The sequence below is a fragment of the Agromyces sp. NPDC060279 genome (assembly GCF_042726785.1).
Lineage (GTDB): Bacteria > Actinomycetota > Actinomycetes > Actinomycetales > Microbacteriaceae > Agromyces.
Window position 1 is genome coordinate 1,147,038 of sequence record NZ_JBHXBK010000001.1, and the last position, 54,475, is coordinate 1,201,512.

44 protein-coding genes and 2 tRNA genes are annotated in these 54,475 nt (G+C 70.7%); 19 read left to right on the top strand and 27 right to left on the bottom strand.

The features are described from left to right. The first annotated feature begins 17 nt into the window (after positions 1-17). The 3 genes from ACFWE1_RS05455 to ACFWE1_RS05465 all read left to right on the top strand — a co-directional run bounded on the left by ACFWE1_RS05455 (position 18) and on the right by ACFWE1_RS05465 (position 1,052). Positions 18-91: transfer RNA gene (locus ACFWE1_RS05455), tRNA-Asp, on the top strand. Positions 92-168: 77 nt separating this feature from the next. Beyond that, positions 169-241 (top strand) — tRNA-Phe (locus ACFWE1_RS05460). 214 nt (positions 242-455) lie between these two features. Next, positions 456-1,052: a hypothetical protein gene (locus ACFWE1_RS05465; protein WP_376932465.1), complete on the top strand. Its 597-nt coding sequence runs from the start codon at positions 456-458 to the stop codon at positions 1,050-1,052. Here ACFWE1_RS05465 and ACFWE1_RS05470 read toward each other — a convergent pair. Both ACFWE1_RS05470 and ACFWE1_RS05475 read right to left on the bottom strand, forming a co-directional pair. Then, positions 947-2,287 (bottom strand): hypothetical protein, encoded by a 1,341-nt coding sequence (locus ACFWE1_RS05470; RefSeq protein ID WP_376932466.1) that lies wholly within the window; start codon positions 2,285-2,287, stop codon positions 947-949. The two genes, ACFWE1_RS05465 and ACFWE1_RS05470, sit on opposite strands and share 106 nt — an antisense overlap. Positions 2,288-2,409: 122 nt before the next feature. Then, on the bottom strand, positions 2,410-3,573 hold the full coding sequence (locus tag ACFWE1_RS05475; RefSeq protein WP_376932467.1) for a DUF262 domain-containing protein: 1,164 nt from the start codon (positions 3,571-3,573) through the stop codon (positions 2,410-2,412). 268 nt (positions 3,574-3,841) lie between these two features. On the opposite strand from ACFWE1_RS05475, the gene ACFWE1_RS05480 reads away from it, so the two are divergent. Then, entirely contained in the window at positions 3,842-4,060 is a 219-nt protein-coding gene (locus ACFWE1_RS05480) for an AAA family ATPase (RefSeq protein WP_376932468.1), read from the top strand. Between the two features lie 473 nt (positions 4,061-4,533). Here the strand turns inward: ACFWE1_RS05480 and ACFWE1_RS05485 are convergent, their stop codons facing one another. Together ACFWE1_RS05485 and ACFWE1_RS05490 are read right to left on the bottom strand one after the other, a co-directional pair. Then, positions 4,534-6,963 (bottom strand): hypothetical protein, encoded by a 2,430-nt coding sequence (locus ACFWE1_RS05485; RefSeq protein WP_376932469.1) that lies wholly within the window; start codon positions 6,961-6,963, stop codon positions 4,534-4,536. Positions 6,964-7,116: 153 nt separating this feature from the next. After that, entirely contained in the window at positions 7,117-8,322 is a 1,206-nt protein-coding gene (locus ACFWE1_RS05490) for a hypothetical protein (RefSeq protein ID WP_376932470.1), read from the bottom strand. 547 nt (positions 8,323-8,869) lie between these two features. On the opposite strand from ACFWE1_RS05490, the gene ACFWE1_RS05495 reads away from it, so the two are divergent. Continuing rightward, positions 8,870-9,241: a hypothetical protein gene (locus ACFWE1_RS05495; protein ID WP_376932471.1), complete on the top strand. Its 372-nt coding sequence runs from the start codon at positions 8,870-8,872 to the stop codon at positions 9,239-9,241. Between the two features lie 60 nt (positions 9,242-9,301). On the opposite strand, the gene ACFWE1_RS05500 is transcribed toward ACFWE1_RS05495, so the two are convergent. Further along, positions 9,302-10,183 (bottom strand): M23 family metallopeptidase, encoded by an 882-nt coding sequence (locus tag ACFWE1_RS05500; RefSeq protein ID WP_376932472.1) that lies wholly within the window; start codon positions 10,181-10,183, stop codon positions 9,302-9,304. A gap of 159 nt (positions 10,184-10,342) precedes the next feature. On the opposite strand from ACFWE1_RS05500, the gene ACFWE1_RS05505 reads away from it, so the two are divergent. Together ACFWE1_RS05505 and ACFWE1_RS05510 are read left to right on the top strand one after the other, a co-directional pair. Further along, a complete protein-coding gene (locus ACFWE1_RS05505) occupies positions 10,343-10,987 on the top strand; it encodes a TetR/AcrR family transcriptional regulator (RefSeq protein WP_376932473.1) in 645 nt (214 codons plus the stop codon). Beyond that, complete coding sequence (locus ACFWE1_RS05510) at positions 10,977-11,570, top strand: TetR/AcrR family transcriptional regulator (RefSeq protein WP_376932474.1); 594 nt, start codon at positions 10,977-10,979, stop codon at positions 11,568-11,570. The genes ACFWE1_RS05505 and ACFWE1_RS05510 overlap by 11 nt, the downstream gene beginning before the upstream one ends. A gap of 27 nt (positions 11,571-11,597) precedes the next feature. Here ACFWE1_RS05510 and ACFWE1_RS05515 read toward each other — a convergent pair whose 3' ends face one another. The 4 genes from ACFWE1_RS05515 to ACFWE1_RS05530 form a co-directional block, all read right to left on the bottom strand. Then, positions 11,598-13,403, bottom strand: a complete 1,806-nt coding sequence (locus ACFWE1_RS05515) for an amidohydrolase (protein WP_376932475.1) — start codon at positions 13,401-13,403, stop codon at positions 11,598-11,600. Positions 13,404-13,439: 36 nt separating this feature from the next. Then, the gene (locus tag ACFWE1_RS05520) at positions 13,440-14,828 is read right to left on the bottom strand and encodes an APC family permease (RefSeq protein WP_376932476.1); all 1,389 of its coding nucleotides are present in this window, start codon (positions 14,826-14,828) and stop codon (positions 13,440-13,442) included. 206 nt (positions 14,829-15,034) lie between these two features. Continuing rightward, the gene (locus ACFWE1_RS05525; RefSeq protein ID WP_376932477.1) at positions 15,035-15,430 is read right to left on the bottom strand and encodes a hypothetical protein; all 396 of its coding nucleotides are present in this window, start codon (positions 15,428-15,430) and stop codon (positions 15,035-15,037) included. A 1-nt stretch (position 15,431) separates the two neighbouring features. Further along, positions 15,432-16,115: a DUF2510 domain-containing protein gene (locus ACFWE1_RS05530; protein WP_376932478.1), complete on the bottom strand. Its 684-nt coding sequence runs from the start codon at positions 16,113-16,115 to the stop codon at positions 15,432-15,434. Between the two features lie 135 nt (positions 16,116-16,250). Here ACFWE1_RS05530 and ACFWE1_RS05535 point away from each other — a divergent pair, with 135 nt between their 5' ends. After that, positions 16,251-17,690: an MFS transporter gene (locus tag ACFWE1_RS05535; protein WP_376932479.1), complete on the top strand. Its 1,440-nt coding sequence runs from the start codon at positions 16,251-16,253 to the stop codon at positions 17,688-17,690. Here ACFWE1_RS05535 and ACFWE1_RS05540 read toward each other — a convergent pair. After that, the gene (locus ACFWE1_RS05540; RefSeq protein WP_376932480.1) at positions 17,674-20,133 is read right to left on the bottom strand and encodes an HAD-IC family P-type ATPase; all 2,460 of its coding nucleotides are present in this window, start codon (positions 20,131-20,133) and stop codon (positions 17,674-17,676) included. The genes ACFWE1_RS05535 and ACFWE1_RS05540 overlap by 17 nt on opposite strands. A gap of 137 nt (positions 20,134-20,270) precedes the next feature. Between ACFWE1_RS05540 and ACFWE1_RS05545 the strand changes: the two genes are divergently transcribed. After that, positions 20,271-20,513, top strand: a complete 243-nt coding sequence (locus tag ACFWE1_RS05545; RefSeq protein ID WP_376932481.1) for a hypothetical protein — start codon at positions 20,271-20,273, stop codon at positions 20,511-20,513. A gap of 95 nt (positions 20,514-20,608) precedes the next feature. Here the strand turns inward: ACFWE1_RS05545 and ACFWE1_RS05550 are convergent, their stop codons facing one another. The 3 genes from ACFWE1_RS05550 to pip all read right to left on the bottom strand — a co-directional run bounded on the left by ACFWE1_RS05550 (position 20,609) and on the right by pip (position 22,845). Further along, positions 20,609-20,818, bottom strand: a complete 210-nt coding sequence (locus tag ACFWE1_RS05550; RefSeq protein ID WP_376932482.1) for a hypothetical protein — start codon at positions 20,816-20,818, stop codon at positions 20,609-20,611. A gap of 107 nt (positions 20,819-20,925) precedes the next feature. Beyond that, positions 20,926-21,810: a neutral zinc metallopeptidase gene (locus ACFWE1_RS05555; RefSeq protein WP_376932483.1), complete on the bottom strand. Its 885-nt coding sequence runs from the start codon at positions 21,808-21,810 to the stop codon at positions 20,926-20,928. A 9-nt stretch (positions 21,811-21,819) separates the two neighbouring features. Continuing rightward, the gene (gene pip, locus ACFWE1_RS05560) at positions 21,820-22,845 is read right to left on the bottom strand and encodes a prolyl aminopeptidase (RefSeq protein WP_376932484.1); all 1,026 of its coding nucleotides are present in this window, start codon (positions 22,843-22,845) and stop codon (positions 21,820-21,822) included. 126 nt (positions 22,846-22,971) lie between these two features. On the opposite strand from pip, the gene ACFWE1_RS05565 reads away from it, so the two are divergent. Together ACFWE1_RS05565 and ACFWE1_RS05570 are read left to right on the top strand one after the other, a co-directional pair. Continuing rightward, positions 22,972-23,982 (top strand): malate dehydrogenase, encoded by a 1,011-nt coding sequence (locus ACFWE1_RS05565; protein ID WP_376932485.1) that lies wholly within the window; start codon positions 22,972-22,974, stop codon positions 23,980-23,982. 25 nt (positions 23,983-24,007) lie between these two features. Then, the gene (locus ACFWE1_RS05570) at positions 24,008-24,184 is read left to right on the top strand and encodes an HPP family protein (RefSeq protein ID WP_230764025.1); all 177 of its coding nucleotides are present in this window, start codon (positions 24,008-24,010) and stop codon (positions 24,182-24,184) included. Here ACFWE1_RS05570 and ACFWE1_RS05575 read toward each other — a convergent pair. The 6 genes from ACFWE1_RS05575 to ACFWE1_RS05600 all read right to left on the bottom strand — a co-directional run bounded on the left by ACFWE1_RS05575 (position 24,162) and on the right by ACFWE1_RS05600 (position 32,490). Beyond that, complete coding sequence (locus ACFWE1_RS05575) at positions 24,162-24,926, bottom strand: alpha/beta hydrolase (protein ID WP_376932486.1); 765 nt, start codon at positions 24,924-24,926, stop codon at positions 24,162-24,164. The genes ACFWE1_RS05570 and ACFWE1_RS05575 overlap by 23 nt on opposite strands. 23 nt (positions 24,927-24,949) lie before the next feature. Further along, positions 24,950-27,016: an acyl-CoA dehydrogenase gene (locus tag ACFWE1_RS05580; protein WP_376932487.1), complete on the bottom strand. Its 2,067-nt coding sequence runs from the start codon at positions 27,014-27,016 to the stop codon at positions 24,950-24,952. 189 nt (positions 27,017-27,205) lie between these two features. Continuing rightward, entirely contained in the window at positions 27,206-27,604 is a 399-nt protein-coding gene (locus tag ACFWE1_RS05585) for a hypothetical protein (protein WP_376932488.1), read from the bottom strand. Positions 27,605-27,668: 64 nt separating this feature from the next. Beyond that, on the bottom strand, positions 27,669-29,471 hold the full coding sequence (locus ACFWE1_RS05590; RefSeq protein ID WP_376932489.1) for a glycoside hydrolase family 3 protein: 1,803 nt from the start codon (positions 29,469-29,471) through the stop codon (positions 27,669-27,671). Positions 29,472-29,547: 76 nt separating this feature from the next. After that, entirely contained in the window at positions 29,548-31,527 is a 1,980-nt protein-coding gene (recQ, locus tag ACFWE1_RS05595; RefSeq protein WP_376932490.1) for a DNA helicase RecQ, read from the bottom strand. Positions 31,528-31,587: 60 nt separating this feature from the next. Beyond that, positions 31,588-32,490 carry a MurR/RpiR family transcriptional regulator gene (locus ACFWE1_RS05600; RefSeq protein WP_376932491.1) on the bottom strand — a complete coding sequence of 301 codons (903 nt, stop codon included), beginning with the start codon at positions 32,488-32,490 and terminating at the stop codon, positions 31,588-31,590. 83 nt (positions 32,491-32,573) lie between these two features. Between ACFWE1_RS05600 and ACFWE1_RS05605 the strand changes: the two genes are divergently transcribed. Genes ACFWE1_RS05605 through ACFWE1_RS05630 form a run of 6 tightly spaced genes read left to right on the top strand, consistent with a single transcriptional unit; the run spans position 32,574 to position 38,870 of the window. Beyond that, complete coding sequence (locus tag ACFWE1_RS05605; protein ID WP_376932492.1) at positions 32,574-33,770, top strand: C45 family autoproteolytic acyltransferase/hydolase; 1,197 nt, start codon at positions 32,574-32,576, stop codon at positions 33,768-33,770. After that, positions 33,767-35,416, top strand: a complete 1,650-nt coding sequence (locus ACFWE1_RS05610; RefSeq protein WP_376932493.1) for an ABC transporter substrate-binding protein — start codon at positions 33,767-33,769, stop codon at positions 35,414-35,416. The genes ACFWE1_RS05605 and ACFWE1_RS05610 overlap by 4 nt, the downstream gene beginning before the upstream one ends. Before the next feature lies 1 nt (position 35,417). Beyond that, a complete protein-coding gene (locus ACFWE1_RS05615) occupies positions 35,418-36,368 on the top strand; it encodes an ABC transporter permease (RefSeq protein ID WP_376932494.1) in 951 nt (316 codons plus the stop codon). Next, positions 36,365-37,219 (top strand): ABC transporter permease, encoded by an 855-nt coding sequence (locus ACFWE1_RS05620; RefSeq protein WP_376932495.1) that lies wholly within the window; start codon positions 36,365-36,367, stop codon positions 37,217-37,219. Before ACFWE1_RS05615 ends, ACFWE1_RS05620 begins: the two co-directional genes overlap by 4 nt. Beyond that, complete coding sequence (locus ACFWE1_RS05625; RefSeq protein WP_376932496.1) at positions 37,216-38,001, top strand: ABC transporter ATP-binding protein; 786 nt, start codon at positions 37,216-37,218, stop codon at positions 37,999-38,001. Before ACFWE1_RS05620 ends, ACFWE1_RS05625 begins: the two co-directional genes overlap by 4 nt. Before the next feature lie 8 nt (positions 38,002-38,009). Continuing rightward, the gene (locus ACFWE1_RS05630) at positions 38,010-38,870 is read left to right on the top strand and encodes an ATP-binding cassette domain-containing protein (protein WP_376932497.1); all 861 of its coding nucleotides are present in this window, start codon (positions 38,010-38,012) and stop codon (positions 38,868-38,870) included. A 9-nt stretch (positions 38,871-38,879) separates the two neighbouring features. Here the strand turns inward: ACFWE1_RS05630 and ACFWE1_RS05635 are convergent, their stop codons facing one another. After that, positions 38,880-42,890 carry an ExeM/NucH family extracellular endonuclease gene (locus ACFWE1_RS05635; RefSeq protein WP_376932498.1) on the bottom strand — a complete coding sequence of 1,337 codons (4,011 nt, stop codon included), beginning with the start codon at positions 42,888-42,890 and terminating at the stop codon, positions 38,880-38,882. A 278-nt stretch (positions 42,891-43,168) separates the two neighbouring features. Here ACFWE1_RS05635 and ACFWE1_RS05640 point away from each other — a divergent pair, with 278 nt between their 5' ends. After that, a complete protein-coding gene (locus ACFWE1_RS05640; protein ID WP_376932499.1) occupies positions 43,169-44,137 on the top strand; it encodes a GNAT family N-acetyltransferase in 969 nt (322 codons plus the stop codon). 10 nt (positions 44,138-44,147) lie between these two features. Here the strand turns inward: ACFWE1_RS05640 and ACFWE1_RS05645 are convergent, their stop codons facing one another. Further along, positions 44,148-45,602 carry a DUF222 domain-containing protein gene (locus tag ACFWE1_RS05645; RefSeq protein WP_376932500.1) on the bottom strand — a complete coding sequence of 485 codons (1,455 nt, stop codon included), beginning with the start codon at positions 45,600-45,602 and terminating at the stop codon, positions 44,148-44,150. 195 nt (positions 45,603-45,797) lie between these two features. Next, the gene (locus ACFWE1_RS05650) at positions 45,798-48,278 is read right to left on the bottom strand and encodes a DEAD/DEAH box helicase (RefSeq protein ID WP_376933071.1); all 2,481 of its coding nucleotides are present in this window, start codon (positions 48,276-48,278) and stop codon (positions 45,798-45,800) included. A 379-nt stretch (positions 48,279-48,657) separates the two neighbouring features. On the opposite strand from ACFWE1_RS05650, the gene ACFWE1_RS05655 reads away from it, so the two are divergent. After that, entirely contained in the window at positions 48,658-50,682 is a 2,025-nt protein-coding gene (locus ACFWE1_RS05655; RefSeq protein ID WP_376932501.1) for a hypothetical protein, read from the top strand. A gap of 3 nt (positions 50,683-50,685) precedes the next feature. On the opposite strand, the gene ACFWE1_RS05660 is transcribed toward ACFWE1_RS05655, so the two are convergent. From ACFWE1_RS05660 to ACFWE1_RS05680, 5 genes are all read right to left on the bottom strand, one after another. Then, the gene (locus ACFWE1_RS05660; protein WP_376932502.1) at positions 50,686-51,609 is read right to left on the bottom strand and encodes an AEC family transporter; all 924 of its coding nucleotides are present in this window, start codon (positions 51,607-51,609) and stop codon (positions 50,686-50,688) included. A gap of 35 nt (positions 51,610-51,644) precedes the next feature. Then, entirely contained in the window at positions 51,645-52,166 is a 522-nt protein-coding gene (locus ACFWE1_RS05665; protein ID WP_376932503.1) for a DUF6328 family protein, read from the bottom strand. Next, positions 52,166-52,423: a hypothetical protein gene (locus ACFWE1_RS05670; RefSeq protein ID WP_376932504.1), complete on the bottom strand. Its 258-nt coding sequence runs from the start codon at positions 52,421-52,423 to the stop codon at positions 52,166-52,168. The genes ACFWE1_RS05665 and ACFWE1_RS05670 overlap by 1 nt, the downstream gene beginning before the upstream one ends. Positions 52,424-52,493: 70 nt before the next feature. Further along, on the bottom strand, positions 52,494-53,678 hold the full coding sequence (locus tag ACFWE1_RS05675) for a YbdK family carboxylate-amine ligase (protein ID WP_376932505.1): 1,185 nt from the start codon (positions 53,676-53,678) through the stop codon (positions 52,494-52,496). Between the two features lie 153 nt (positions 53,679-53,831). Then, entirely contained in the window at positions 53,832-54,239 is a 408-nt protein-coding gene (locus ACFWE1_RS05680; RefSeq protein WP_230763984.1) for a hypothetical protein, read from the bottom strand. Between the last annotated feature and the right edge of the window lie 236 nt (positions 54,240-54,475).

Below are 54,475 nucleotides of genomic sequence, written 5' to 3' on the forward strand. Positions count from 1 at the left end.
GAATAGTCTCATTACGAGGCCCTGTGGCGCAGTTGGTTAGCGTGCCGCCCTGTCACGGCGGAGGTCGCGGGTTCAAGTCCCGTCAGGGTCGCTCAGGCGACAAGCCCTTTCCCTTTCGAGAGAAGGGGCTTTCTCCTTATCGAGGCACCGTTTCATCGGATGCCCCGAGGCTCTGTAGCTCAGTTGGTAGAGCGTTCGACTGAAAATCGAAAGGTCACCGGATCGATGCCGGTCGGAGCCACAGCGAAACCCCCGCGAGAGCGGGGGTTTTCTTGTTTCAGGGGTGGCGCCAGAGCCGGTGCCATCGCATGAAGGCGGCGTGCCGATGACGTTCAGTCGTGCGACCGAAAGCGAGGACCCCGCACCACGAATACCACGTTGCCGAGTCCGACCAGAACGAGACGCTCGACGGCCGCCGGCGATACATTGAGAAGAGTGCGACGCACACCCACGTCATGGTCCGCCTGCAGCGCCAGACGTTCGCTGTGCCGGAGGAAATGCGCATCATCGGCGTCATCAGCCTTCCTCGGCGGGGCGGCCAACCGATCACGAGCCAGCTGCTCCACCAGTTGCCGGCTGCCCGCACCGAGGCTGGAATCAACAAGCGCCTCTTCACGATGAAGCGCACGGAGACGATCTACGGCGGCAAGATCATTCTGCCCTCAGGCCACAAGATCAGGGAGCGCGACCTGCTCAACGCGATCGGCGACCCGAAGAAAGTGCCGCGCTTCTACGTACCGGTCGCCCTGCAACACGGCCGGCTCACCCAGCAGGGCGGCGCCAACGCGAGCACGACGATGGCGCAGATCAACTGCGTCGCGCTCTCGACTGCGCAAGGCTGGATCACGAAAGCGCGCGACCGCGGGCTGCTCCACTCGGGCGACGCGGACGCGCGGGATGAAATCCGTGCGCTTCGGTGTGAGATTCGGCCTTGGCGTGTCCAAGCTCAAGCCATCCCATTGAGGATCGCCTTCACGAGTGCCTCCGCATCTGCCGCGAATTCGGCATCGGCCGAGCAAAGTCGGACCAGCACATCGCATGTCGCCGAATAGCTCCCAAATCCTCTCGCGACCTCGATGAACCAGTCGTGGTGGTCAGAACCGGCCGCGGCGCTGACTGCCAGTCGGAATTGGACCGGGTCTGCAACACCGAAACGTCTAAGCTGAGCATCGGTTAGCCCGGAGACTGCAGCGGTCGCGACACTCTTCAAGATGGCGTCAGGCGCAACGTTCCCCGGCAGATAGGTTCGCTTGTCGGACTTCACGCGGTTGCCGCGATTAAGTTGACGCTGATCCCCATCAAGGACAACTTGCATGTTGAGCCGGCGTCGGCGCGTTTGCCCGTCGATGAACTCGCGCTGCACTTGGGTGAGCGCAGATTCGCCGTTCCGAGCATGGAAGATCTCTACGCCCTCAAGCAAGATCGGATCGTTGTATCGAAGGATCGCCTCCGTGAGCGCTGCCGCGACCGCATCCTCGGTCAGAAGCGCGAGAGTCGGCCGGATTGGCGCACCAAGCGAATGCGCGGCTTTCGGCGAACTCATTGGCCCGTAGGCGACCGGGCTTGGGAGCGACTCGAGCACAGTTACTCGCGACGCCGGTAGACCCAAATACAAGTCCGGGGAGTGCGTAGTGAGAACGAAGTGGAGTCCTTGCTCCGAGCTGAGAAAGGCGAGGGTCTCCTTCAGCCGGGCTTGGGAGAATGACGCAAGCCACGCTTCCGGCTCATCAATGATGACTATTGTGTCGTCCTCGACTCTCGCCAGCCTCCAGAGCAAGTACATCGCGGAAAGCTCGCCCCGCCCAGCGCTCAGAATGTCGTAGTTTGCACCCATTGCCCCGATCTGAAACCAGGGGACAACGGTATCTTCGTCTGGTCCTTCGACTTCGAACACTTCGATCTGGTCGTAGTCACGACGCAGGATCCTCGACGCATGATCTAGCCAAACCTCATCGAACGGTGCGGGGTCAGTTCCTTCAAGAAGATCACGAGCATTGGCATCATCCTGGAAGTGTCTGCGAATGCGTTGCGACTCTTCCGCAGGGTCTATGAAGACCAAGCGCGGAGCGTCACCTTCGCTGACGGAGACAGATATTTGCCCTTCCCCAGCTGCTCGCTGGAGCGTGACGGCCCATGCCACACCCGACGTGCAACCCTTCGCCTCGACTTGCTCAAGGCGCTCCGGCCAGACTGCTTTGTGGACGTCCTCAAGTGTCTGTAGCCCTCGCAGCAATGTTGTCTTCCCTGCGCCGTTGCCGCCGGTCACAACCCCGACGCCCGGCGCCACGTCAACGTCTAGCTGAGTGACTTTCGACCCCGGGAGCACCAGCCTCAAACTGACATTGCTGAGGAAGGTCGAGTAAGTACGTGCACCAACTCGCTCAACCGCCGCGGAGAGTTGAGCGTGTCTCAGCCCCACCCGAGATCCCCCCAATTCGATTCGTTGGCAAACGCGAGCAACGTGTCTTCGGTATCGCCCTCGTCATTGACCAACCGCCAGGCCCGTTGTGCAAGCGAGAGTTTTGAAGCGGGCCCGGTTGCCGCGCTGCTTCTGGCGAGGAACATCCACGCAATCAGGTCACGAAGTACGACTGACGAGACGTCAGCCACGCGGGCGGTACTCCGATCTTGAAAGAGCGCAATGGTTCGTTGGTCGCCCGTCCGTTCTCCCGACGATCGCTGCCAGCGCGCTGACTCCAAGTCGCGAATTGTTTCGGCGAGTCCTCTCTCGTACTCGTTGGCCCTTCCCACGAGTGCCATCTGCGCCCCGAAACAGAGCCATGTGTGGAGAGTCGCTTTGTTGGGGCGAAGGATCTTGTCAGAGGCCACGTCAGGATTGAGCGCGCTGAGGACAACACGAAGGGATTCGCGAAGGACATCCACATCTTCGTCCGCGAAGGGCTTGCCGACACGATATCGGGCGGTGACTAGGGACGCGGTAACTTTGGCTTCCAGGCTTCTTGCCTCAATCGTTACCAGCACGCGCGCAAGCATGTCGTCGTACGCCATGCGCGCATTAGAGAAGCCGACGCGATCAGTTAGGAGGCCTGCGCGAGTTGCCCAATCTACGAGTTCGCGAACTTGGTTGCGCGCATCCCCGACAAACGCGTTTCGCTTCTCGGCTTCAGTGAGGCTGGTCGGTTGATTTAGCCGGAAAAACAGCTCGTGCGGTTCGTCTGGAGAATAGTCGACGAGCTCGAAAACGCGGATCGTGAACTTGCGGAATTGTCGGGCCACAGTTCCAGGCAGCTGTGCGTAGCGAAGTCCGTTCAGCTCCTGGATCCGTGGATCCAGCGGCTCCAACTTGCCGTCCACCGCGAAGTGTCCGCGTACGAAATCGCGAATGGCGGTCAAGCGTTGTTGACCGTCGAGCACGTCACTTCTACCGTCCTCGCCAACAACAAGATGGACGGGAGGAACGTGCCATCCCCGGAGGATTGAATCTACCAACCGCCGCTTCTTCTGAAGAGTCCAGACCTCGCCCCGTTGGAAGTCGGGTTGCAGATCGTAGTCACCATCCTCGATCCGGCGAACGATCGTCTCAATATCTGGGTCTTGGGACAAGAATCGCAAGCCTGCTCCTAATAAACCTGGAAAGGGACGTTGCCGCGAGCATAGCGGTGAGGAGTCAGAACTCTCGGAGGTCACGGCAGTGAAGCTGCGCGACTGGCGCCGCAAACATGCCAACGGTCGAAAGTGGCGGATCAATCGAAGGTTGACAACAGAACCGCGTCAACACAGTCTTTTCGTGAACGGGCTAGACACTGATATCCGTGCACGTCTTCGCTGTCGAGACCCGGCTGCGCGATCTGCTCGCGGCCCGTGCCGAGCGGCCGCGGCCGTGGCATCCGCTCAATCGCTCGCCGTCGAGGAGAGCGCCGGCGCAGGCAAGACGACGATGCTCGACGCTGGGATCAAGGAGGCGGCGATGCAGGGTCGCAGGACCCGCGTGGTGACGCCGACGAAGAAGGCGGCTGACGTTGCGCGCCGGGAGCTCGGGCTTACGGCCGACAGCGTCGCCAAGCTCGTGCACGAGCACGCGCACGCGCATTATCCATAGAAGATGAGCGAAACCGCCCAGAGCTCACTGAAATCGAAGGGTCACCGGATCGATGCCGGTCGGAGCCACAGCGAAGCCCCGCGAGATCGGGGGTCATTTTGTTGTGGTGTGGGTGGGTCTGCGGGGCGGTCGGTGAGGTTGCGGCATGCACGTGCCATTGAGGTTTGGCGGGTTACGGATGGGACAAATTGCGAGAGCATGAGTAGCGCACGGTGACCTCCAGCCCTATCGCCCCAGCCTCGCCTGCACATCGGGGCACGGTCGGACCGCCTGCAGAAGGATCTTCGCGTATACCGCTGGCCATGGCCGCGGGCCGGTTCGCGGAACTCGTCCCAGTTCGCTGCGTGGCGGCATTGTGTTCGTGAGTCCCTCGCTGTCGACACAAGGGCGGTACTCGCCACTCCCGGGGCGCCGAGATCCCACCGCGCCTGTCGCCGCGTTCGCGCTACGCCCACCCTGAGAGTAAGCCGTGGTTAGCGACGCTTCTTCCTCCGGCGCGGTTGTGGTCGCTGCCCGACCATCATCATCCGCACCTGCTCGGCGGAGCGCATTGCGCTCGCGGGCTGCAGCCTGGGAAGAATGGCCAACTCGGATTGGCCGAGTTCGCCCGGAATCGCCTGGTAGAAGACACCGAACATCTCTCCTGTCGCCCCGTCGAACGCGAACAGTGCGGACCTCGAGACTCCAATCTGGTGACCCTTCGCCCTGAGGTACGTGAGCTTCGAGGCCACCCATCGTCCGCGATCGCAGCCCGTAGGGCAGGTAGACCAAACGAGAATCCAACCGCCGTCGGCGAGAGTTGGTATGGGAACAGTGATAGTTCGCTCGATCGTTCCGCCTGCCGACGCGCGTGAGACATCTCCCCCATACCGCGCCATCCGCCGTTGCGCTTTCGTGTCGCCCGACAGAAGAGTTGCATCAATCGAGATCGCCGCATAACCGCACAGACGATCGACGCCTTCGATGAGGGCAACAAGAGGACTGGGGGACATCTGCGGCTTCGGCGCTGCGGATGGCCGTTTCGCCTTCCCCGATCGCGTTGGCAGGTAGTCCTCAAGATACCAAGCGTCAAGCGGGTCGGTACGGCTCGTGATCACGCCAGGAGTCTGTTCGCGCCATCGCTCTCGCTCTGACACGCTGGCTTGGGGTAGGAATGAGAAGACGGATCGAACCGCGTCCGGATTCTCTTGCACGTACAGGCCAGCTTCAAAGAAGTACAAGAAGAGATCGAGTTCATCCGGTGCGGTGTAGAGAACAGTCGCTTCGGGATGGCGGCGGCGGCGGAGGTACAAGAGGAACTCCGCAGGGTGAGCGACAAGCTCGGCGATCAAATCGAGGTCGTGGATCGAGACGGTCCAGGGGACGGACTCCACCGCAATCAGCCCAGCCTGAACGAGCTCAGCTGTAGCCGTCGATGTCGACGTGAGATCTTCCAGGCTTACAGCCACCGCGTGAATCTCGCGGACGCTTTGCAGGTCAAGCCAGCCCACTCCGTGCACCCGGATACCCTTGTCCGCCTGGATCCTCTTCACCAGGCGGTCAGCCTGCTCGGCCGCCTTCGTGATGATCCCAGTGAGGTCCTTGCGCAGCCGAAAGCCGGTCGCCGATCGAGACTGCGAGCTGAGCGCCACGGCCTTGTCTTCGATGACAATTGCGACATCATCCACCACGATGAGGTGGTCACCTTCGACACGCTTGGTATAGCTGTTGGGCCCCAGCGCTTCCTCTGCACCGTTCGCTGGTACGTAGTAATGGAACGCATGCCAGGTGCGTGCTGATGGAAGCAGGCGCTCGAACGCGCGCCGAGTGCGTTCCTCCAGCAGACGCCCACGATGCGACTGATATTGCTCCCAGGCGCTGGTCGAGCGCATCGCCGACTCAAGACGCTCGCGGATAGCGGCCTGTTTCAGGGCAGGGTGGACGAGCATTGCTCGCTGCGAGCTGGTTTGTACGACTGGCGTCGCGCGGAGCGGATTGTCACCGATCAGAAATGCGCGAAGTGCGCCTTCAACGTCGCCATCGGCAGCAGCGTGCCAAGTGAATGCATCGAGGACATCCTCCACCGTCTCGAGTGGGAGTTGAGTTAGGCGAGCGATATCCGAGCCCGAAACGGACGCCGCGGTCTCATCAGGCTGGAGCGCACCCTCAAGGCGATCCGCCGCGTCGGCCATCTCCCTTTCCGTCGCGAGTCCAACGGCGCGTCGCCAGCTGACCCGCTCATACTCACGAAAGGCCCCCTCCTGGCGACGGTTCATGTTTCGTGTTTGCAACTCGTGCAGCCCGGATAGGATCGACATCACCTCGGATACTCCGAAGCCCGTCGCCTGCCGCAAATTCCTGTCAATAGCTTCGTCGCCGAAGAGATCCCGCGTGGTCTCTTCTAGGAGCTCAGCGTACGACGACCCCCTCATCGACATTTCCGTAATCTGCACCGAGACACCAATCCAGGCGAGCGGGTCGTTTGGATCAGCGCCCGCAACGGCGCGAACACTGGCCAACTCGCGCAACTTCTCGGCGATTTCAAGACACTCGTCGACAATCTCATCAGGCGTAACGGAAGAAGCATTCGATGGCTCGGTCTTCATCGCCGCAATCGCGATCAGTTCGACAAGGGTGAACCCGTTCTCGATTCCGGCCTGGTACGTCGGCTGGCCGGTGTGCCAGGGCAATGCGCGAAGACGCGCTTGCTCGATGAGCTCGAGCGGGCGCTGGCCCTTCACGAGGTCGGCAATCCTTATGATCGATCGACGAATCTCAAGCTCGAGCCCATCAGCGAGGTGATCCGCATCGAACCCGGATATCGTTGCCGTCATCTCGCTGAGGGAACGCACAATAGCGTGCGCGTGGGCATCAACCGATACACCGCCGCTATCTCGCAGTCGCTTCCTGCGCTCTTTTCCCATTTCATCATCAGATCATGACCCAATGACCCGGCCACCTTCATGGACGCTGGCCCCGCACCTGAGGCGGAGTTTGATGTTCAGTTAGAGCAGGTCACGAGGCGTGGTCCCCGAAAGGAGCCGCCCGCGACTTGGTTCGTGCACGCTGGCTGCAAATCACCGTCCCCGCCGTTGGGACCGTGGGCGAGGTTTGAGTCCATGCGGGAAAGTGAGAACGTCCAGAACGTAGAGCCAGAGCAGATCCGGGAGGTCCTTTGGCATCTCTCCGTCGTGAGCCATGAGCAGTGTTCTCTCGGTTATGTTGAGCTCACGGTCGAATCCGTGCTGAGCATTCCGCATCAGCCGCAGCCACATCGCGGCCGCCCGTTCAAGCCGATAGGGCGATTCGACGCCGTTCTTATCCGGCAGTAGCAGCGCATCGCCGTCACGCATAGTACGAATGAAGAACCCGTCCTGGACCTGTCGCAGGGCTTCGACACCGGCGCGGGCTCGCGGCAGCAGAATCTTGGCAACGTCCCCAGGCAGCGCCGTTTCGAGTCGCGCAAGGCGCTCTCGTGCATAGCTGAGCGAGAGAAGCGATTCAGTCGTCCAGCTTCGATTGAGGCCGACGAGAGACTCCAGCGCTTCGAAGGCAACTGCCCGGCGGGCGAACGGGTCACGCACCGTCGCACCCACGGATTGAGCTGCCCGGAACAACCGTTCTACGGTGAACTGGATCTGCAACGCTCGTTCCGGGTCGAAAACACCGCCGACCGCCGCCAACTCGAGGTTGGTCAGCTCCCCGAATAGCACGTCGAGTCGTTGGAGCCACCATTTGAGTGCAGCCTGGTACGACCCCCAAGTCGCCGTGGAGGGGTACTCGCGTATCGGCTGACTGCCGTGCCCAGGCGTGTAGAGCCGGAGCGTGTCTCCGTGGTCCTTAGCGGTTCCATCGACAAGCTCACCGAACAGCAGAACGATAGCCGCACCCGGACGGCCGACTGCGAAGCCCCACACAGCGGGGGACAAGCTGGTGAAAAGCGGGTTCAGATACGCCGCGAGACCAATGATGGTGTCGCTCATCTGACCGCTCGCGGACGCGAATACCTCGCCGATTTCGACATCCGCGGGACTCGGCCTGTCTGAGCCCCGCAGGAGTACCCGGGTTATCCCGTACCGTCGGTTGAGCGTCTCGGAGACTTCCACCATGTGCATAGAGAAGTTCTCGAACACGAGACCGACGCGCTTTTCTGCGACCTGGGCCAGCACATCCCGGAGCATCTCGGCGGTCGGCGCTGCCGCAATAAGCATCTGGATTCCGCCAAGAAGAGTCACGAGATCTCCATGCTGTCCGGATTCCGCACGGCGCGTGTCGGCGTCCATCACCCGTTCCCAGACTTCGCGGGGTCGAGTGAGCTCGTCATGCTGAGCGAGTCGAAGCACCGCGCCGTAGCTGTCGGGGCTGGCTGCCTTCCGAGCCCGACTCAGAAGCCTGTGCGTCAGGAGCCCGGGCTTCGCCCCTCGGACGGACTCCGCCGTCCGCGCGTACCAAACACCATCCCGCTCGTGGAGGTGCCACCCACAGAATTCGGCGACGTCATGCGGTCGACTGCCGAAAATCCATTGAGGGAGCTCGACTCGCACCGCCATTGCCCGGCGTGCTCGGCTCCGGCTCGCACTCAACTGTCAACCACCGCGTTCGACGAGTGCCAGGCGCCGGACGTTCGCTCACACATGCCCCCATGCTATTGAGGGCTGCCGACGCCTGACCGATACCAAGGCGTTCTAGGCGGGGCCCAATACGATCTCTGACGCCCGAGCGCATCTGGGGCATCGCGTTCCTCGTGCTCGCGGTCGCGATCGGCGCCTTCGCCGCCGGCTGGGCGCTGGGCAGCGTCCGCACCCGCAAGCACGAACGGAGCGCCCGAGCATGACCGCGACCCCGACGACGACCTGGGCCCCGCCAAGCAACCGTTCCGCGACGACCGCCCGGAAGCTCGCACCGTGGGCCATCGCGGTCGCAGCCCTGTTCTGGCTCGTGCCGATCACCCTCACGTTCGCCCCGTCGCCGACCGTCCAGACGATCGGGGTGATCGTCGCCTGGATCGGCTTCCTGCCCTACCTGGGCGTCACCGTGACCACGATCGTGTTCGCCGCCAAGGGGCTTGCGAGCGCCCGGCGGCTCGGTGGCCTCGGCCGCTCGGATGCCCGCTTCGCGCTCGTCGCCGTGATCGTCACGTTCGCCGCGGCGCCCGTCGCCGCGATCGTGGTCGCAGTCCTCGTGTCGCTGGTGTTCAGCTGAACGGGCGGGGACGCTTCCCGGCATCCCCGCCCGCTTCATGCGCCGCTCACGCCACTCGGATCACTGGAACAGCGTGGCGTCCGCGGCGAGACGAGTGATCTTGACCGTCGCCGTGTTCGACGACGGAGCCTGAACCCGGAAGAACACTCGACGCGACGAGGCGAGACCGAGCTGGAAGGTCGGATTCGCGAAGATGCGTCCATCCGGGCCGGCGACCGCCCGTTCCACGAAGTGCGGCGACTCCGAGCCAGTCGAGACGTCCGAGAGCACGAGCCAGAGGTCCAGCGCCTGCCCCGAAGGCGCCTCGGCATAGACGTGGCCTGTCACGAAGAGCCGTCCGACATCCGGCGTCGCCGCGATGTTCGCATCGGTGCCGTTCGCGTTCCGGATCTGCGTCGCCTGATTCACGCCGAGGGTGAACTCGCCGCGGTAGTCGGTCCGGGTGGGGTAGCTCTTGGCCATGTCGTCTCCATTTTCTGGTGCGTTGAGTCGCTGATCGATGTACGGGATGGGGTCGAAGTGGTCGATCCAGTAGGAACCGTCACCACGGGTCGCGGCCGAACTCCAGCCCATCGTGAGGTGGAGGTGGGGCGCGTAGCTGAAACCGCTCGTCGCGGTGCCGCCCACGCGACCGACGATCGCGCCACGAGCGACGGTCTGGCCGACGCTCACGTTGCGGTCGGTGAGGTGGCAGTAGCCGCTGTAGGCGCCGTCGGCGTGCTTGATGGTGACGACGTTGCCGAGCCCGTCGTACCAAGCGCTCCAGTCGACGACGCCCTCGGCGATCGCCGGCACCGGGGCGAGGTTCTGCGCCGCCGGCCCGTTGTAGTCGGCCCCTCGGTGCGGCACCCCATTGCGGAACGGGGGCGGCGGGTCCATGCCGTAGGGATCGGACGCGTCGTAGTTGGCGGCCTTGGGGAACGGATGCTGATAGCGAACCATGCGCCCTCTTTCATTCGTGTTCGTGTTTCGTACCGTTCGGATGAATTCGGGCCCCGCGTCCGGAACCCTGTTCTTCGAAGACATTTTCGAAACTACGGAGCGGAGCGACCGCGCGCACACCCGACACGCCGCCGCGATATCCGCCCGTAGAATCGGATCGTGCCCGCACCGCAGCAGCCCTCGACGGCATCGAAGCCCGAGCCGGCGCAGAAGCCCTCGAAGGCCGCGTCGACGCGTGCCGCGATCCTCGGCGCGGCGACCGAGCTGCTGAGCGAGCACGGGGTGCGCGGCGTCACCGTCGAGGCGGTCGCGGAGTCCGCCGACGTGTCGCTCGGCCTCCTCTACTACCACTTCGAGAACCGGCAGGACCTGGTCCGCGCTGCGCTCGCCGAGGCGCTCGACCACTACGCCTACCGGCGCCCGCCGCAGGAGCTGCCGCCGGCCGAGCGGCTGCGCACGGCGCTCAGCCAGCACATCGGCGTCGACGCCGAGGCCGCCAGGCAGGACCGCGTGTACGCCGAGGCGATGCGGGCGGCGGCGTTCGATCCGGCCATCCGCCCGGCCCTCGCCAGGACGCTCCACGGCTGGAACGGCGGGATGACCCGGCTCGTCACGGCGGCCGTGCCGCAGCTCGCCGAGGCGCACCCGGAGGCGCCGGCCGAGACGGCGACGGCGCTCACGGCGCTCGTCGACGGGCTGCAGCAGCGGGTGCGCTCCTCGTTGCTTCCGGTCGAGCGCGGGCTCGAACTGCTCGCCCTGGCCACGGGCGCGGTCCTCGCAGACGGGCCGTCGGATGCCGGTTGAGACGCAGCAGCCCGCCAGCAAGCGCGACCGGATCCTCGCCGCCGCGGCCCAGGTGATCGGCGAGCGCGGCCTCGACGCCTTCGTCGTGAAGGACATCACGGCGCGCGCCGGCGTCACCTCGCAGCTGACCTACTACCACTTCCCGAACCGGCAGGCCCTGATCCGCGGCGTCTTCCAGTACGCCGCCGAGCGCGCGCCCTCGGTGAACCTGCTGCACCTCGACCGCGAGGCGAGCGGCTACGAGGCGCTGCGCAGCGCGCTGCACGCCGAGTTCGACGACTCCCCCGAGGTGCGCGACCTGAACCTCATCTGGAACGAGGTCACCGCGCTGCCCATCGAGGACCCCGAGCTCGCCGAGGCGGTGCGGCGGGCGACCGAGCGCTGGAACGAGCAGCTCACCATCGGCATCCTGCGCGGCCTCGCCGACGGCTCGATCGCGACGGCCGCGGCGCCGCAGGCCGTCGCGGAGATCCTCACGGCGACGGTCGAGGGGCTGAGCCAGCGCTGGCTCGCCGGGCTCGTCTCCCCGGACGACGCCCGCCGGACCCTCGACGTGGTGCTGTCGACGATCCGGCGGGCGTGATCCCGGCGTGAGGCGGTTCAGAACCGCTCAGAGCTCGCCGTAGACCGCCTTGCCGCCGAGCAGGGTGAGCTCGACCTTCGTGTCGACGATCTCGTCGACCGGGATCTCGGTGAGGTTCTGGTCGAGCACGATGAGGTCCGCGTACTTGCCGACCTCGATCGATCCGCTCGTGGCGTCGCCGTGCATGATGCGCGCCGGGTTGATCGTCATCGCGCGGATCGCCTCCTCGATCGTGAGCCCGCGGTCCTCGCCGAGCTTGCCGGGGAAGCGGTCACCGCCCTCGGGGTTCTCGCGCGTCATCGAGATCTGCAGCGAGGCGAAGGGGTTCAGGGGGTCGACCGGCCAGTCGCTGCCGTTCGCGACCTGCGCCCCCGCGTCGGCGAGGCTGCCGATCGGCTCGGTGCGGGCGAAGCGCTCCGGGCCGAGGGTGTCCCGGGCGGCGTCGATCGAGTCGAACGCGGGCTTCGCCCACTGCAGCCCCATCGCGGGCAGCACGTCGAGCTCCGCGAATCGCGCCAGGTCGTCGGGATGCACCGACTCCGCGTGCGCGATGGCGAGCGGCGTGTCCGAGTCGGACTCGGCGCGGGCGATCTCGAAGGCGTCGAGGGCGGTGCGCACGGCGCGGTCGCCGATCGCGTGCGGCTCCGGGGTGATGTCCTCGTCGAGGAGCAGCGCGACGATCGCGCCCATCTGCTCGGCCGTGTACTCCGGCTCGGGGCCCGCGTCGGTGCCGGGCCGCCACTCGGGCGCATCCTCGGTGCCGACGTTCACGTAGTACGGCTCCAGGAACGACGCGGTCAGCGCGGGCGCCTGCAGCACCCCGTCGAGGCCGAACTCGGCGACGTTGTTCACCGCGATGCCCGGCTCCTGGGCCGAGGCATCCGTCGCCCACTGCTCGCGGTACGCGAGCACCTCGTCGACCGCGGCGCGCGGGTCGGCCTTGCCGAGCTCGGCGGAGATGTTCGGCGCGAGGAACACGCGCGTCGTGAGCTCGCCGCGCTCGCGCAGCTCGGTCATCGCGGCGGCGACGTCCTCGCCCGAGAGCTGGTCCATGTACGCGGTGACGCCCACGGCGGAGAGCGCCGACATCGCGGCGGACGCCGAGGCGACGCTCTCGTCGAGCGTGCGCGGCGGCACGATCTTGCCGCGCGCCATGAACGCCGCGCCCTCCTCGAGGATGCCGTTCGGCACCCCGTTCGCGTCGACCTCGATGTGCGGCGGGCCGGAGTGCTCCGAGGTGATGTCCGCGGCCTCGAGCGCCTTGGAGTTCAGCAGCACCGAGTGCCCGTCGGTCGTGTAGACGAGCACCGCCCGGTCGGTGTCGAGCGCGTCGAGGACGCTCTTGTCGACCTTCACGCCCTGCGGCTGCATCGCCTGGCGATACCAGGTCTCGACGATGAGCGGCTTGTCGGTGTCGCCCTCCTCGTCGAGGCAGGCCTGGATCTTCTCCTGGAACTGCGGGATGGTGAGCGACTCGAAGTTCAGGTTGCAGGCCGTGAGCTTGTCGCCGCCGAGGAAGGTGTGCACGTGGGCGTCCTGCATGCCGGGCATGACCATCTTGCCGTGGAGGTCGATCACCTCGGTGCGCTCGCCGATGAGCTGCTTCGCGCCGGCGTCGTCGCCGACGTAGACGATCTCGCCGTCGGTGATGGCGACGGCCTGCTGCACGCGGTTCTCGGCGTCGACGGTCCAGACGAAGCCGTTCGTCAGCACGGTGTCTGCGGCGTCCGCGTCGGAGGCCGGGGTGGCCGGGGTGCACGCGGCGAGGAGCCCGGTGACGACGGCCGCGGTGCCGATCGCCACGAGACGCCTGGTGCGGGTGGGGTTGCGCATTCGCGTTCCTTTCTGGGGGTGGATCGAGGTCGGAGGTCAGCGCGTCGGCACCGTGGGCACGTCGTCGGGCGCGGATGCCTCGGCCTCGTCGATGCCGAGCTCGGCCACCGGGCGGCGGAAACCGCGGGTGACGGCGAAGAGGACGATCAGGCCGATGACGGTCCAGACGGTGCCGAGCACCATCGCCTCGCCACTCAGGTGCACCCAGAGCAGCCCCGTGCCGGCCGCGCCGAGGATCGGCAGCACGAGGAAGCGCACCACGTCGGCGGGGGTGCGGCGACGCCCCTGGCGGATCGCGTAGTGGGCGATCACCGCGAGGTTCACGAAGGTGAAGGCGATGAGCGCGCCGAAGTTGATGACCGAGGAGATGAGGTCGAGCGTGGGCGTGATCGCGAGCAGCACGACGAGGCCGGCGAGCACGGTCGTGAAGACCGGGGTGCGCAAGCGCGGGCTCACCGCGCCGAACCAGCGCTTCGGGGCGAGCACGCCGTTGCGGCCCATCACGTAGAGCAGGCGGGAGACGCTCGCGTGCGAGGACAGGCCGGACGCCACGGCTGCGGCGAAGGCGACGGCCACGAAGAGCAGCTGGAAGGCCTGGCCGCCGACGAAGAGGGCGAGCTCGGGCAGCGTGTCGTCGGTGTACTCGAAGCCGTCGAGCGTCGGGAACGCGGACTGGGCGAACCAGGCCCCCGCGAAGAAGATCGCGCCGCCGATCAGCACGGTCAGCAGGACGGCCCGCGGCACGGCGTTCGGGTGCTTCGCCTCCTCGGCGTACATCGTGACCGCGTCGAAGCCGATGAACGAGAACGCCACGATCGTGGTGCCCGCGAGCACCGCCGTCAGCTGCACGCCGTCGTGCCAGATGGGCTGCAGCGAGAACAGCGTGCCGGTGCCCATGCCCTTCGAGATCTGGATCCCCGCGAGCACGAGGAACGCCGCGATGCCAGCGAGCGCGGCGATGAGCAGCACGCCGTTCACCCGCGAGGTCGCCTTGACGCTCACGACGTTGAGGCCGATGAGGAGCGCCGCCACGCCGACCACCCAGACCGCCCCCGGCACCTCGGGGAAGAACTGCTCCATGTAGAGCCGGATGATCACCGCGTTCACGACGGGCAGCAGCAGGTAGTCGAGCAGCGAGGCCCAGCCGACGAGGAAGCCGAGCGCGGGGTGGATCGCCTCGCGCGTGTAGGTGTAGGCGGAGCCCGCGGCCGGGAACGCGCGCACCATCGCGCCGTAGCTGAGGGCGGTGAACAGCAGCACCACGAGGCCGACGAGGTAGGCCATCGGCACCACGCCGTCGGTCTCGTCGCTCACGATGCCGAAGGTGTCGAACACGGTCACCGGGGCCATGTAGCCGAGGCCGAGTCCGACGATGGCCCACATGCCGAGCGAGCGCTTGAGGGTCGGTGCTGTCACTGCGCACATCCTTGTGTCACCGAGGCATCCGTCGCCCCGTCGCGGGTGCCGCGGCGGGGCCGTCGGCGTGAACGTCTGCGAGCCTAGGGTGAGTTATTGAAACACACAACATCATTTCCTAGTGAGGTTTTCAAACCGTTACGCGCGGCACACACGAAACGCCCCCGCATCCGATCGGATGCGGGGGCGTCGTGAACCGTTGAGCGCGCGGCGGGCTACCCGGCCGCGGGGAGCCTCCGCAGCGCCACCGCCTGACTCACCGCGAAGAGGGCGACGTCGACGGCGACCGCGAGCACCGCGAGCACGACGAGCACGGTCGCCGCGGCGGTCGAGACGACCCCGACGGCGAGCGCGGCCGCCAGGTTCGCGAGCATCACGAAGCGCAGGGCGCGGCGCAGCGGGAGCCGGGCGAGCATCCACGCGACGAGTCCGGCCCAGACCACGACGGCGACGCCGATCACCACGACGAGCGGCAGCGGGAGGCGCACCGCCTCGGCGACGGGGCCGGCGAAGAGGGCCACGGCCGCGCCGAGCACGGCGCAGTACGCGGCATCCAGGCGGAGACTCCACCGCCCGATCGTCGCGCCGTCGATCCTCGCCGTCGCAGCCATCTCAATAGCTCGTCATCGGCATGGTGCGCATGAACTCGAACATCTCGGTCATGAACCACACGGTCCAGATCATCACGACGACGAAGCTCGTCACGTTGACGGCGATGACGGCCCACAGGGGCGCCAGGCCCCGGCCGGACTCGCGGCGCACGAAGACGCTGCGCCCGATGACGTAGACGAGCGCGGACAGGAACGTCCATGCCCAGTGGAAGCGGCGCGCGTAGCCGAGCCGCGCGAGCGCGGCGGAGTCGAGGTACGCGAACCAGACCGACAGGCCGTACACGACCCAGCCGAGGATCATGAGCGTCAGATACCCGGGATCGAAGAAGAGTCCGGTGCTCGCCGCATACGGGTTCGCGATCGAGGCCTCGAGGTAGCCGCGCACGTCCCAGAAGAAGAGCATGACGAGCGGCAGCAGCGGCAGGAACACCACGAGCCAGATCCACACCGTGCCGGTCGGCGTGCCCTCGGGCACACGGTGGGCGGGCGTCCCGTACGGCTGGTACGGCGCGGGCCCCGCGGCCGGCGCAGCCCCCGCCGGTGCGACCGACGCCGCCGCGACCGGCGCCGCCGCCGGCGCGACGTGCTCGGTCCAGCCGATCCCGTCCCACCAGCGCTGCCCGCCGCTTCCGGCGGGGTCGGGGTACCACCCAGGGGCGATCTGCTGGCCGTGCGCGTCCGTCATCGAGGCTCCCGTCTCTCTCCCGCCATGCTAACGACGTCACGCGGCTTGACGCGGCCGCCACGCTCCACTATATCTATACCCCCTAGGGGTATTTACAACCGGATTCCCCGACCTCATCCGAAACGGAGCAGCACCATGTCACCCACCAGCAGAACCGGCGGCCGCCGCGGCCTCGGCCTCGCGCTCATCGCCGCGGCCCAGTTCGTCGTCATCATGGACACCTCGATCATCGGGGTCGCCCTGCCCGACATGCAGGCCGCCCTCGGCTTCTCCCCCGAGTCGCTGTCCTGGGTGTTCAACGCCTACGTCGTCGCCTTCGGTGGCCTGCTCCTCCTCGGCGGACGCCTCGCCGACGTGCTCGGCGCCCGCCGCGTATTCATCGCCGGCTGGGCGATCCTCGCGCTCGGCTCGATCGTCGCGGGCGCCGCGCCCGACGCGGTGACCGAGATCGTCGGCCGCGCGGTGCAGGGCGGCGGCGCCGCGCTCATCGCCCCGGCGGCGCTCTCCCTGCTGATGGCGCTCTTCGGCGGCACCGCGGAGCTTCCCCGCGCCTTCGCCGTCTACGGCGCGGCGGCCCCGATCGGCGGCACCGCCGGCGTCTTCCTCGGCGGCGTGCTCACCGAGTACGCGAGCTGGCCGTGGGTCTTCTACCTCACGGTGCCGATCGCCATCCTGGTCATCGCGCTCACGCCCGCCGCCCTGCCCGCCGTGCCCGGCGGCCGCGGCTCGGTCGACCTCGGCGGGGCGATCACCGCGACCCTCGGCCTCGCGGCGATCGTGTACGCCGTCGTCCGCGCACCCGAGGCGGGCTGGGGCGGACCCGAGACGATCGTCGGCCTCGTCGTCGGCGCCGTGCTCCTCGCCCTCTTCTTCGTCATCCAGGCCCGCCGGCGCACGCCGCTGCTGCGCCTCGGCCTCTTCCGCGCGCCGCAGCTCGGCGGCGCGAACCTCGCGCAGCTCCTGCTCGGCGCCGCCTGGGTGCCGATGTGGTTCTTCCTGAATCTGTACCTGCAGCAGGTGCTCGGCGCCGGCGCGTTCGCCTCGGGCGCCGCGCTCCTGCCGATGACCGCGCTCATCGTCGTCGTGATGGTCGCGCTCGCGCCTCGGCTGCAGGCCCGGTTCGGCGCGAAGCCGCTCATCGTGTGGGGCTTCGTGCTGCTCGCAGCGGGGCTCGGCTGGCTCGCCCTCGTGCGCCCCGACGGCGCGTACGCGGTCGACGTGCTGCCGGCCTCGCTCGTCGCGGCGTTCGGCATGGCGCTCGCCTTCGTGCCGTCGCTCGGCACCGCGATCAGCGCGGCCCGCCCGGAGGAGGCGGGCGTCGCCTCGGGCCTCGTGAACACGAGCTACCAGATCGGCTCGGCGGTGGGCCTCGCCATCCTCACCGCGGTCGGCGCCGCGGCGACGAGCGGGACGGATCCCGCGGGGCTGACCTCGGGCTACGCGGCGGCGTTCCTCGGGGCGGCGATCGTCGCGGCGGTCGGCTTCCTCGCAGCGGTGCTGTTCCTGCGCGGTCGTGGCCGCGGACCCGCGGGCACGGAGCAGCGGGAGCCGGCGGAGCTCAGCTCCGGCGCCTGACCCGCTTCACCTCGATCTCGGAGGCCGCGCCGAATCGGCGGCGGTGCCAGAAGCCGATCCCCTCGATCAGCACCCAGGCGGCTGGCACCGTCCAGGCCATCGCGGTGAGCGTGTCGCGCCCCGGCATGGCGAGCTCGAGGAACTCCTGCGCGATCGGCACGACGAGCACGAGCGCGAGCCCCACGACCATCGCGAGCACCACGCCCGCCTTGATCCAGGTGAACGGCCGCGACAGGACGCCGAGGATCCACAGCCCGATGAGCGCGAGCGTCACCATCGACGCCGTGCGCACGGCATCCTCGGCGTCCCCGCTCGCCCGGGCGATCCCGGAGACGACGGTGATCGCCGCCGCGACGACGAGCCCCGCCGGGATCGCGAAGGACAGCGAGCGGCGCAGGAAGCCGGGGACGTAGCGCCGGGAGTTCGGCAGCAGCGCGAGCAGGAAGGCGGGGATGCCGATGGTCAGGCCGTCGGTCACGGAGAGCTGGCGCGGCAGCAGCGGGAACGCCCAGAGCAGGATGCCGAACAGCACCGACATCGTGATCGCGTACGAGGTCTTCGAGAGGAAGAGCATCGACACCCGCTCGATGTTCGCGATCACCCGCCGCCCCTCGGCGACCACGCCCGGCAGGTGCGAGAAGCGGTTGTCGAGGAGCACGATGCGGGCGACCGCCTTCGTCGCGGCGGAGCCCGACTCCATCGCGATGCCCATGTCGGCGTCCTTGATCGCGAGCGCGTCGTTCACCCCGTCGCCGGTCATCGCGACCGTGTGGCCGCGCTCCTTCAGCGCGTGCACCATCGCCCGCTTCTGCACCGGGGTCACGCGGCCGAAGACGCGGTGCTCGTCGAGCACCCGGCCGAGCTCGACCGGGTCGTCCGGCAGCTCGCGGGCGTCGAAGCCCTCGCCGGCGTCGAGGCCGACCTCGCGGGCGACGGCGGCCACGGTGAGCGGGCTGTCGCCGGAGATCACCCGGACCTCAACGCCCTCCTTCGCGAAGTAGCGGAGCGTAGAGGCCGCGTCGTCGCGCACGACCTCGCGGAAGGTGAGCAGCGCGACGGGCACGAGCCCGTCCGGCAGCGCGGCCTGCTCGACGAGCCCGGCGTCGAGCGGTTCGGGCGCGTGTGCGAGCAGCAGCGTGCGCCGCCCGCTCGCGGCGAGCTCGCGCCCCTGCGCGAGCGCCGCGCCGCGCTCGGGCCCGGCCCCCTCGGCGAGCACGAACTCGGGCGCGCCGAACACCCAGGTGCCCGAGGCGCCGTCAGTGAAGGACACCGCGCTCCACTTGCGCACGGAGGAGAACTCGATCCGCTCCGCCGGCGCGAGGCCCTCGTCGTCGGGGAAGCGCTCGGCGAGGCAGCGGGCCGTCGCGTTCGCCTCCGGCTCGGCACCGTGCCAGGCGAGCACCCGCTCCCAATGCGCGGGCCGGGCCTCACCGAGCTCGTGCACCCCGTCGAAGCGCACGTCGCCCGTCGTGATCGTGCCCGTCTTGTCGAGGCAGATGAGGTCGACCCGGGCGAGCCCCTCGACCGCGGGCAGCTCCTGCACGAGCACCTTGTGCGAGCCGAGCTTCACGGCGCCCACCGCGAAGGCGATGCTCGTCATGAGCACGAGCCCGAGCGGGATCATCGCGATCACCGCCGCGACCGAGGCGGTCGCGGCATCCCGCCACGCGCCGCTCTCGATCGCGTGCTGCCAGCCGCCGGCGGCCTGCATGTTCGCGTTCACGACGACGATCATGATCGGGAAGATCGCCCAGGTGATCCACTTCAGGATGCGGTCGACCGAGCTGCGCAACTCGGAGGCGACGAGGGAGAAGCGCTTCGCCTCGGCGGTCAGCGTCGCCGCGAACGCCTGGTCGCCGACCGCCGTGACCTCGACCGAGCCCTGGCCGGCGACGATGATCGAGCCCGAGAGCACCCGGTCGCCCGGCAGTTTGTCGACGGGATCGGACTCGCCGGTCAGCAGCGACTCGTCGGCCTCGAGGCGGAGCCCGTTGAGCACGACGCCGTCCGCGGTGACCTGGTCGCCGGCGCGCAGCACGAGCAGGTCGCCGAGCACGACCTCGCGCACGGCGAGCTCCTGCTCCTCGCCGTCGCGGACGACCCGCGCCTTCGGGGCGTGCAGGAGGGCGAGCCGGTCGAGCGCCCGCTTGGCGCGGTACTCCTGGGTGACGCCGATCGCCGCGTTCGCGATCGCGGCGAAGCCGAAGAGGGCGTCCTGCCAGCGGCCGAGCGCGAAGAGCAGGGCGAAGCCGCCGACGACGATGCCGTTGAAGAGGGTGAAGACGTTGGCACGGAGGATGCTCCACAGGCTCCGGCTCGAGGCGTCCGTCGCGACGTTCGCGAGCCCGGCGGCGGCGCGTCGCGCGGCCTCGGCGCGGCTCAGGCCCGTGACGGGGTCGGTGGCGTCGAGGGGCCTGGCGGAGAGCTGCGTCGCGTCGTCCACCGCATCCCCCGATCCCCAGGCCGTCGGGCCCCGTCCGACGGGGTCGAGTCTGGCACAGCGCCGCGGTGCGGCGCGAGCGCCGGCGGGCGCGTGTCAAGGCCCTGTGGCCGGGCCTGCATCGATGCGAGCATCGGGCCATGGACGCAGGAAACGAGCAGCCCACCCAGTCCGAACCGATCCAGGACGGCCACGACGACGCCGATCGCGGCCGGAAGCTCGAGGGCGTGATCGAGCAGGTGCGCGGCGACGCGCTGCTCGGCAACGTCGACGACGTGCGCCGGATGGTGGCCGAGCGCCTCGAGCAGGCGGGCCTGCCCGCGAGCGAGCACGACGTCGACGCGGTGATCACCGCGGTCGGCGACGCCCCCTCGGGCGGCTGAAGTTCGGGCTCGCCGCGCCCGCAGGATTGTGTAACAATATGCCCGGGCGACGGGACGGCGCGGCCGGGACACCGTCCCGTCCCGCCGCCCGACGATCAGGCGTGCGCCGCGGTCTCGCGTACCGGTTCGGGCTCCGCCTCGGCGGAGCCGAGGAGATCCTCCGCCGTCAGCGCCGGTGCGCCGATCGGCGCGCCGTACCAGTGGTCGGCCGCCCGCGTGCAGGTGCACAGGCAGGCGATGACCTCCTCGGAATTCATGGCCCTGAAGAACTCCCGGTGCTGCACCGGCGGCGTGCGTCGTCGCATGTCCCATCCCAATCGCTCACGCTGACGACCTGTCGGCCGTCATGGAAGAGACGCACGGGGGGACGGATCATGACGCGGATCGCACGAAATCCGCGACGGCGGCCCTCCTAGAGGGAGCCCCCGGCGACGTCGAAGGTGTTGCAGGCGCCGGCGCCGCCGTCGAAGCCCGTCTCGAACCAGCGGATGCGCTGCTCGCTCGTGCCGTGGGTGAAGGTGTGCGGCATGACCTGGCCCTGCATCGACTGCTGGATGTGGTCGTCGCCGACGGCGGCCGCCGCATCGAGCGCGGAGCGGTACTCGGCGGGCGTGATCGGCTGCAGGAACGCGACGCCGTCGCCGTCCCGCGTGCTGGACGCCGCCGCGGCCCACGCGCCGGCGAAACAGTCGGCCTGCAGCTCGACGCGGACGGCGTTCGAGCTCGGCCCGGTCTGGCCGTCTCGCGTCGACTCGAGCACGCCGGCGAGGTTCTGCACGTGGTGGCCCCACTCGTGCGCGATCACGTACATCTCGGCGAGCGGGCCGCCCTGCGCCCCGAAGCGGGTGCGCAGCTCGTCGTAGAAGGTGACGTCGAGGTAGATCGTCTCGTCGGGCGGGCAGTAGAACGGGCCCGTCGCCGAGGAGGCCTGGCCGCACCCGGTCGAGGTCGCCTGGTCGAACATGACGAAGTCGTTCGGCGCGCGGTAGGCGACGCCGATCTCGGGGGCCTCCGCCTCCCAGTAGGTCTCGAGCGAGGCCGAGGCGCCCTTCATCCGGCACTCCACCCGCTCGTTCGCGTCCTGCCCGGTGAGGCAGGTCTCGAGGCCCGACTCCTCGACGACCTCCTGCTGCTGCCCGGTGCCGCCCGCAAGACCGGTCAGGTCGACGCCGAGCAGTTGCGAGACGAGGAAAAGCACGATGAGCACGCCGCCGCCGCCGGCGACCGCGATGCCGGTGTTCCGGCCCCGCTTGGAGGCCTTGCCGCCGCTGATGTCGGCGTTCGGGTCGAAGGTCATGCTGCGACGCTACTCCGCCTCGGGGCGGCCCGTCTCGATGTCCGGGTCGTCGAGCTCACTGCTGTCGTCGGACTCGGGCCCGGCCGCGAAGCGGTCGGTCGCCTCGATGAGCGCGTCGAGGATGCCCGGCTCGTCGAAGGCGTGGCCGGCGTCGTCGATGATCCGCAGCTCCGCCTCCGGCCACGCGACGTGCAGGTCCCACGCGGTCATCATGGGCGTGCACAGGTCGTAGCGGCCCTGCACGATCACGGCGGGGATGCCTCGCAGGCGCACCGCGTCGCGGATGAGCTGGCCCTCCTCCCACCAGCCGCCGTGGCGGAAGTAGTGGTTCTCGATCCGGGCGAAGGCGGTCGCGAACTCGGGCGAGCCGTAGGCCTCGAGGTTCTCGGGCTGCGGCAGGAGCGTGATCGCGGCGGCCTCCCAGCGCGCCCAGGCGATCGCGGCGGGCTGGTGCACGGCGGGGTCCGGGTCGTTCAGCAGCCGGCCGTACGCCTCGACGAGGTGCGAGCGCTCACCGTACGGCACGGGTTCGACGAACTCGCGCCAGCGGTCGGGCAGCAGGGCCGCCGCGCCGCCCTCGTAGAACCAGTCGAGCTCGGCCCGGCGGAGCGTGAAGATGCCGCGCAGCACGAGTTCGGTCACCCGCTCGGGGTGGGTCTCGGCGTACGCGAGGCCGAGCGCGCTCCCCCACGAGCCGCCGAAGACCTGCCAGCGGTCGATGCCGAGGTGCGCGCGCAGGCGCTCGATGTCGGCGATGAGGTGCCAGGTGGTGTTCGTCGCGAGGCTCGCGCCGGGCTCGGAGGCGTGCGGGATCGACAGCCCGCAGCCGCGCTGGTCGAACAGCACGATGCGGTACTTCTCGGGATCGAAGAGTCGCCGGTGCGCGGGCTTCGTCGCGCCACCCGGCCCGCCGTGCAGGAACACCACGGGCTTGCCGGCCCGGTTGCCCGAGACCTCCCAGTAGATGTGATGACCGTCGCCGACGTCCAGCATGCCGGTCTCGAGCGGTTCGATCTCCGGGTACAACTCGCGCATGGGGCCACGGTATCCGCGTCGGGATGCCTCGACCGCGCGCCGCGCCGATTGGTCTGACCGATTGCGCGAGCAGGAGTGCGAGCGTTGCTCAGGATGCCAGTCGCCCGGCAGGCGTAGGCTCGGGGCATGGCAGCGAAGAAGCCGGTCACCGTCACCCTCACCGGGGCCGGCGGCCAGATCGGATACGCCCTCCTGTTCCGCATCGCCTCGGGCGCCCTGCTCGGGCCCGAGACGCCGGTGCGACTGCACCTGCTCGAGATCCCGCAGGGGCTCAGAGCGGCCGAGGGCGCCGCCCTCGAGCTGCAGGACTCCGCGTTCCCGCTGCTCGCGGGCGTCGAGGTGACCGACGACGCGCACACCGCGTTCTCGGGCGCGAACATCGGCCTGCTCGTCGGCGCCCGGCCGCGGACGGCGGGCATGGAGCGCGCCGAGCTGCTGCAGGCGAACGGCGGCATCTTCGGGCCCCAGGGGGCGGCCATCAACGCGGCGGCGGCGGACGACATCCGCGTCGTCGTGGTCGGCAACCCGGCCAACACGAACGCGCTCATCGCCTCGGCGCACGCGCCCGACGTGCCGGCCGAGCGCTTCACGGCCCTCACCCGGCTCGACCACAACCGTGCGCTCGGCCAGCTGTCGGTCGCGACCGACACCCCGGTCGCCGAGCTCCGCGGCGTCACGATCTGGGGCAACCACTCGGCCTCGCAGTTCCCCGACCTCGCGCACGCCACGGCGGCGGGCGACGCGGTGCCGGCGCTGCTCTCGGCCCGGCTCGGCCACGAGGCGTACCGGGAGTGGCTCGTCGGCGAGTTCATCCCGCGGGTCGCCAAGCGCGGCGCGGAGATCATCGAGGTGCGCGGCTCCTCCTCGGTCGCCTCGGCCGCGGCGGCCACCATCGACCACGTCCGCGACTGGGTGCAGGGCACCCCCGACGGCTGGACGAGCGCGGCGGTCGTGTCGGACGGCTCATACGGCGTGCCGGAGGGCCTCGTCTCCTCGTTCCCGGTGGAATCGGTCGACGGGGCCTGGCGCATCGTGCAGGGCCTTTCGATCGACGAGTTCGCCCGGCACCGCATCGACGCCTCGGTCGCCGAGCTCGTCGACGAGCGCGAGCAGGTGCGCTCGCTCGGCCTGATCTGACGCCCGCGCCGCCTAGGCTGGCAGCATGGCCGATCGCGCTCCGCTCTCCCCCGCCCGTCGCAAGCAGCTCATCGTCGGCATCATCGTCGGGGCACTCGTCGGCGTCGGGGTGAGCCTCTGGACCGGCTTCTGGCTGTGGCTGCCCGCGGGCCTGCTCGTCGGCCTCGCCACCGGCGCGATCATGCGCCCGCCGAACGACTGAACGCTGCGACGGCCGCGGCGAGCTCGCGCCGCACCTCCGCGTCGTCGACGGTCGACTCGCCGTCGCCCGGCTGCACGCCGTAGTCGCCGAAGTCGGCGTGGTTGACCCCCTCGAGCTCGACGAACTCGGCCCCGGGCGGCAGCAGCCCGCTCGCGGCCTCGATCTTCGCCGGCGTCGACAGGCCGTCGTTCGAGCCCGAGACGCTGAGCGCCGCGAGCTCCGAACCCGAGAGGTCGTTCGCGCAGTACGAGCCGAACAGCATGATGCCGAGCACCTCGGTATCGCCCGAGGCATCCGCGTCGCCCGCCAGCTGGCAGGCGCGCACGCCGCCGAGCGAGTGCCCGCCCACCCACCAGGCGTCGACGTCGGGCGCGAGCGCCGTGAAGGCGGCCAGCGGCCGGGTGTCGAAGAAGGCGAGGTTCAGCGTCGGCTTCGTGATGACGACCGTGAGCCCGGTCTCCTCGACGACGCCGGAGAGCTTGAACAGGTACGCGTGTGGGTCGACCTTCGCGCCGGGGATGAAGACGAGGCCTTGGCCGCTCGCGGGCCCGGTGCCCGGCTCGGCCGGCGCGATCACGATGCCCGCGTCGGCGGAGGTGATCGTCACGGCGTCGTCCTGCCAGGCCGCGAGTGCGGCGGGGCGCTCGCCCTGCATGACCGTGTGCGCGTAGGCGAGGAACAGCACGGCCAGCAGGGCGAGGACGCCCACGATCGAGACGAGGATCCGGAGCAGGCGGCGCATGCCCGAAGCCTACGTCTCGAGCGCTACTTCTTGGCGGACTTCTCCGGCACGGGCAGGGTGCCGGCGCGGCGCTGCTCGTCGAACCAGGCGCGCGCCTCGTCCTGCCGCTCCTGCTCGATGCCCGTCGCGATCGTGGCGCGCAGGTGCTCGGGGCGGAAGCCGAAGGCGTCGACGAGGTCCTGCGCGTGCGGGCGCAGGCGCTCGACGAGCCGGTCGATGTAGGCGCCGACCGCCTGGGCCCGCTGCGGCGAGAGCCGCCCGTGCATCAGGTACCAGGCGAGGTGCTTCTCCAGCAGGCCGAGGCCGAACAGGTCGCGCACCCAGGTGAGCACCTGCTTCGTGCCCTCGTCCTCGACGCGGGCGAGCGCCCGGGTGAACGCCTCCCACTGCAGCAGTTCGCCGTGCGCGCGGGCCGCCTCGATGAGCTCGTTCTGGTTGCGGTTGAACGCGGCGGCCGCGTCGGCCTTCGGCAGCTTGCGCGCGTCGCGCAGGCGGCCGGCGATCTCGGCGATCATCGTCTCGACGCGGTCGGTGAGGAGCTCGCGCTGGGATGCCTCGTCGCGGAGCTCGCTCACCGAGCGCGCCGTCGAGCCGAAGTCGGCGATGGTCTGGCCGAGACGGCGCAGGCCGGTGCCGTGGTAGGCGCGCTCGGCGGTCTGCGAGACGACGTAGCGGGCCATCGCGCCCGCGTCGGCGTTCTTGAACTGCTTCGAGAAGTCGGTGAGCAGGCGCTTCGCGACGAGCTGGAGCAGCACGTTGTTGTCACCCTCGAAGGTCACGTAGATGTCGAGGTCGTGGCGGAGGCCGGTGATGCGGTTCTCGGCGATGAAGCCGGCGCCGCCGCACGCCTCGCGCGCCTCCTGGAGGGTGTCGAGGGCGTGCCAGGTCGACAGCGGCTTCAGCGCGGCCGCGATGGTCTCGAGATCCTGCCGGTCGTCGTCGCTGTCGGCGGCGCCGCTGAACACGGCGTCGAACTTCACGAGGAACTCGTCGTGCGCGAAGTACTGCGCGTACGTCGTCGCGAGCCGCGGCAGGAGGCGGCGCTGGTGGCGCTGGTAGTCGAGCAGCACCTCTTCCTCGGTGTCGCTCGAAGCGGTGAACTGGCGGCGCTGGTTGCCGTAGGTGATCGCGATGGCGAGCCCCATCGCGCTCGCCACGGTCGCGGCGCCGTCGAGCGAGACCCGGCCCTGCACGAGCGTGCCGAGCATGGTGAAGAAGCGACGGCCCGGGCTCTGGATGGGCGAGGAGTAGGTGCCGTCGGCAGCCACGTCGCCGTAGCGGTTCAGCAGGTTCTCGCGCGGGATGCGCACGTTGGTGAAGTGCAGCCGGCCGTTGTCGATGCCGTTGAGGCCGCCCTTCAGCCCGTCGTCCTCGCCGCCGACGCCGGGCAGGAAGTTGCCCTCGTCGTCGCGGATCGGCACGTAGAAGCAGTGCACGCCGTGGTTCACGCCGTTCGTGACGAGCTGGGCGAAGACGGTCGCGTGCTTGCCGTGCAGGCCCGCGTTGCCGAGGTACTCCTTCCACGCCGCGCGGAACGGCGTGTGGATGACGAACTCCTCGGTCTCCGGGTCGTAGGTGGCGGTCGTCGCGATGGCGGCGACGTCGGAGCCGTGGCCGATCTCGGTCATCGCGAAGGCGCCGGGCACCTCGAGCGACATGATCGCCGGCAGGAACTTCTCGTGGTGCGGCTTCGTGCCGAGGTGCAGCACCGCGGCGCCGAAGAGGCCCCACTGCACCCCCGACTTGATCTGGAGGCTCGGGTCGGCGATGACGAGCTCCTCGAAGGCGGCGATGTTGCCGCCGTGGTCGTCCTCGCCGCCGAGCGACTTCGGGAAGGCGCGGTGCACGGCGCCCTGCTCGACGAGCAGCTTCAGCTGCCCGAGCACGCGCTCGCGGTGCTCGGCCATCGTCTGGCCCTCGATGCGCTGCAGCTCCGGCATCGCCGCGCGCTCGCGCGACGCGAGCCGGATGTCGGCCCAGGTGCCGAGCAGCTGCCGGCCGAGGGCGGCGACGTCGACCTTTGACCCCGCGCTGGAACGGGCGGCAGGGGTGGCGGGCTTCGCCTCGGTGCGCGCTGCAGTGTCAACCATCTTCGGTCTCGCCTCCGACTTCACTTCGTGGGTGTCCCCTCACGCTACGACCGGCCCCGCGGCACCCGAAACGCTCGGTCGACCGGCGACAAGCGGGCCCGGCCGAGCGTCGTCGGCTGCTGTGCGGTGTCTACAAACGAGGCATCCGCGCCCATTGGATGTTCGACAAGCGCCGCGGTGGAGACTCGCTCAGCCGCGGAAGAAGGCGTTCGCCCGACCGGTCCAGAGCAGTGCGATGACGATCACCGCGATCGCCGCCGAGAAGTACTCGCCGATCGCGCCCGCCGGATAGGCGATCGCGAAGAAGATCGACGCGATGATCGACAGCACCTCGACCACCGTGATCACCATGCGCGAGACCGCGCTGCCGCGGAGCAGCCCGTTCGCGACGACGATCACGATCGCGCCGATGAGGATCGACACGATCGCCGAGGCGATGAGGCCGCTCGCGCCGCCGAAGGCGTCGGTGGTCGCGACCACGCTCGTCTGGAAGAGCAGCAGCGTGCCGCCGATGATGTCGAGCAAGCCCGAGATCCACGTCAGCACCGCGACGAGCGTGACCCCGCCGGGCCGTTTGACCTGTCCCATGTCGATCCCCCCGGATCCCGCCGCCCGATGCGGCGCCTGGCCCCGATCGTAGCGACGAGACCGGTCAGTAGGCGAGACCGTGGCCGTGCCGGAACAGCGGGTCGGCCGTGTCGAAGGGCACGTCGGGCCGGCTCGCCTCGACCGCCGCCATGCTCGAGGGCAGGTCGAACGGCAGCCGGCCCTTGGGCTCGGCGGCCCCCGTCAGCACGTCGAGCACGGCCCGCGGGCTCGCGCCCCAGTTGCCGGTGAGCGCCGCGAGTTCGCCGACGAAGGGGGTGAGGATCGCCGGCCGGTCGAGGAAGACGTCGACCACCGTCGGCACCGCCGCCGCGACCTCGCGCACGTGCGCGACGACGTCGGCGGGGAAGTCGAGCGAGCCGGAGTGGAAGAAGTTCTCGAAGAAGGTCGGCCGCTCCTCGTAGGGCGCCTGCAGCCGCAGCACCGCGACATCGGCCTCGGCGGGGCTCGCCACGACCGTGCCGTACTCCCCCGCGATCTCGGCGTCGATGCCCTCAACGTAGAGCTTCAGCCCGCGCGCGAAGGGCAGCACCGGGGCGGCCGGCGCCCCGCCGAGCTCGCGCTCGCGGTTCACGAGCAGCGCGATCGCCGCGCGCTGGGCCGCCTCGCCCGCCGCGACGAAGTCGGCGCGGCCGACGAGCTCGCGGGCGCGGTCGACGTCGACGAACGGCCGATCGAACAGGCCGAGCACGAACTTCTCGCGCAGCAGGCGGCGGGCCGAGGCGTCCAGCCGCGTCTCGCTGAGCTCGCCGTCGCGCACGAGCGCGACGAGCAGCTCGGGCACCGCCTCACCGCCGAACTGGTCGCAGCCGGCGTCGATGACCTTCTTCATCCGCTCGCGCGGCGCGAGGTGCTCGACGCCCCAGGCGCGCGCCGGGAACGGCGCGCCCATGATCTCGGAGTCGGTGATGAGGCCCCAGTCGGTGCAGACGATGCCGTCGAAGCCGTAGCGCTCGCGCAGCAGGCCCGTGATGACGGACTTGTTGAAGCCGAAGCCGACCTCCTCGTACTCGGTGCCGACGGGCATGCCGTAGTACGGCATGATCTGGCTCGTGCCGGCCTCGAAGGCCGCCTCGAAGGGCTTCAGGTGCAGCTCGAACCGGCCGCCCGGGTAGACCTGCTCGCGGCCGTGCGCGAAGTGCGGGTCCTCGCCACCGAGCTGCGGGCCGCCGCCCGGGAAGTGCTTCGTCATCGTCGCGACCGAGTCCAGCCCGAGCGTCTCGCCCTGGAAGCCGCGGATGTAGGCGGCGCCGAGACGGCTCGCGAGCTCGACGTCCTCGCCGAAGGTCTGCAGGGCGCGCGACCAGCGCGGCTCGGTGGCGAGGTCGATCTGCGGGTGCAGGGCGACGCGGATGCCGACGGCCGTGTACTCCTGGCGGGCGATGTCGCCGAAGCGCTCGACGAGCTCCTCGTCGCCGATCGCCGCGAGGCCCATCGTCTCGGGCCAGACCGAGAAGGCGCCCGCGAGGAGGCCGGCGAGCGGGTTGTCGGTGTACGAGTGGCGGGGGTCGGTCGAGATGGTGACGGGGATGCCGAGCCGCGTCGAGGCGGCGAGCTCCTGCAGGCGGTTGTGCCACTCGGCGATCTGACCCGCGTCGGCGGGCGCCTGCAGCACGTTGAAGTGCGTCAGGTGGCGGTCGAGCACGTAGTCGGTGGTGGCGGGCAGCCCGAACGTCGCATCACCCTCGGAGAGCGTGCCGCCCTCGCCGATGCCGATCATCGTCTGGAAGCAGAGCCCGGCCTTCTCCTCGAGCGTCATCTGCGCGAGGAGGATCTCGACCCGTTCGGCGACCGGGAGGCTCGCGTCGCGGTAGCGGGTGTCGAGGGTCGTCTGCTGCTGGTCGGTCATGCCTGCACTCCTTCATGCTCGGGCTCGGTGCAGCCAGCATAAACCGAATGTCGCTAGGTTTTCGAGTCTCGCCTCGTCAGGCCGCTCGGACGACCTGGATGAGCCCCTCCCCGTACGCCTCGCGCTTCTTGGCGCCGATGCCCGTGATGCCGTCGAGCTCGGCGAGGCTGCCGGGCCGCGCGACGGCGACCGCCCGGAGCGTCGCGTCGCCGAACACGATGTACGCGGGCACGCCCTGCTCGCGCGCCACTCCGGCCCGCCAGGCGCGGAGCGCCTCGAACAGCTCCGCCTGCGCGGGCTCGAGATCGGCGGCTGCCGGGGCCGCGCGGCGTTCGCCGCGACTGCGGCCCGGGCGCTCGGGCTCGGTGCGGAACTGCACCTGACGGGTACCGGCGAGCACCTCGGCCGACGCCTCGCTCAGGCCGATCACGCCGTATTCGCCGACGGTCTGCGCGAGCCCCTGCGCGAGGAGCTGGCGCACCACGCCCCGCCACTGCTGCTCGCTGAGCTCCTGCCCGATGCCCCAGGTCGCGAGCGAGTCGTGGCCGTACTGCTCGACCCGCGGGGTGCGCTTGCCGCGCAGGATGTCGATGAGGTGCCCGGCGCCGTAGCGCTGACCGCGCTCGCGCTGCAGGCGCACCACGGTGGAGAGGAACTTCTGGGCGGCGACCGTGCCGTCCCAGGAGGCGGGCGGCTCGAGGCAGGTGTCGCAGTTGCGGCACGGCTCGCTCTGCTCGCCGAAGTAGGCGAGCAGGTTCTGGCGCCGGCACTGCACCGTCTCGCAGAGCGCGAGCATCGCGTCGAGGTGCGCGGCGAGGCGGCGCCGGTGGGCGAGGTCGCCCGGGCTCTCGTCGATCATGCGGCGCTGCTGCACGACGTCTTGCAGGCCGTAGGCGAGCCAGGTCGTGGACGGCAGCCCGTCGCGGCCCGCGCGGCCGGTCTCCTGGTAGTAGCCCTCGACGGACTTCGGCAGGTCGACGTGCGCGACGAAGCGCACATCGGGCTTGTCGATGCCCATGCCGAAGGCGATCGTCGCCACCACGACGACGCCGTCCTCGCGGAGGAAGCGGTCCTGCGTGCGGCGGCGCAGCTCGGGGTCGAGGCCCGCGTGGTACGGCATGGCGTCGACGCCGTTCGCCGCGAGGAAGGCGGCGATCTTCTCGGTGCTCGCCCGGCTCAGCGCGTAGACGATGCCCGCGACCGGGCGGCCGTCGGCGTCGACGCCCTCGGTGCGGACGAAGTCGAGCAGCTGCTTGCGCAGCTCGAGCTTGGGGGCGATGCGGTACTGGATGTTCGGCCGGTCGAAGCTCGCGACGAAGTGCTTCGCGTCGCCGAGCGAGAGCCGCTCGGTGATCTCGCGGTGCGTCGCCTCGGTCGCGGTGGCCGTGAGCGCGATGCGCGGCACCTCGGGCCAGCGCTCGGCGAGCTCGGCGAGGGCGAGGTAGTCGGGGCGGAAGTCGTGGCCCCACTGCGCGACGCAGTGCGCCTCGTCGATCGCGAAGAGCGAGATGCTGCCGCGCGCGAGGAAGCGCTTGGCGCCCTCGCTGTTCAGCCGCTCGGGGGCGATGTAGAGCAGGTCGAGCTCGCCCGCGAGGTAGGCCCGCTCGACCTCGGCGCGCTCGGCCGGCGCCTGGCTCGAGTTGAGGTAGGCGGCCCGGACGCCGTTGCGCAGGAGCGCGTCGACCTGGTCGTGCATGAGGGCGATGAGCGGCGAGACGACGACGCCGGTGCCCTCGCGCAGGAGCGCCGGGATCTGGTAGCAGAGGCTCTTGCCACCGCCGGTGGGCATGAGCACCACGGCGTCGCCGCCGCCCGCGAGCTGCTCGATGATCGCCGCCTGGTCGCCGCGAAAGTCGTCGTAGCCGAAGACGGTGCGCAGGGCCTCGAGCGCCGAGCCGAACTTCGCGGGCGCGGCACGGCCGTGCTGGGGCTGGCTGCGGTGCTGGGGCGGCGCCTCGGCCGGGGGCGGCGGGGCCCACTCGTCGTCGGGCGGGAGGAGCTCGTCGGGGTCCCAGGGGACCTCCTCGATCCCGTCGGGCGCGCCGTGCTGAGTCATCGCCCCGAGTCTACCGGCGGCCGCCGACGCCGCCCCGGGCCATCCACCGCCCGCGCGCGGTCAGTAGCCGAGGCGCGAGCGCAGCACGGTGAGCGCGTGCGAGGTCTCGACGGCGAGCTCGGGCGACATCGCCGAGACCACCTGCGCGAGCACGTCGCCGACGAGGATCGAGGCGAGCACCTCGGCGGTGAGACCGGTCGGGGTGTGCGGCGCGTGCAGCGAGACGGCGACCTTCGGCGCGAGCCGCTCGTGCAGCTCGTCGGTGACGAGGACGCACTGCGCGCCGACCTCCCGGCAGCGGCCGATGATCGTCTCGACCTCGGGGTTCACCCGGCCCGGGGCGAAGATGACGGCCACGTCGCCCGCGCGGAGCGGCAGCAGCCCGTCGGCGAGCCGGAACCCGTCGGCGTCGAGGTGCGTGGCCGCGCGGCCGGCACGGCCGAGCCGGAGCACGAGGTGGGCGGCGGCGATCGAGGAGGCGCCGACGCCGTAGCAGTAGATGCGCCCAGCTCGGGCGAGGAGCGAGGCCGCCGCGGTGACCTCCTCGACCTCGAGCGCGTGCCGGGCGAGCTCGAGCTGGTCGCTCGCCTCGTTCCAGACGCTGCCGACGATGCGCCCGACGTCCTCGCCCGCGCGGTCGAGTCGCTGCCGCACGCGCTCCTCGGGCGCGACCTCCTCGGTGAACGGGGCGGCGACCTGGCGCTTCACCTCGGCGAGCCCCGCGTAGCCGAGCTTCTGCAGGGTGCGGATGACGGTCGCGTTGCTCGTGCCGGTCTCGCTGCCGAGCTCGGCGGCGGTCGCGAAGAGGATGCGCTCGGCGGTGCTGCCGGCGAGGAGTCCGCTGACCGCGCGTTCCGCCTTGGACAGGCCGTCCCACGCGTCGCGGACGCGCGAGCGCAGCTCGATCACGCCAGGGTTGCGCGTATCACTTGTTACGAACTGCGGGTTGTGTGTATCGTTCATTCCGCGAGCATCCTAACTCGTAACACCCATTCCAAGACTGACGCCGGTGCCATGGTATCCGGCACGGGAGGACGACGCCGTCCATGACGAGCACCAGCATCCGCACCCTCGAGATCAGCGGCACCCCCGCCGAGCGGGGCCGCCAGTACGGCGAGGGGGCCGCCGATCTCATCGACGCGGCCGTCGCGTACTACGAGGAGGCGTTCGGGCAGCAGGCGGGGCTCGGCTGGGCCGAGGCCAGGCGCCGCGCCGCGGCCTGGGTGCCGCGCTGCACCGAGGCGGCGCCCGAGCTCGTCGCCGAGCTCGAGGGGATCGCCGCGGGCGCCGGCCGCGACCTGCTCGACCTCATGGTGCTCAACCTGCGCGGCGAGATCATCTACGACCAGGGCGGCACCCGCAGGGCCCCCGCCGAGGACCCCAGCGAGGAGCGCGACGCGAGCGACGGCTGCACCAGCTTCTCCCTCACCGCCGGCGCCTCCGGCGACGGCCACCAGTACGCCGGCCAGAACTGGGACTGGCGCACCGGCACGCGCGACACGGTCGTGATCGTGCGGGTCGTGCAGGACCCGCTGCCGACGCTCATCATGCAGCTCGAGGCCGGGCAGATCGGCCGGCACGGCGTGAACTCCGCCGGGCTCGCGCTCAACGCGAACGGCCTCGGCGGCCGCTTCGACGGCGCCGTCGGGCTGCCGCAGACCTTCATCCGCCGCATGACGCTGAACCAGAGCGAGCTGCCCGACGCGATCAACACGCTTGTGCGCACCCCGGCGCACATCGCGAGCAACGCGCTGCTCACGGACCGATCGGGCTTCTCGATCGACCTCGAGATCACGCCGAGCGGTGTCGACTGGGTCTACCCCGTCGACGGCCTCCTCGTGCACGGCAACCACTACCAGGCGCAGGTGCCGCCCCAGCTCGCGGGCCGCTACCGCCCGGTCTCGGCGGACTCGCTGTTCCGGGTGCCGCAGGCCCGGGCCGGACTCGAGCGCGTGCGGCACGCCGCCGACCGCGACGCCGCGCTCGCCGGCATCCACACCGCCATGAGCGACCACCTCGGCTACCCGGAGTCCGTGTGCACCCACCCGGACGAGCGGCGCCCCGCCGTGCGGCAGTGGTCGACGCTGCTGTCGAGCTGCGTCGACCTCACCACCGGCGACTACTTCGTCACCGCCGGCACGCCGTGCGACCACCCCTATGAGAAGCTCCCCTGGAACGCCTTCGACGGACCAGGGTCCCGCCACACCCCCGTTCACACCCCGCCAATGGAGGCCCACCGATGAACACCCCCTTCCCCCGACGCCGGCTCGCCGGCACCGCACTCGCGACCGGCGCCGCCGCGATCCTGCTGGCCGGCTGCACCGCCGCCGGGCCGTCGGCGAGTGAGGCGCCCGCCGTCGAGCTGCCGTTCGGCCCGACCACCCCCGCCGCGAGCGGTCCGGTCGACTCGGTCACCTGGATGCTCCCCTCGGAGCCGGCGACCTTCGACTTCGACATCGACAGCGGCGCCGCCGAGAACACGGTCTTCGCCAACGTCTGCGAGCGGCTGATGGCCGTGCAGCCCGACCTCACGACGGTGCCGCACCTGGCCGAGTCCGCCGAGTGGGTCGACGACACCCACGTCGTGTTCACCATCCGCGACGGCGTGACCTTCCACGACGGCAGCCCGATGACCGCGGCCGACGTGCTGTGGAGCATGCAGCGGCACGCCGCCGACGGCGCCGACGAGTCCGACGAGTACGCGAACGTGGTCTCGATGGAGCAGACCGGCGAGCGCGAGATCACCGTCACCATGGCGCAGCGCGACGCCATCTTCATCCAGGCCATGGCCGGCAACGGCGGCATGGTGCTGAACCCCCGGGTCGTCGAGGCCCAGGGCGACGCCTTCGGCTCGCCCGGGACGCCGGACGCCTGCACCGGCCCGTACACGCTCGGGGAGTGGAAGCCCGGCTCGAGCCTCACCATCGAGCGCGCGGCCGACTACTGGGACGACTCGCGCGAGGTGCTCGCCGGCGAGGTCGTGTTCCGCTGGGCCGACCAGTCCGCCGTGGTGAACGCGTTGACCGCGGGCGAGGCCGACGGCTCCTACCTCGACTCCCCCGCCTCGGCGATCCCGCTGCAGCAGGTCTCCGACGTCTCGCTCGCCCAGGGCCCCTCCACGAACGCGTGGGTACTGCTCGCCACCGAGCGCGGCCCGCTCGCCGACGAGCGCATCCGTCAGGCGCTCTCGCTCGCGATCGACCGCAGCGGCATCACGACCGCCGCGTTCGGCGGGCTCGCCCAGCCGTGGAAGACGCCCATCGGGCAGGGCGCCTGGGGCTACGAGACCGAGGCGTTCCAGGCTGCGTACGACGAGCTCGAGGGCGCCCCGGCGAGCCCCGGCGACGCCGATCTCGAGCGTGCCAAGGCGCTCGTCGCCGAGGCCGGTGCGCCCGACGAGCCGATCCTCGTCGCGAGCGACGGCGGCTCGGTGCGCAACGTCGTCTCGAACGCGCTCGTCGCCGCGGCGAAGCAGATCGGCCTGGACGCCGAGATCGTCACGGTGCCCTCGGCCCAGTACGGCGACTTCTACTCGGACGAGGCCGTGCGCGGCCAGGCCGACCTCTTCTCCGACGAGTACTACATCTCGAAGAACGACCCGGTCGGCTTCTACAAGAACGGCGCCTCGACCGCGACGGTCAACTTCGTCGGCTTCAGCGACCCCGACTACGACGCGCTCGTGAAGGAGGCCTTCGCCGCGACCGACGACGCCGAGCGCGCGGAGCTCGCCATCGAGCTGCAGCGCCGCTGGGTCGAGGCCACGCCGTGGATCTCGATCGCGCAGAGCCCCTCGACGGTCGCCCTGCGCGCGGAGCTCACCGGCGTCCCAGCATCGGCCGCGTACCTGTACTACCCGTGGGCCGCCGACCTCGGAACGACCGAGGGCTGACGTGCTCGCAGCCCTGAGGCGGGTCGCGGGCATGGCCCTGACGCTGGTGGTGGCCTCGTTCATCATCTTCGCGGCCATGTACGCGGCCCCCGGGGACCCGGTGACCTTCCTCATCGGCAACCCCGAGAACCTGACGCCGGAGCGGATCGCCGCCGTCCGCGCCGAGTACCACCTCGACCAACCGCTGTTCGTGCAGTACTGGCTGTGGCTGAGCGGCGTGTTCGGCGGCGACCTCGGCACCTCGTTCCAGTACCACCAGCCCGTCGCCGGCATCATGGCGAGCCGGCTGCCCGCGACGCTCGGCCTCGTGGCCTACGCGGCCGTGCTCTTCACGGTCGTGGGCATCGGGCTCGGCGTGTGGGCGGCGGTGCGCCGGGGCCGCGCAGCGGACTCCGCGATCGTCGGCGCCACCACGCTCGCCGCATCGTTCCCCTCCTTCGTGATCGGCATCGTGCTCGTGTCGGTCTTCTCCGTGCAGCTCGGCTGGTTCCCGGTCGCCGGAGCGGGCGACGGCTTCGTGGACGGCATCCGCCATCTCACCCTGCCGGCGATCGCGCTCTCGATCGGCTCCCTCGCCATCGTCAGCCGCGTGACGCGGCAGTCGATGGTGGAGCAGTTCGATTCGGAACACGTCGAGGCCGCGTGCGCGACCGGCATGGCCGGCGGGATGGTCGTCGTGCGGCACGTGCTGCGCAACGCCTGGGGACCGATCGTGACCATGGTCGCCCTCGTGATCGCGAGCATGCTCGCCGGCACCGTCGTGGTCGAGAGCGTCTTCGGCATCAGCGGCATCGGCTCGCTGCTCGTCGACGCGATCAACTCCCACGACTTCCCCGTCGTGCAGGCGGTGCTGCTCTACATGGTCGTCGCCTACATGGTCGTGACGACCATCGTCGACCTGCTGCTGCCGCTGCTCGACCCTCGCATCGGAACCCGGGTGAAGACCTCATGACCACCACCGCCACCGGCGCGCTGCTGCGCCGCGACGGCCTCGCCAGGCGCCGCGACCCGCTGTACGCGGTGTCGCTCGCCTTCCTCGGCCTCGTCGTGCTCGTCGCGGCCGTCGGCCCGCTCGTCGCGCCGTACCCGCCCGACGCCATCGACTTCACCGCCATCTGGGGCTCGCCGAGCCCAGCGCATCTGCTCGGCACCGACCAGCTGGGCCGCGACCTCTTCTCGCGGCTCCTGCTCGGCACTCGGGAGAGCCTGATCGGGCCGCTCGCGCTGCTCGCCGGGGCGACCGTCATCGGCGTCGCCATCGGCCTCGTCGCCGCGTGGAACGGCGGCTGGGTCGACGTGCTGCTCGCGCGCATCACCGACGTGATGTTCGCGTTCCCCGGTCTGCTGTTCGTCGTGCTCGTGATCGCCGTGTTCGGCAAGGGGCCGTGGACGGCCGTCGTCGCCCTCGCACTCGCCTACGCCCCGGTGATCGCGAAGTTCACCCGGAGCATCGCACTCTCCGAGCTCGCCCGCCCGTACGTCGACGCGTACCGCGTGCAGGGCGCCTCCGCGGTGCACATCGCGGTGCGGCGCGTGCTGCCGAACATGACCCCGGCGCTGCTCGGCTACCTCGTCGTGCTCTTCGGCGAGGGACTGATGAGCCTCGCGACGCTCAGCTACCTCGGCTTCGGCGCGCAGCCGCCGAGCTCGGAATGGGGTCTCATGGTGCAGGAGGGGCAGGACGGCATCGTGCTCGGGCACTTCGCGCCGACCCTCGTGCCCGGCCTCGCGATCGCCGCGGTCGTCGTGGCCGTGAACATCGTGGGCGTGCGACTGTCCGAACGGCTGGGGGCCCGCGCATGACCGCCGAGCTGCTCACGATCGAGGGCCTGGACCTCGCCTACGGGCCGGCGGCCATCCTGCACGACGTCTCCCTGACGGTGGCGCCGGGCGAGACGGTCGGGCTCGTCGGCGAGTCGGGCTCGGGCAAGTCGAGCACGGTGCGCGCCGCCCTGCGGCTGCTGCCGCCGACGGCCAGCGTGCAGGGCCGGGTGCGGATCGCCGGCCGCGACGTGTTCGGCGCGGACGACGCCGAGCTCCGACGCATCCGAGCCGAGGAGGTCGGCTTCATCCAGCAGGACCCGCGCGGCGCCCTGAACCCCGTGCGCCGCATCGGCGACTCGCTCGCCGAACGGCTCGTGAAGGTGCACGGGATGCCGCGGGCCGAGGCGCGCCGCATCGGGGTGGAGCTGCTCGGCGCGGTCGGCATCACCCGTCCGGAGCACCGCCTGCGGCAGTTCCCGCACGAGCTCTCGGGCGGGATGCTGCAGCGCGTCGTCATCGCGGCGGCGCTCACGACCCGGCCGCGGCTGATCCTCGCCGACGAGGCGACGAGCGCGCTCGACGTGACCACGCAGGCCGAGGTGCTCGCGATCCTCCGCGATCAGCAGCGGGAGCGCGAGCTCGGCATGCTGTTCATCACGCACGACCTGCACCTCGCCGCGGCGTTCTGCGACCGGGTGCTCGTGATGCTGCGCGGAGCGGTCGTCGAGGAGCTCGGAGGCGCCGAGCTGTTCACCGGGGCCACCCACCCGTACACCCGTTCGCTGCTGCAGGCGGCGCCCGAGCTCGAGGAGCGCCGATGAGCGCGTCGATGTCTACGCCCGCGACTGCGTCGGGGCCCGCGCCGGCCCTCGTGGAGGCCGCGGGCCTGCGTCGGGAGTTCCGGATGCCGAAGGGCCAGGACCCGGTCGTCGCCGCGAACGACGTGTCGTTCCGGATCGCCGCGGGCGAGGTGCTCGGCCTCGTCGGCGAGTCCGGGTCCGGCAAGTCGACGATCGCCCGGATGCTGGTCGGACTCGAGCGGGCGGATGCCGGGTCGCTGCGGATCGCGGGAGCGGATCGCTTCGCCCCTGCCCGCGGCCGCGCGGCCCGGCTGGCCCGGGCCCGGCAGGCGCAGATGGTGTTCCAGGACCCGTACGGCTCGCTCGACCGACGGCTGAGCGTGCAGCAGACCCTGGTCGCCGCGATGCGGCTGCACGGCTTGGCCGGCCGCGAGGGCGCCCGACGCCGTGCCGGCGAGCTCCTCGACCGCGTGCGGCTCACCGAGGAGCAGGGCGCGCTCCGACCGCATCAGCTGAGCGGCGGTCAACGGCAGCGAGTGGCCATCGCCCGCGCGCTCGCGGTGTCGCCGACGCTGCTGGTGCTCGACGAGGCGGTCTCCGCCCTCGACGTCTCGGTGCAGGCGCAGATCCTCGAGCTCGTCGACGAGATCCGGCGGGAGGCGGGCATCGCGGTGCTGTTCGTCAGCCACGATCTCGCCGTCGTCGACGAGATCGCCGACCGCGTGCTCGTGCTCTACCGTGGCGACGTGGTCGAGGAGGGGCCGGCGTCCGCGGTGTTCCGCGCGCCGGAGCACCCCTACACCCGCCTGCTCGTCTCGTCCGTCCCCGGGCCGGGCTGGGATCCGCACGAGGTCATCGCGCGGCGCCGGGAGTTCGACGCCGCGCGATGACGCGCCTCGCTAGTAGGCGAGCACCGGCACCTTGAAGGAGCGCGAGCTCTCGTAGCCGTCGCCGGTGAACGAGGCCTGCAGCACGTGCAGGCCGCGGCCGAGCTTCGGCAGCTTCACGTCGACCCGGCCGCGGTCCTTCGCGGTGATCTCGACCGTGGCGATGACCGTCTGGCCGTCGCTGATCGTGACGGTGCCCGCCGGACGGCTGCCGTCGCCGGTCACGACGAGGCCGACCCAGCGGATCGTCGAGTTCGACTTGAACAGCAGCTTCGAGGGCAGTCCGACGATCGCCGTGTCGACGAGGTCGGGGGCCGCCTGCACCGTGATCGGCACCGTGACGCTCGTGCCGGTGGCGGCGACGGCGATCGTGAGCGACTGCGCGCCCTCGATGCCCTCGGGGATGACGATGTCGACGGTCGCGCGACCGCCTTCGTCGCTCGTCGGCACGACCGTGCGGTCGACCGCGGCCGTGCCGAGCACGGTGCCGCCGAGGGACACGGTGACCTCGCCCGCCGCGGGCTCGCTCGTCGAGAAGTCGAGCGAGCTGAGCTTCAGGCTGAGCGCCTCGCCCGGAGCGTAGGCCTGCCCGTCGGCCGGGGCCGGCAGCACGAGACCGACCGAGCGCTGCGCCGCATCCGGCGTCGCCGTGCCGTTCGCCGCGAACCAGTCGACCATGGACTGCAGGTCGACGCGGCCGGTGTCGGCCTTGTTCGTGCCCTTGCCGAGGGTGAAGAAGTTGTCTCCGCCCGAGGCGAGGAACGAGTTCGCCACCACCCGGTACGTCGCCGCCGGGTCGATCGCCGTGCCGTTCAGCGTCACCTGGGTGACGCGGGAACCGGCCGCGGCGCTCGGGTCGTAGACGACCTGGAGCTCCTTGTTGACGCCGAGCTTCAGGAACGGCCGCGACGAGCCGGCGGGCTGCCACTGCTCCTCGAGCACCTGCTTCACCTGCTCGCCCGTGAGGTCGAGCGTCACCAGCGTGTTCGCGAACGGCTGCACGCCGGCCGCCTCCTTGTAGGTGAGGTTGCCGTCGGGGTCCTCGGCGCTCGTGCCCTTGTAGACGAGGTCGGTGCGCAGGCCGCCGGGGTTCATGAAGGCGATGTCGGCCTTGGCGTCCTGCTTCGCCGCCCACAGCTGCACGTCGGCGACGAAGTTGCCGAGCGTCGACTCGCCGCCGCGGTTCTCGACGAGCGTCGGGTTGCCCTGGGCGTCGGTGCCGGGCTGGCGGGCCCGGTTGAAGTCGCCCGTGATGTCGCCGACCTTCTGCTTGCCGAGCTGGTCGGCGACCTTCTTGGCCTCGTCGACGATCGACTGCACCGCCGGCACCGCCGGGTAGAGCGGGGTCGTGCCGTTCATGAGGGGCTTCAGCTCGTTCGAGATCGAGAGCAGCTCCTTCGTGACCGGGTCGACCTGCAGCTTCATCAGCCCGAAGCGCTCGCCGTACTGACCGGCCGAGACGACCGGACGGCCGTCGACGACGTGGTTGTACGGGAGGTGGGTGTGCGCCGAGACGATGGCCGCCACCGAGGGGTCGACGCCCTGGACGATCTTCGCGAACGCCGAACCGTCGCTGAGGCTCGCGATGTCCGTCGTCGTCGCGCCCTCGTGCACGAGCAGCACGAGCACGTCGGCCTCGCCGTTGGCGGGGTCGCCGTCCTTCAGCTGCTCGGCGACCGCGTTGACGGAGTCGACGACGCCGCGCACCTCGAGGTCGGCGATGCCGGCCGGGCTGACGAGCGAGTCGAGCTCCTCGGTGACCGCGCCGATGAAGCCGACGGTCACGCCGTCGAGCGTCTCGGTGTAGTACGGCGCGAGCGCCGTGTCGTCGCTGCCCTTCAGGAACACGTTCGACGAGATGTACTCCCAGTCGGCCCGGCTCTGCACACGGTCGCGCAGGTCTTCCCAGCCCTGGTCGAACTCGTGGTTGCCCGCCGCGCTCACGTCGAGGCCCGCCGCGTTCAGCGCGTCGATCGTGGGGTTGTCGTCCTGGATGAAGGAGGTGAACGTCGAGGCGCCGATGAGGTCGCCCGCCGCCGCGAAGATCGTGTTCGGGTTCTCCTTGCGCACCTGCTCGACGGCACCGGCGAGGACCGCGGCTCCCGCAGCCGGCGCCGACTGCTCGATGCGACCGTGGAAGTCGTTGATCGTCACGATGTCGATGTCCACCGGGGCGACCTCGGCCGAGAGGCCGAGCACGATCGGGTCGTGGTCGCTCGAGCGGTAGGGCGTGCCGGCCTCGGTCGCGCCGAAGGCGTAGCCGCGGTCGCCCCACTCGGGCGAGTTGATGTTCCACACCCCGACGCCGGTGACGTCGGACGCGACCGAGGGGCTCGCCAGCACGTGGTCGAGCGAGCCGAGCTCGCCGTTGAACGAGTAGGTGAACTGCTCGGTCTGGGACGGCACGAGGTCGGTCCAGCCGGCGCCGGTGAAGACGTCGATCGGGTCCTCGTGGGCGTAGGAGTTGAAGTCGCCGATGAGGAACATCGCGTCACTGCCGGATGCCTCGGCCACCGTGTCGGTGAAGGCGAGGAGCGACTCCGCCTGCTCGACGCGCTCGGCGTTGAAGAAGCCCTGGCCGTCGGCCGGCTCGGGCGGGTTGCCCGAGGGCGGGCTCTTCGACTTGAAGTGGTTCGCGACCACCGAGAACACCTTGCCGCTGTCGAGGCGGAACGCCTGGGCGATCGGCTCGCGGGCGAGGTCCCACACCGTCTCGTCGACGACCGTGAGGCTGTCGCCGACCGGGCTCACGAGGTCGTTGCGGTAGATGATCGCGCTCGTGATGAAGTCGGTGATCGCGGCGTCGTGCAGCGCGGCCGGGGTCGGCACGTACGACCAGACGTCGGCGCCCGCCGCCTCGTTGAGACCGGCCACGAGGTCGGCCAGCGCCTCATCGGGCGCCTCGCCGAGCTTGACCGAGTTCTCGATCTCCTGCAGCGCGACGACGTCGGCGCCGAGGCCGGAGATCGCCGCGACGATCTTCGACTTCTGGATCGCGAACTCCTCGGCGTCGGCCGCGCCGCGCGCCTGCGAGTTCACCGAGGTGAAGGTCGTGAAGTAGTTGTAGACGTTGAACGCGCCGACCTGCACGTCGCCGCCGACCTCGGGGGCCGTCTCGGGGCGCGGGTTCAGCGACTCGAAGGTGGGCTTCAGCGAGGCGTCGCTCGTCGAGTCGATCGGTGTCGTCGGCTGGAGGCGCCACTCGTTGAAGCCGTAGCCGAGCACGTAGCCGGTGTCGGGGAAGACGACGCGGTCGCCGTTGCGCACGACGGTGTCGGCCGTGAAGTACGGCTGGTCGTTCGGGTGCGCGGAGTTGTCGACGCGCGTCGACCAGCCGTCGTCGAGCAGGAGCCGCGAGTCGCGGTTCGCCTGCGCGATCGTCGCGTTGGCGGGGTCTGCGGCATCGACCTGCTCGGTGCTCTTGACCGGGAGTTCGTCGCCGGCGTTCAGCCAGAGCTCGCCGAAGCTGTAGAGGGAGTGGCTCGAGACGAGGCGGTACTCGCCGCTCGGGGCGACGTACATGCCCTCGTACGCCTCGCGAGCGGCGCCGCGCACGTCGTCGGGCAGCGGGGTCGCCTCCGGGACGCCGACCCCGGTCTGCACGAGCTGGACGGCGGCGGCGTTCGCGACCGAGATCTGCGTCTGCCCGCTGAACTCGTTCGGCTTGCCGGTGACGCGCACGAGGTCGCCGATCGCGCCGGGCGTCGTCGCGGCGGCGTTGCCGAGGTACACGAAGACGGCGTCCGACGCCCCGGGCGTCGCATCGTCGACGCCGCCGGACCCCTGCGTCTGGATGTAGATGCCGCGATAGCCACCGGTGCGGTGATCGGCGGTGATCACGCCCTCGACGGTGACGTCGGCGTTCGAGGGCAGCGGGGTGGCGGCGCCAGTCCCCTGCACCTCGGCGATGGTATGCGTGACCTCGGCCGCCTGAGCCGGTGTCGCGGCGAGCAGGCCGGTGGCGAGCGTGCCGACGGCGACGACCGCGACGGCCGGCCACCTGCGGATGGTGCGGCGTTGCATGAGTTCTCCCTCCGAGTCGCCCCCACTCGGGGGACGCACTGCTGCAGAGCTTAGGAGCGCCCGACGACGCTGCCAAGAGGCGATCCGCCCCCGGCTTCCCTGATTTCACGCGGTGCACCCAGTGATTTCACGTCTCGTTCACGCCCGGGCGCGCAAATGAGCGGTGACCCCCGGACGGGGCGCTCGGATGCGCAGCCGCTCGCCAGTGTGCCGCCGGGGCCAAGCCCGCTGCTCGGACAGTCAACCGCCGCCGACGGCGCCGACCCTACGCTGACCGGATGGACCACGACGACCGGCTCCGGGCGCTCGACCCCGCGCTCGCCGCATCCGAACCGATCGATCCGACCGGGCCGGACGCCCTCTCGGCCACGGTCGGAGCCGGGTCGGCAGAGGCGCTCGCCCGATTCAGCAGCCTTGAAGCCGACTCGCCGGATGCGGTCTGGGGCGCGTTGCGGCAGCACTCGCTCGAGCTGCGCAGCTCCGGTCCCGACGCTGAGCGCACCGCGGCCGTCGAGCAGGTGCTCGACGCCTGGTTGGCGCGCATCGCCTCGTCGGAGGTACCGGGCGACTTCGACAGCAGTGCCAGGATCTCGCTGCCGACCAGGGACATCGCCCTCGTGAACGCGCTCTACGCCCGAGGCTTCGGGCCGACGGGCGTGCGCGCGGTGCGCTTCCGCCCGCGAGCGGACACCCCGGAGCCGCCGCGCCTGCCCCAGTCGCTCGACGGGGCGCTCGTGCGGCTCGCGACGCTCGACGACGCGGAGCGCCTCGGCGAGCTGGACGCCCGGCTGCTCACTCTGGACGCGCACTTCGCCGGGGTCACGATGCGCGAGAACGCCGGCACCGGATTCGCCGCCGCGTACCGGGACCGGCTGCGTCGAGCGCCGGACACCACCTGGGTGCTCGAGCGCGACGGCGAGGTGACCGGGTTCATCCACGTCGTGCCCGACGCCGACTCGCCGGAACCCGACTCGCGCCTGCTGTCGGATCAGGGCGGCCAGTATCTCGTGGTGATGTACCTCGACGAGGCCGAGCGCGGCGCCGGCCTGGGGGCTGCCTTCCTGCAGCTGGCCCATGACGCCCTGGACGCGGCCGGGACGCCCTACATCGTGCTCAGCTACGCGGTCGCGAACCCTCGCTCGGGGCCGTTCTGGTCGCGGAACGGCTACCGCCCGATCGTGACCGAATGGCAGCGCCGTCCCGCGATCTTCGCGCCGATCCCTGGCCCGGCCGCGCACACGGAGTAGCCCACGCATCTCACGCCACCGCCGATGCACGCCTCGACCGGCGGTGACTGAACGCAGGCACCATCGCACGGTTGCCTGGTCTTGGTCTCTGTTGGGGGTCGAGGTGGGCGGGTGGGGTGAACCAGCTGTGTCCGTCGCGGATGCGGATGGTCCAGCCGTCGTCGTGCACCCGATGGTGGTGGTGACTGCAGAGGAGGATGCCGTTGTCGAGGTCGGTAGGGCCTTCGTCGCGGTTCCACCAGGCGATGTGGTGCGCTTCAGTGTGGCTCGGCGGGCGCATGCATTCGGGCCAGGCGCATCCGCCGTCACGCTCGGCGAGGGCGAGTTTCTGCGCGGGGGTGAAGAGCCGTGCGGAGCGGCCGAGCTTGAGGGGCAGTTCCCCTCGACCGATCAGCATGGGCGAGATGCCCGCCGAGCTGATGAGCTCTCGGACCGTCTCCAGCGAGACCGGCTGCTCAATGCCGTCGATGGATGCGGCGCCCCGCCCGGCGGCGAGGGCTTCAGCGTCGGCGCGGACGACGACGGTCACGGCGCGGAGCGTGGGGACCTCGGTGCAGCCGAGGGTGTGGCGGGCGAGGTCGGTGAGCGCATCGGCGTTCAGTTGGGCGATCGTGCGGGTCTCTGCCGTCACCCGGTCGCCCTCCGATCCCGTCGCGGTTGGCCGAGCAGCATGGCCGCCGCGGGTGGCGTCGCGGGCGCGGTGCAGCTCGGCGCTGACGAGCGCGTCGATCGCGGACTTCACGAGGGCGCCGTTGACCGGGTCGAATGCGCCGCGCACGTTGACCATGCCCGCCTGGTCTTGCCAGATGCGCAGCCCCCGCCTGGCCCGGAGTTCGTCTTCGCGGGGTTTGACGCCATCGGGATCGAGCCGCGCTTCGAGGCGTTTCACGAGGAGCCCCAGCCCGTCGACCCCGACCGCGGGGGCGCGTTCGACGAGGAACGCCTCGGACGCGGCGAGCTCCTCGAGGTCGGCCCGCACTTCGACCCGGTCGAGGAAGCGCCGGATCACGTCAGCCGCGTCGATGCCCACGACACCGTCGTGCAGCGCCCGCGCGAGCGCGGGTCGTTTCGGCGGCAACGGCTCGGCGGTGAAGGAGGAGCGGGATGCCGTGGCGCGGCCGACCGCGACGAGCCGGACGGCGTCGACGTAGCGGCCAGCAGTGAGCTGGGCGATCAACCGCTCGGGTGTGGTGCAGCCACGGGCCTTCGCGAGGTCGTCACCGGCGATACCGCTGCACCGGTCATCGAGCTCAGCCGCCAGCCGCACCTGCAGCGCCTCCGCGACCCGGGAAAGCCCCGCGATCGCCTCGATCACCCGCACCAAGCCATCGTCGCTCATCGCCCGCACATCGGCCTCGGGATGCGAGCTCGGGCGGGTCAGGGCCCCCTGCCACACCGTCTCGACAGCAGCAGCAGCCGCGCTGAACGCGGCGAGTGCGACCGAAGCTGTGCTGGAATCCGTCATGCCTCCATGATCCCAAACCAGCCGCGAGATTCGAAGCTGTATTCGACAATAGCGCCACTTCGAGAGCGCGCGATTCTGCATCACGCCACTTCGAGATCGATGCGTGTGCGCCCTGCCCGTGGGTCGTGTGGACTGTGCGGGGAACGGCAAGCCGCGATGCACGCCCAGTCAAGGCTGCACCGCCAGGCCGCAGTGCTACAGCCGCACGAGCGCCACGCCGGTGAGCACGGCGGTGCCGGCCTCGGCCGAGGCTTCGAGGTCGATCACCGCGCGAATCCGCCAGTCGTGGTGGCCCGCGGGGTCGTCCACGGTCTGCTCGGCGCGCCAGATTCCGGTCGAGGCATCCGATTCGTCGATCGTCACGAGTCGAGGCGAGCGCGCGGCGGGTCCGGTGCCGATGGCATCGTGCTCGGCGTAGTAGGCGTCGAGGGCGTCCGGCCAGCCGGCGTCGGGGTCGAGCTCGACGAGCTCCTCCTCGCGATCGAGGGCGGCGAGCTGCACGCGCCGGAACAGCTCGTTCCGCACCAGCACGGTGAACGCCCGCCGGTTCGTGACGACCGAGGGCGGCGCGGGCGGCACCACGGGCGCCTCGTCCTCGGGCAGGTGCGCGGCCGGATCGACGAGCTCGGCCCACTCGTCCACGAGGCTCGAGTCGACCTGGCGCACGAGCTCGCCGAGCCACTCGATGAGGTCGAGGAGCTCCTCGTTCTTCGCCTCCTCCGGCACGGTCTGCCGGATGGCTCGGAATGCGTCCGAGAGGTACCGCAGCACGAGGCCCTCGCTCCGGGCGAGCTGGTACAGCGCGACGTATTCCCCGAACGACATGCTGCGCTCGAACATGTCCCGCACCACGGTCTTCGGCCGCAGCTCGAAGTCGCGCACCCACGGCTGGCTCGCCGCGAAGCGCTCGAAGGCGTGCGAGAGCAGCTCCTCGAGCGGCTTCGGCCAGGTCACGTCCTCGAGCCGGGCCATCCGCTCCTCGTACTCGATGCCCTCCTGCTTCATCGCCGCGACCGCCTCGCCGCGCGCGCGGAACTCTTGCTGCGAGAGGATCGGCCGGGGGTCATCGAGCGTCGACTCGATGATCGAGACCACGTCGAGCGCGTAGTGGCCGGTGCCCTGCTCGCTCGTCTCGGGGTCGAGCAGTTCGATCGCGGCGAGCGCGAACGGCGAGAGCGGCTGGTTCAGGGCGAAGTTCGGCTGCAGCTCCACCTCGAGGCGGATCTCGACTCCGAGGGCGGTCCCGTCGGGATCCGGCGAGAGCGTCACGACGCCCGCGTCCCGCAGGGTGCGCAGGATGCCGAGGGCGCGACGGGCGAGCTCGAAGCGCCGGGCCCGGGGCTGGTGGTTGTCGAAGACGAGCGCGGCGACGTTGGCGGCGACGTCGCCGCCGCGGGCGATGACGTTGATGAGCATCGCGGCGGTGAGCTGCAGCTGCGGCACGAGCGGCTCGGGCTGCGCGGCGACGAGCCGTTCGAAGGCCCCCTCGCCCCAGCTGATCTGCCCGGCCGGCGGCTTCTTGCGCACGACCTTCTTGAGCTTCTTCGGATCGTCGCCGGCCTTGCGCACGGCCTGCTCGTTCTCGATCTCGTGCTCGGGTGCGAGCACCACCACGGTGCCGGCGGTGTCGTAACCGGCTCGTCCGGCGCGGCCGGCGATCTGGTGGAACTCCCGGGCGCTCAGGTGCCGCATGCGCTGGCCGTCGTACTTGGCGAGCGCGGTGATGAGCACGCTGCGGATGGGCACGTTGATGCCGACCCCGAGCGTGTCGGTGCCGCAGATGACGCGCAGCAGGCCGCGCTGGGCGAGGGTCTCGACGAGGCGGCGATAGCGCGGAAGCATCCCGGCGTGGTGCACGCCGATGCCCGAGCGCACGAGCCGCGACAGCGTCTTGCCGAAGCTCGTCGTGAAGCGGAAGCCGCCGATCGCCTCGGCGATCTCGTCCCGCTGCTCACGCGTCACGACGCGGATCGACGACAGCGCCTGGGCCCGCTCCATCGCCTGGGCCTGCGAGAAGTGCACGATGTAGACGGGCGCCTGCCGCGTCTCGAGCAGTTCCTCGACGGTCTCCTGCACGGGTGTCTTCGCGTACGAGAAGCTGAGCGGCACCGGGCGCTCGACCCCGGTGACCTCGGCGGTCGTCCGGCCGGTGCGCGCCGACAGGTCCTCGGCGATCGCCGTGACGTCGCCGAGCGTCGCCGACATGAGCACGAACTGCGCCTTCGTGAGCAGCAGCAGCGGCACCTGCCACGCCCAGCCGCGCTCGGGGTCGCCGTAGTAGTGGAACTCGTCCATCACGACCTGGTCGACATCGGCATCGGCGCCGCGCCGGAGCGCGAGGTTCGCGAGGATCTCCGCCGTGCAGCACACGATCGGCGCGTCGGCGTTCACCGAGCTGTCGCCGGTGACCATGCCGACGTTCGCCGCGCCGAACACCTCGACGAGCTGGAAGAACTTCTCGGAGACGAGCGCCTTGATCGGGGCCGTGTAGTAGCTGCGCCCGCCCTTCGCGACCGCGGTCGCGTGCGCCGCGACCGCGACGAGGGACTTGCCGGTCCCGGTCGGCGTGGAGAGGATGACGTTCGCGCCGGACACGATCTCGATCACCGCTTCGTCCTGCGCGGGGTAGAGCGCGAAGCCCCGGGACTCGGCCCACCCGACGAAGGCGTCGTACATCCCGTCCGCGTCGTAGGGCCGCGGGACGAGGTCGAGGAGCGCGTCGGTCACCCGTCGAGTCTGTCACGGCGACCGGCGGCCGGACGGCGCTGCCCCGTCCCGGCTTGGCCCCCTCCGTGCCGGAACGGGGGAGCCGGCCCATGACCGCGGTTCGGGTCGCGATCGGGCCGGCTCTCAGCGGACGCGCCCGCCGGAATCAGTTCCCCCTGCAGTCACGGCGAGCCGCGGTCCAGTGCCCACGCTAGAGCGGGCCTGGAACGCGCCGCCTCAGTGGTGACCCTGAAGTCACCCCGGAGCGGGCGCCAGGGACGTCGCGCTTGCCGGCCCCTCCGCCGCGCCAGTAGCGTTCGCTCAGCCGCCCGCCCGAGAGGAGACCGCGATGCTCATCGCCGAGGACGCCGGCCGCGAGTCGGCCACGACTCCGGAGCCCGGCGCGTTCGACAGCGCCCTCGTCGTCGTGCACGGCATGGGCAGTGCGTACACGAGCCAGATCCTGCTCGAATGGGCCGAGCCGCTCCTCGAACGGATGGACTGGATCGCCCGCGACCGCATCATCGGCGGCCGCGACGAGCACGGCGTGACGATCGTCGACTCCGAGCTGACCGGGGACGTGCCGATCGTCACGGCGACGGTCGCGTTCCCGACCCGGGGTACGGGCCGGGTCGTGGACGGCGCGGTGGTGGATGCCGAGACCACCCTGCGCCGCATCGCGATCGTCGAGGCGCGCTGGTCGGAGTCCTTCGTGCCCATGTCGCGCGCGCAGGTGTTCCGCTGGGCGGTGCCGTTCATGTGGCGCGCGCTCACCCGCATGCTCGGGCTGTTCCGGCAGACCCTCGTGATGCTGCCCTGGCTGACCCTCGTCGAGCACCAGCGCCCGCCACACGAGCGGCTGCTGCTCGGCCGCACGCTCACCGCGATCGTCGACGTCGTCCGCGTCGCGGTGCTCACCGTGGTGTTCGTGGCGGTCTGGCTCGGGGTCGTGCTGCTCGGGGTCGTGCTGACCCCGGTCCTGCCGCTGCTCAGCCCGCTGCTGCTGATCCCCTGGTTCAAGCAGCTCGCCCAGGGCGTGCTCGATGCACTGGTCGGCTCGATCGGCGACGTGGCGGCGTGGAAGGAACGGCCGGTGCGCGCCTCCGCGATGCGGCTCGTCGTGCGGGACGCCCTCGCGAGGGCCCGCGAACTCGTCGGCGACGACGGGGAGGTGCACCTGTTCGCCCATTCGCAGGGCGCCGCGGTGTCGACGTTCGCGCTCTTCGAGGAACTCGACCCCGCCGCGTTCAACGTGCGCCGGCTGACCACCGTCGGCGCGGCCGTCGTGCTGCTCGGTCGCGAGAACTGGCGCGGCCGCAGCGATCGCTACGCGCCCGTCGCGAACTGGGTCGGCGCCTCGCCTGCGCATCCGGTCGCCTGGGCGAACCACTGGGCCGTCTGGGACCCGTTCTCCGCTGGGCCGATCGCCGACACCCGGCGGGCGGCGCGCGAGCGCTGGCGCGCCGCGTACTTCCCCCGGTCCGGCGACGCCGCGCTCGGCCCCGAGGAGCACGCGGTGCACAACACGAGCCAGCCGTTCCTCGACCACAGCGAGTACTCCCGCAACATCGTCCAGGTCGTGGATCCGACCGCCCGGCACCTGCTCGGTCCGGCGCTCGCCGCCCGGCCCGCCGAGGTGGAGTACCTCGAGAACCGGCTCGCCGTGATCGACAAGAAGTCGCTCGGCACCAACCTGCTCGCGGCCCTCGTCACGGCCGCGATCCTGCCCGGGCTGCCCGCGGCATCCGCTGCCTTCGCGTGGCTCGTCCAGGCCGTCGCCCTCGCGGTCGGCGCCGTCGCCGGGGTCTTCACGGGCGCGCCGGCGAGCGACGCTGCGGCCTCGGTCGCCTGGCTCGTCGACGACGGCCGGCTGACGGACTGGGGATGGCTCATCGCGGCCGCCCTCGTCGCGGCGCTGCTGATCTGGCTGAACCAGCTGCTGAACGGCCTCACCCAGCGCTCGCTCGTCTGGCAGCGCTGCCCCATGGAGGCGCGGCGCTGGCTCGTGCTGACCGCGCTCCCCCGCGTCGGCTACGTGGCGGCCGCCGCAATCACCGTCTGGTGCGCGATCGCCGCGTGGACGACGCCGCCGCTGCCCGCGGCGGCGCTGTGGGCGTGGGGCCTCGGCATCGGGCTCGTCGCCGCCTTCGTGATCGCCGAGCCGCGCTTCGCACCCTCGCCCGTCGTCGTTGCCGCCCGCCGCGTCGGCCCGGGCGCAGGCGCGACCGCCGAGCTGCCGCCGCCGATGACGATCGGCCGGGCGCTCGCGAGCTCCGCCTACCGGGACGAGCTCGCCGCACGCCGCCGCCTGCTCGCCCCGGCTACGGCGTGGTCGCGGTTCTGGGCCCGCGTGCTGCACGGCTGGCGGGGCTGACGCTCAGGTGCCGAGCAGCAGCGCGATGACGGTGAGCACCGGCACCGCGCCCACGGTGGTCACGAAGATGGTGTCGCGCGCGAGCACCTCCGCGGTCTCGTAGCGCTGCGCGTAGTTGAAGACGTTCTGCGCCGTCGGCAGCGCCGCGAGCACGGTGACCGCGTAGAGCGAGGCGTCGTCGAGCCCGAAGACGAAGCGGCCGAGCGCCCACGCCACGACGGGCATCGCGAGGAGCTTCAGCCCGGCGGCGATGAACACCTCGACCCGCCCGCCGCCCGGTGCGAGCAGCCGGCGGCCGTGCAGCGACATCCCGTAGGAGATGAGCATGAGCGGCACGGCCGCGTGCCCGATGAGCTCGATCGGGTCGAGCACGATCGGCGGCAGCTCGATCCCGCTGACGGCGACGAGCACCCCCGCGAGCGACCCGACGATGATCGGGTTCGTGAGGGTGCCCCGCACGATCGCGGCGACCGAGGTGCGCTGCTCGACGACGGCCCCGAGCACCGCGAGGGCGACCGGGGCGAAGAGCAGGAGCTGCAGCAGCACGATCGGCACCGAGAGCGCCGCGTCGCCGAGCATGTACACCGCGATCGGGATGCCGATGTTGTTGCCGTTGACGTAGCCGGAGGCGAGCGAGCCGATCACCGTGTCGGCGAGCCGGCGGCGGAGCAGCAGCATCGACACGAGGCCGAACAGCAGCATCATCGTCGCGGCCGCGATCGCCGAGACGGGCAGCAGGGTCGAGAACAACTGCTGCACGTTCGCGGTCGAGAGCACCGAGAACAGCAGGAAGGGCGCGAGCACGTTGAAGGTGAGCTTCGCGAGCACCGGCCGCGCCTCGGGCCCGAACAGGCCCGAGCGGGCGGTGATCCAGCCGACGACGACCGCGAGCGCGATGACGACGAAGCCGGTGAGCACGCCGATCATACGGCCGGTCCGGTCGGGTCATCCACACGCCGAGCCTACGGGTCGAGGCGTGCGCGCCATCCCGTCCACGTCATGATCGACCAGAAGCCGATGACGACGACCGCCGCGATGCAGAGCGCGAGCACGCCGATCTCGCGGCCCGCGGCCACATCGAAGATGAGCCCCGTGACGCCGGCCGCGATGAAGGAGACGACCGCGATCTGCGCGATCAGCAGCCGGTTCGCCGTGCGCACGAGGCGCTGCTTCGCGTGCTGCCGGAACAGCGCGCGATGCAACATCACGGGCGCGAGGCCCAGGAGCGTCGCGAGGCCCGCGGCGACGACCAGGCAGAGGTAGAGGGTGTGGGCGTAGGGGTCGAGCTCTTCGAAGCGCGGCTGGAAGGCGACCGCGAGCAGGAACCCGGAGAGGATCTGCGTGCCCGTCTGCACCGCGCGGAGCTCCTGCAGCAGCTCGTTCCAGTTGCGGTCGTACCGCTCGGTGGCGGTCTCGATCCGACCGTCGGCGGGGTCGGCGTCGGCGTCGGGGCCGGCTCCGGCGCCCGTCGGGTGCGCCGTCATCACTCCCAGGCCGCGGTGTGCGTCCAGCCGGCGAGGTAGGCGCGCTCGTTCTCGCTCAGTCGCACGTAGTCGCGCATCGGGAAGCGCTCGAGCTCGCAGAGCTCGTAGATCCGGCGGACGACGGCGCGGCGCAGCGGGGCACTCGGATGCTCCAGGATCTCGCGCTGCAGGGTGGGCTCCAGCATCGGCCACCAGATGCCGATGGGCGGAAGCATGGCGCGTCTTTCGCCGATGGACTGCGGTGCCTCGATGGTCATGGCGGCTCCCCTTGTTCCCCGATGTGGTGTTCCCCGAGCCGAGCGCGACGCCGCCCTCGGCAGAATGAAGCTACTCCACCGCCGCCTCGGCGGCACCGGGCTTGACCCCTTCGGCGGCCGGTGCTAGCCCGGAGGTGCGGAGCGGCCCGCGGTGGGCGGCGACGGCGGCGCCGAGCCCGGCGAGCCCGCCGGACGCGTACGCCCGGCGCTGCCGCTCGGCTCCCGAACCGCGGGCGAGGAGCGAGCGGACGTCGCGCGCCACCGATCCCGGCGAGCCGCACCAGTCGAGCGCCCACTCCACGAGCGCACCGACCGGGGCGACCCCCTCGCCGAGCGGGTGCGGCACGCGTGCGGCGTGCCCGTCGCGCGCCGCCGTCCAGACCGCCGTATTGAGTACGTCGGCGTCGATCGCCGGCGGCGGCTGCGGCATCCGCATCATCCGCGCCGCGACGAGCCGGACGAAGCCGCAGATCGCGACCGTGTCCCGCACCTCGAGCTGCGCGTCACCGAAGCGCAGCTCGATCGTGGGCAGGTGGTGCGAGAGGCGCACCGTCCAGGTGACGAGGGCCGCGTCGTCGTCGCCGACGGCGGCGAGCACTTGCGTGCGGCGCCGCGTGTAGTCCGCGAAGTCGTCGAACGGCGCAGGTACGCCGATCGAGATCCAGCGGCGCAGGAGGATCGTGCGCCAGCTGGCGAAGCCGGTGTCCCGACCTCGCCAGAACGGCGAGTTGGCGGAGAGCGCGGTCAGCAGCGGCACCCAGCCGCGCAGGCGGTTCAGCGCCTCGATCCGCTGCTCGGGGTCGTCGTAGCCGAGGTGGACGTGCATGCCGCAGACCTGGTGGTCGTCGAGGAGGCCCCGGATGTCGGCCGCGATCCGTCGGTACCTGGCGCCGTCGGCGGGCTCCGGGGAGTCCGCCTCGTGCAGCAGCGTGCCGCTCGAGGCGACCCCGAGGCCGAGGCCGGCGGCCGCGGCGGCGAGCTCGCGCCGGGCGCGCAGCAGGAGGGGGGCCGCCGCCCTCGCGTCGTCGCAGACCGGGGTGGCGTACTCCAGTTGGTGCGCCAGGAACTCCCCCTCGATGCGTGGGGATCCGGGAAGCCGCACCTCGTCCAGCCGCTCGCGGACCGCTGCGGCGGCATCCGCGGGCTCGAGGGTGCGCGGCACGACGAGCGCGAACTCCTCCTCGATGCCGAGCCGCGGCGCCGGGGGCGCCGTCCACGCGGAAGCCTCCGTGGGCGCTGGGTCGAACCCGGTCATCGGCGACTCCGTTCGGTCACGGGAGTCGCAGCGATGGACCCCCACCGTCCGGTCTACCCCGCTTCCGCCCTCGCCGCACGGGCTTGACGGCGTGCGTGCGGCATGCGATCGCGCGCGCTCAGACGAGCGGGCCGGCTCAGAGCCCGCGCGGTCTCACGCGGGCATCGCGAACCGCGTCGCCGACCAGGCCGGGGTGACGCGGCTCACCGCCAGCGCCCCGTAGCCCGCGTCGCGCATGACCCCGCGCACCGCCTCCGCGCCGGGCGCCGGGCCCTGCACGCCGCCGTGCACCACCCAGACCGGGGCGACCACGCCGCACTCACGGAGCCATCCCGGCAGGCCGTGCAGCGATCGCTCGTCGTCGACGACCGCGACGACCACATCGGCCTCCCAGGGGACGACCCTGGGCGAGTCGGCGAGCGCGTCGACGAGGGAATCCACGGGGAGTCGGCCGAGCACGGACACCGAGGCATCCTCTGCGACGTCGAACTCGCCGGGCGGCGGAGGCGGCGCTCCGACGAGGCGCACCGCCGATCGCTCCGCGTTCGAGTCCCACCCCATCGCAACCCTCCCCGGGACATGATGACCCCGTCGGGGGCGGCGCGCAATGCCCTGAGCGAGGTTGGTCGCCGGGTGACGCGAACGGGGGTGCCGGACGCCCCTGAAGCGGAGACGACTGCGCCGCTGGGGACCCCCCCCGGGGCCCCACGGCGGCTCTCCCCCCTCTTCCACTACCCCCCCTTCCCCGAGGGGGGTGATCTTCGTTGGGACGCCCTCCCCCCCCCCTTCGACCACCC

What these genes read in the sequence shown, in the direction of transcription:
- ACFWE1_RS05660 (WP_376932502.1), bottom strand. Translation starts at nt 51,609, where the DNA reads ATGATCGGCGTGCTCACCGGCTTCGTCGTCATCGCGCTCGCGGTCGTC.
- ACFWE1_RS05495 (WP_376932471.1), top strand. Translation starts at nt 8,870, where the DNA reads ATGACCGCGACCCCGACGACGACCTGGGCCCCGCCAAGCAACCGTTCC.
- ACFWE1_RS05530 (WP_376932478.1), bottom strand. Translation starts at nt 16,115, where the DNA reads ATGACGGACGCGCACGGCCAGCAGATCGCCCCTGGGTGGTACCCCGAC.
- ACFWE1_RS05500 (WP_376932472.1), bottom strand. Translation starts at nt 10,183, where the DNA reads ATGGTTCGCTATCAGCATCCGTTCCCCAAGGCCGCCAACTACGACGCG.
- ACFWE1_RS05645 (WP_376932500.1), bottom strand. Translation starts at nt 45,602, where the DNA reads ATGACGGATTCCAGCACAGCTTCGGTCGCACTCGCCGCGTTCAGCGCG.
- ACFWE1_RS05640 (WP_376932499.1), top strand. Translation starts at nt 43,169, where the DNA reads ATGGACCACGACGACCGGCTCCGGGCGCTCGACCCCGCGCTCGCCGCA.
- ACFWE1_RS05600 (WP_376932491.1), bottom strand. Translation starts at nt 32,490, where the DNA reads ATGAACGATACACACAACCCGCAGTTCGTAACAAGTGATACGCGCAAC.
- ACFWE1_RS05575 (WP_376932486.1), bottom strand. Translation starts at nt 24,926, where the DNA reads ATGCGCCGCCTGCTCCGGATCCTCGTCTCGATCGTGGGCGTCCTCGCC.
- ACFWE1_RS05670 (WP_376932504.1), bottom strand. Translation starts at nt 52,423, where the DNA reads ATGACCATCGAGGCACCGCAGTCCATCGGCGAAAGACGCGCCATGCTT.
- ACFWE1_RS05625 (WP_376932496.1), top strand. Translation starts at nt 37,216, where the DNA reads ATGACCGCCGAGCTGCTCACGATCGAGGGCCTGGACCTCGCCTACGGG.
- ACFWE1_RS05570 (WP_230764025.1), top strand. Translation starts at nt 24,008, where the DNA reads ATGGCCGATCGCGCTCCGCTCTCCCCCGCCCGTCGCAAGCAGCTCATC.
- ACFWE1_RS05485 (WP_376932469.1), bottom strand. Translation starts at nt 6,963, where the DNA reads ATGGGAAAAGAGCGCAGGAAGCGACTGCGAGATAGCGGCGGTGTATCG.
- ACFWE1_RS05605 (WP_376932492.1), top strand. Translation starts at nt 32,574, where the DNA reads ATGACGAGCACCAGCATCCGCACCCTCGAGATCAGCGGCACCCCCGCC.
- ACFWE1_RS05655 (WP_376932501.1), top strand. Translation starts at nt 48,658, where the DNA reads ATGCTCATCGCCGAGGACGCCGGCCGCGAGTCGGCCACGACTCCGGAG.
- ACFWE1_RS05620 (WP_376932495.1), top strand. Translation starts at nt 36,365, where the DNA reads ATGACCACCACCGCCACCGGCGCGCTGCTGCGCCGCGACGGCCTCGCC.
- ACFWE1_RS05590 (WP_376932489.1), bottom strand. Translation starts at nt 29,471, where the DNA reads ATGACCGACCAGCAGCAGACGACCCTCGACACCCGCTACCGCGACGCG.
- ACFWE1_RS05465 (WP_376932465.1), top strand. Translation starts at nt 456, where the DNA reads ATGGTCCGCCTGCAGCGCCAGACGTTCGCTGTGCCGGAGGAAATGCGC.
- ACFWE1_RS05535 (WP_376932479.1), top strand. Translation starts at nt 16,251, where the DNA reads ATGTCACCCACCAGCAGAACCGGCGGCCGCCGCGGCCTCGGCCTCGCG.
- ACFWE1_RS05555 (WP_376932483.1), bottom strand. Translation starts at nt 21,810, where the DNA reads ATGACCTTCGACCCGAACGCCGACATCAGCGGCGGCAAGGCCTCCAAG.
- ACFWE1_RS05635 (WP_376932498.1), bottom strand. Translation starts at nt 42,890, where the DNA reads ATGCAACGCCGCACCATCCGCAGGTGGCCGGCCGTCGCGGTCGTCGCC.
- ACFWE1_RS05610 (WP_376932493.1), top strand. Translation starts at nt 33,767, where the DNA reads ATGAACACCCCCTTCCCCCGACGCCGGCTCGCCGGCACCGCACTCGCG.
- ACFWE1_RS05545 (WP_376932481.1), top strand. Translation starts at nt 20,271, where the DNA reads ATGGACGCAGGAAACGAGCAGCCCACCCAGTCCGAACCGATCCAGGAC.
- ACFWE1_RS05665 (WP_376932503.1), bottom strand. Translation starts at nt 52,166, where the DNA reads ATGACGGCGCACCCGACGGGCGCCGGAGCCGGCCCCGACGCCGACGCC.
- ACFWE1_RS05630 (WP_376932497.1), top strand. Translation starts at nt 38,010, where the DNA reads ATGTCTACGCCCGCGACTGCGTCGGGGCCCGCGCCGGCCCTCGTGGAG.
- recQ (WP_376932490.1), bottom strand. Translation starts at nt 31,527, where the DNA reads ATGACTCAGCACGGCGCGCCCGACGGGATCGAGGAGGTCCCCTGGGAC.
- pip (WP_376932484.1), bottom strand. Translation starts at nt 22,845, where the DNA reads ATGCGCGAGTTGTACCCGGAGATCGAACCGCTCGAGACCGGCATGCTG.
- ACFWE1_RS05520 (WP_376932476.1), bottom strand. Translation starts at nt 14,828, where the DNA reads ATGTGCGCAGTGACAGCACCGACCCTCAAGCGCTCGCTCGGCATGTGG.
- ACFWE1_RS05585 (WP_376932488.1), bottom strand. Translation starts at nt 27,604, where the DNA reads ATGGGACAGGTCAAACGGCCCGGCGGGGTCACGCTCGTCGCGGTGCTG.
- ACFWE1_RS05490 (WP_376932470.1), bottom strand. Translation starts at nt 8,322, where the DNA reads ATGGACGCCGACACGCGCCGTGCGGAATCCGGACAGCATGGAGATCTC.
- ACFWE1_RS05525 (WP_376932477.1), bottom strand. Translation starts at nt 15,430, where the DNA reads ATGGCTGCGACGGCGAGGATCGACGGCGCGACGATCGGGCGGTGGAGT.
- ACFWE1_RS05580 (WP_376932487.1), bottom strand. Translation starts at nt 27,016, where the DNA reads ATGGTTGACACTGCAGCGCGCACCGAGGCGAAGCCCGCCACCCCTGCC.
- ACFWE1_RS05650 (WP_376933071.1), bottom strand. Translation starts at nt 48,278, where the DNA reads ATGTACGACGCCTTCGTCGGGTGGGCCGAGTCCCGGGGCTTCGCGCTC.
- ACFWE1_RS05675 (WP_376932505.1), bottom strand. Translation starts at nt 53,678, where the DNA reads ATGACCGGGTTCGACCCAGCGCCCACGGAGGCTTCCGCGTGGACGGCG.
- ACFWE1_RS05510 (WP_376932474.1), top strand. Translation starts at nt 10,977, where the DNA reads ATGCCGGTTGAGACGCAGCAGCCCGCCAGCAAGCGCGACCGGATCCTC.
- ACFWE1_RS05565 (WP_376932485.1), top strand. Translation starts at nt 22,972, where the DNA reads ATGGCAGCGAAGAAGCCGGTCACCGTCACCCTCACCGGGGCCGGCGGC.
- ACFWE1_RS05515 (WP_376932475.1), bottom strand. Translation starts at nt 13,403, where the DNA reads ATGCGCAACCCCACCCGCACCAGGCGTCTCGTGGCGATCGGCACCGCG.
- ACFWE1_RS05550 (WP_376932482.1), bottom strand. Translation starts at nt 20,818, where the DNA reads ATGCGACGACGCACGCCGCCGGTGCAGCACCGGGAGTTCTTCAGGGCC.
- ACFWE1_RS05680 (WP_230763984.1), bottom strand. Translation starts at nt 54,239, where the DNA reads ATGGGGTGGGACTCGAACGCGGAGCGATCGGCGGTGCGCCTCGTCGGA.